This is a genomic window from Nocardia sp. NPDC004711, assembly GCF_053601595.1.
Genome location: NZ_JBSGCB010000009.1, coordinates 170,047 through 226,530, shown reverse-complemented (window position 1 = coordinate 226,530; position 56,484 = coordinate 170,047). Strand labels below are relative to the sequence as shown.

The window sequence follows — 56,484 nt, the reverse complement described above, 5'->3', positions numbered from 1 at the left end:
CTCGATATTGGTGGGAGACAGGTTCTTTCCCGCCTCGTTGATGATGAGTTCCTTCTTGCGGTCCACGATGGTGATGTAGCCGTCGCCGTCGATGGTGGCGACGTCACCGGTGTGCAGCCAGCCGTCGCCGTCGATGGCCTCGGCGGTCTTGTCGGGCATCTTGCGGTAGCCGTGGGTGACGATGCCGCCGCGGACGAGCAGCTCCCCGTCCTCGCCCAGGCGAATCTCCAGCCCGCGCAACGGAACACCGACGGTGCCCGGCTTCGGCCTGGCGAGCGGGGTGTAGGTGCCGACGCCGGAGGTCTCCGACATGCCCCACACCTCGGTCACCGTGAAGCCCAGGCCCAGCAGGTACTCCAGGGTCTCCGGCGGGATCGCGGCCGCACCGGAGGCGGCGACGCGCAACTCGTCGAAGCCCAGGGCGTGACGCAGCTTCGACAGCACCAGCGCGTCGGCCAGCTTGTGCTGCACATCCAGCAGCGGGCCACGGCCGGTGCCGGCCAGATCCGCGCGGGCGGCCTGCGCGCCGACCCCGAGCGCCCAGTTGGCGAGGGCCTTCTTCACCGGGCTGGCCTCGGTGGCGAGCTTGGCGTCGATCCCGGCCTTGATCTTCTGCCACACGCGCGGCACGCCGAAGAACGCGGTCGGTCGGGCGTCGGGCAGGGCGGCGGCGATCTCGCGGGGGTCGGGCACGCAGGTCATCTGCACGCCGGTGAACAGGTTGGCGCAGTGGCCCGAAATGCGGTCGGCCACATGGGCGGCCGGCAGGTAGGACACCGAGCGGTCGTCGAGGCCGACGGTCAGCGGGCCCTCGACCAGGCCCACGATCTGGGCCACCACATTCGCGTGGGTGAGCTCCACGCCCTTGGAGGGGCCGGTGGTGCCCGAGGTGTAGATCAGCGTCGCGACATCGTCGGGCTGCACCGCCCGCCAGGCGGCATCGAAGTCGAAGTCCGCCTTCGGCGCGGCCCCCACCTCGGCCAGGGTCAGCGTGCCCGCCGCCGAACCCTCCACCAGCACAATGTGTTCCAGCTCGACGCCCGCCCCGCGCACCACGTCCAGGAACGCGGGCTCGGTGATCACGACCTTGTTCTCGGCATTGGTGAACAGGTGCGCGATCTGCTCGGCGGAGCTGGTGTTGTAGATCGAGAACGGCGTCGCCCCAACGTGCAACGCCGCCGTGTCGACCAGATTGAATTCCGGCCGGTTGGTCAGCATGATCCCCACGGTGTCCCCGCGCCCCACCCCCAATCCGGCCAGTCCCGCCGCGATGGCGCGCACCCGTTCCCCGTACTCGCGCCAGGTGATCTGCTGTGTCCCCCCGACGGTCCGCAACGCCACCTGCCCCGGCCGCAGCGTCAATGTCTCCTGGAATGCCTGCGGAATCGTGTGAACGGTTTTCCCAGATGCGTGCGCATACCCGATGTCAGTCGTCATAACCCTTTCCCCGATTGCCTCTCGCTTCGCCCGCCACACGCGCACCCACCTGCGCGAACCCCGACGTCCGAGAGAACGACCAACCCGATCACGCGATGGCCACGCGCCGTCTGTGGCGCGGCTCACTCATCGTAACCAGATCATCACCGTTGTGTCGTGGGCTACACGGCCACGTCGGTGGCCGAAATTACCGATCCTGGTGGCGGGCGGCGGAATCGAAGCTGCGCCCCCGCGGTCCGGCCACCGGGTCCCGCCCGATGCCGGCATGCCGCCCCGGATAAGCGCTGCGCCGTTCGGCTTTCGCCGCCATGTACAGCGCCGCCTGCGGACTGCGCGGCTCGGTCTCGAGCGGCACCGCCGTCACGATCAGCCCCGCATCGCGCACCGCGGCAACCTTGTCCGGGTTGTTGGTCATCAGGCGCACCGACCGCAGGCCCAGCGCGGCCAGCGCGTACGCGGCATGGTCGTAGGTGCGCGAGTCGTCGGGATGCCCCAGGCGGCGATAGGCATCGAAGGTATCGGCCCCGGTCTCCTCGCCGAGATGCAATCCCATCGCCTTGACCTCGAGGCCCGCGCCGCGGCCCTCCTGCTCGAGATAGATGAGCACACCCTGCCCGCCCTCGCCCTGGATGAGGTCCATGGCCAGCTCGAGCTCGGGTCCGCAGTCACAGTCCTGGGAGCCGAGCACATCGCCGTAGAGACACCGGGAATGGATGCGTACCAGGCAGTCATCCGCCGGCTCCCCGAAGATCAGCATGTGCCCGACACCGGTTTCGTCGCGCACTTCCTTCACCCGCACCCGCAACTCACGCCCCTTCCGGAGCAACGAATGTGCGGTTGCCTGAAGCTCTTTCACGCCTGGTCCACCTGCCGCCCTGCCTCTGGCAATTATGGCCGAGCGGTCGATTTCAGGACATGAGTTGTCCGAAGAGCTCAGAACCCGGAGAGGCGACTCCGCATCAGGCGGGCCCGGGCACGCAGCAGCCGGGTGCGCTGGGGAGCCCAGCAGCCCACCGCCAGTCCGGCGATGGCCGCCGCGGCCGCCACCACCGGGACGATCCACTCGACGCCGGTGCCGTGCCCGACAACACCGGCCACGGCCGCGCAGGTGGCGCCGAACGCCGTGGCGAACGTCGCGTTCGACAATGCGCGCAGAGTACGCAGGACGCCCCAGCCCTGGGGCAACTTGTGCCCGCGGTATTCGCGCTTGGCCTGAAGGTACTGATACACCCACGGATTGCGGGGCAGGATGAGCAGCGGCACCGGCTGCACCTTCACGCCGACGGCACGCAATTGCTCGACCTTGTCGGGATTGTTGGTCAGCAAGCGCACCGAGGCCAGTCCCAGATTCAGCAGCATCTTCGCGGAGGCGGTGTAGGTGCGTGAGTCCGGGGACAGCCCGAGCCGCGCATAGCTGGCGAACGTGTTCAGCTGCTCGCGCTGACTCAGCGAATATCCGCGAGCCTTGCCGACCAGGCCCGCTCCGCGGCCCTCCTGTTCGAGGTAGAGCAGCACCCCTCGGCCCTCGGCCTGGATCATGTCCATGGCCAGGTCGAGCTCGGGGCCGCAATCGCAGTCGTCGGAATGCAGGGCGTCGCCGTATAGGCAACGCGAGTGAATACGAACCAAACAGTCCGGTTCGATTCGACCGAAAACCAGCGCGTGACCGAGACTTTCGTCGGAATCGAGCGGAATCACCCGTACGGTGATGCTGCGGCCGTAGCGGGTGAAGACATGCTCGGTCTCGTCATGCAGCGACTGCACGTTCGCTGTCGTCAAGCGATCCTCCGGTCGGGGATGGGATGCACAGTGGTGAGGCGATCACGAATCACGGGCACACGACGAGCCGCGAGCGATCGTATATCGGGCCCGGGAACCGCGCCCTGTTTCACGCGGGATCATTCCGGTGTCGACGCGTCGGCGTCCGGTTCACCTGCGACGATGGCGTCTATGGCGTCCGCGGACGGCATGGCGGCCGGGGCGGGACGACCGGCCGGCACTCGCGCGGCGCGCCGGATGAGGTCTGCCATTGCCGCTGTTGCCCAGACGAAATCGGCGGTTTCCGCGGAGCGGTCATGAGTGACCAGCCGATAGGTCAAAGCGGCGGAGAAGGCCGAGGCCGCACCGGTGACACCCGGCATGGGGTTGTCGAAGCGCGACACCTCCACGGTCCGTGCGCCCGGGTGGTGGATGGTGCATCGCGATCGCTCGATGACGACGACCGCACCCACACCACGCTTCAGCAACCAGGCCGCGACGGTCTCCGGCGGCGCGTCGGGCCGCAGTGCCGCGAGTTCCTCGGGTGAACCCACCAGATAGTCGATCGCGGACAGATTGACACTCATCGCGTGCGTGAGTGGGCGCTTGGGAGTCGCGTTCACGATCAGCCAGGGCGAGCTCGCCGTATCGACAGCGTTGTTCTGCGCGCTGACCGCCTCCAGGGCCCGCTCGATGACCGCCACCGACTGCTCGAAGGTCAGGACGACCGCGGTGACGTCGGTGATCGCCTGCAGATTGGACGCGACCTCGAGGTCCGCGGAGGCGAGCTGGGTACGACCGGCCTTGGCCGCGATGTTCGTGTAGTCCGCGCCGTCCTGCGGTGTGATCACGACCGTCACCGGGGTGCTTGCGCCCGGCACGACCTTGATCAGACTCGTATCGACGCCCTCCTGGGCGAGGTATTCCAGAATCTCGGCGCCTTCGCTGTCCTGACCGATCGCGGTGAGCAGGCGGGTGTCGAGCCCGAGGCGGGAGAGCGCGACCGCTCGCGTGAGCCCCTTCCCGCCCGGGCGCCGCCGGAAGTCTCCCCACATATCGATGCCCGGCTCGGGGAAGTGGTCCGTTTCGACGGCCATGTCCATGACCGCGTCACCGATGATCGTCACCGTTTGCCGTTCCGCCGCTTCGGGATCGGATTCCGAGGTCAGCAGCGTCGCCAGCGCGGTGAACGCCTTCTCCTCCGGGGCATCGCGGATGGTGCGGACGCTCGGCGCGGCGGGAATGGTTGTCGCACCTACCGCCTCGTGCAGCCGGCGCCAGTGCAGGGTGAGATAGCGGCGGCGGTCCATGAGTTTCTCGCCGTACAACTTGGCGAGATCGATGCCCCGCGGCCGATTGGCATCACCGAACAACCCCAGGCACAGCTCGGCGTCGACGATCAATCGGTCGGTGCTGTCCAGTTTGCATGCCGCGTGCCGAAGCGCCTCGGTCAGCGCACCCTCGGAGGTGGTTCCGCCCAGGTGAGCGTAGCGACGAACCACGCTGAGCCGCAGCAGACTCCGGGTGTCGACCTGAGTCTTCTGGATCCGCCCGGAGCGCAGGCCAGCCCGCGTGCGCAGGCTCTTCAGTACCGCGACGACCGCGAAGACAGCGTTGTCCGGCGCCACGATGGCGGCTCCGGGGCCGTGAGGAATGTTGTCGGTGGCCATCAGACCCCAAGAATACCGCCGAACATGTTTAGTGAACAGCCAAAACGTCAATTCGGTTGTCGCAGCGGCAAATGCCGGGTACGAGCGGCAAAAACCACAGAGCCCGGGCAAATGCCATACTGATGGTGACGAAGTACCGTGCCCACCAGGCAGGTTCGGGAGGTCCGGTGTCCGGAGTGCTTCTACTGATTCGACACATCCGCCGGCACAGACGCGGGGCGACCAGCGAGTGCGATGCGGAGCAGGACATCGATGTCGCGGTCGGCTAGGACGGAATCCGTCCGCGCCGCGACCGACACCATCCATCCCTGTCGCCAATCGCGCTGGCCGACACCATCATTCGCAGGCGACGGCCCACCGGCCGGTCGCCTTTCGAGGGTCGGCCGGTACCGGCATCCAGCGGCCGCGCGAGGGCGACACCCTTTCCGCCCCGGGGGGGCCACCGTGATCTATCCCAGTGTCAACTCGATCACCAGCAGCATCGCAGTCTTCGAATGGGCGCAGCGACGCCCGGACTGCCCGGAACCGGCATGGGAGCTCAGGTGGCGGTCTCGGCCGTTGCTGACTCGCGAACAAGCGCTGGCGGCAATGGAACTCACCGAAATCCTGTGCACCACGCTCGTCGGCTCCGACACGGTGTGGCAGCGCGTGCAGAGCATCGCCGCCGAACTCGACATCGATATCGAAGCAGCCTGCGACATCCTGCGCAGGCGCCGGCAGGAACGGGGGGACTCGTGACCATCTACGCTACCGACGACTGGACGATGACCAGCGACGTCACCGGAGAGAACGCCGTGCGGGTCGCCGACAGGTGGACCTTGGCGTGGCGGTGCAGCTGGCTGCCGGATCGGCTGCTGACCCGCGCCCAGGCGCTGGCGGCCATGGTCCTGGCCGAAATCGTCGCCGTCGATCCGTATCCGCGGGACGAAATCGTCCAGGGCCGCCTGATCGCCAGCGCGGGCGAACTGGGGATTCCGGTGGAGCAGGCGATGTTTCTGCTGCGCCGGCGGTCGGCATGAGCACAGGCGACGCCGGAAACGGGGTCGTGACGATCTTCGACCGCGGTACCGCCCGTGGGTCGACAACGGGGAAAGGAGTTGGCACAGCCGACATTCAGGGCGGGAGCAGGAGACTCGATGACGTTGCGACCGACCGGCATTCGATGAGGGAGCAGACAGCCCGGCGCGGGACATCGACCGCGACCGAGCGCACCACAGCGCGAACGGGCAGCGATCCTGCCGCGGGCGTGCACGGCCGAGGGAGGGCCCCATGATCGACATCACCACCACCGCCATGACCAGCACCATCAGCCCCGAGTATGCGATCCGCGAGCACCGGGGCAGCGAAGCGGTCTGGCGCCTGAGCTGGCTTCCGACCCACCGGCTCACCCACGAACAGGCCCGCGCCGGAATGGAATTGGACGAAATCCTGTCCGATCCGGCCGTCGTCTACGACGAAGCCGCCCACCTGTGGGCCGCCGACCTGGCCACCCGCGTCGGCATCGGCGTCGAACGCGTTACTCCTGCTCGCGCAACGCCTGGCCGCACGGATGTACCGCCAGGACACCCCCCGAGAGACCGACGAGGAGGACGAACGACCCGAATCGATCCTCGCAGGATGGGCAGCCACCGCGCACCGTCCTTCGACGACAGGCGCCCGCTCTCGCCACCTGTGGGCCTGACCGACCTGACCCGCACGACGATTCGCCGCACCCGATCGGTCCCTATGAGGCGTCGGGCCGCCGCCCCTGCGAGGTCAGTGGCCGGGATCGGTTGTCAGGCGCGGGTTTTGTGTTCGGCGCCGACCGCGTCGGCCAGGGTGGTGTAGCCGTGGGCGCGGAGTTTGGCGGCGAGGCCGCGGTGGATGTGCTTGGCCCACAACGGGCCGCCGTAGATGAAGCCGGTGTAGCCCTGGAGGAGGGAGGCGCCGGCGAGGATGCGTTCCCAGGCCTGGTCGGCGGTTTCGATGCCGCCGACGGAGATGAGGGTGAGTTCGCCGCCCACTCGGCTGTAGAGGCGGCGCAGCACTTCGAGGGAGCGGTCGGCGACGGGGGCGCCCGAGAGGCCGCCTGCGCCGATCGGTTCCACGTCGGCGGCGGGGGTGCGCAGGCCGTCGCGGCGGATGGTGGTGTTGGTGGCGACGATGCCGGCCAGGCCGAGTTCGACGGCGAGGTCGGCGACGGCGTCGATGTCCTCGTCGGACAGGTCGGGGGCGATCTTGACCAGGACGGGGACCGAGACGGTGTCGAGGACCGCCTGCAGGATCGGGCGCAGCGAGGTCACCGCCTGCAGGTCGCGCAGGCCGGGGGTGTTGGGGGAGCTGACGTTGACGACCATGAAGTCGGCCAGCGGGCCCAGCAGTCCGGCGGAGATGGCGTAATCGCCCGCGGCGTCCTCGGGTTCGACGATCTTGGTCTTGCCGATGTTGGCGCCGATGGGGACGCCGCCGGGCAGGCGGTGGGCCAGGTGTTCGGCGGCGGCGGCCGCGCCGAAGTTGTTGAAGCCCATGCGGTTGATGAGCGCCCGGTCCGCGGGCAGGCGGAACAGCCGGGGGGCCGGGTTGCCGGGTTGGGCCTGGGCGGTGACGGTGCCGATCTCGGCGTAGCCGAAACCGAGCGGGCCCCACGCGTCGACGCCGTCGGCGTTCTTGTCGAAGCCGGCGGCCAGACCCAGCGGCGCGGGGAAGTCCACGCCGAACACGCGGGTGCGCAGGATCGGATCGTCGGCCACCAGCAGCCTGCCGGTCAGCGCGCGGCCCGGGGCGAAGCGGGTCGCGAGCCGCATGGCGGCGAAGGCCAGGTGGTGGATGCGTTCCGGCGGCAGCAGGAACATCACCTTCAGCAACAGGCTGTACAGGCGCTCGTACATGGGGGGTTACATCACCGCCTCGGGTGTCGGGGATAGCAGGGGGGTCGTCTTGCGGCGGCGCAGCAACACGCGACGGCTGCCATCGGTGTAGGCCCGCACCCGCGACAACTCCCAGCCACCGTATTCGGCGTGGATGGACAGTCGCATGGAGGCGGTGACCCTGCTGATGCCGGGCGGCAGCCGCAGGGGCACGTATTCCCATTCGTCGCTGGATTCCTCCCAGCCCTCCGGCAATGTGCGCGATTGGTGCGCCGATCGTGAGGCCCGAGCCATCACTGCCCTCTCTTCCGCTGGTCCGCGCCGATCCGTTGCAGACCGTCACCGGTCGCGGATCCCACGAACATGTCACCGGTGCGGCCGTCGATGGTCACCGCGTTGGGCTGGCGCACCGTCGGGTAGCGCCCCACCTCTACCGGTATACCCGTCGACAGGTCGTAGCCGACGACTTCGTTGCTGCCTGTCAGCGTCACCCACACGGTCTCGGACCGCTGATCGTAGGCGAGTGCGTAGGGCGAAGAGCCTACCGGGAAACGCTGGTGCAGGACCAAGGGATCGGCGGTGTAGACCAGCAGTTCCTGCCCGGCGGTGTCGGTGACGAGGCGGCGGCCGAAGTGGTCGCCGATCATGTTCGACGCCCCGTCGCCCGCGCGCAGCGACAGCCCGAGCTTGCTGGAGCCGTCGAGTTGGACGATGGCGGTCTGGCGGCGATCGAGCACGACCACCGCGCCGTCGCCGGCCTCGACGGCATCGGCGGAGGACAGGCCCGAAATGGTGTGGCGCACAGTGCCGTCCGCGTCCAGCAGCAGCACCTTGCCGTTGGCCAGCCCCGCCACCAGCGAGCCGTCGGGGCGCAGCGCCACCGCGTGCACGTCGCCGTCGATCGCGATCTCGGTGACCTTGGCCGCGGCGGCGTCGACGCGGAGGATCCTGCCGGGCACCGCGACGAGGATCTCGCCGGGCTTGCCGAGGGCCAGCGTGGCGGCCTTGCCGGGCAGCGGGACATCGGTGGTCCGGTGGTTGCCGGGCGTGGCGGTGTCGGTGAGCCGCAGCACGGGTTTGTCGCCGGCGGTGGTCGCGGCGGCCAGGATTCCGGTGGCCGGTTCGGAGACCAGCAGTGAGATCGGGGTGCTGGGGGTCACCTCCCCGGCGGGGGTCGCGGTGGCCGCGGGCGCGGCGGCCGGCGTGGCCGGGTCGCGAGTGGCGTTGTCGGCGTTGTTCTCCTGGGAGGAACAGCCCGCCAGCAGGGTCACCACGGTCACACCCGCGAGGGCTGAACCGATCCAGCCGCGACGGCGCATGCAGCGAACTCCTTACTGACCGAACTGACCGACGAAATCATGCGTGCTCTCTTATCTGACCATGATCCGTCACCACACCCGACAAGCGGGGGTCTTCGCGGCGGTGTGCCGCGCGCCTCCCGGGCCGATTTGCATGATGTGACATGGGCTTTCGGTGGCGCTGTCGGCCGGTGCGGTTACCGTGGAAGGCAAAAGCGTGCTGTATCAGGGAGATCTGTTGGTAGCCGACCGCACTCCGGGCTTCACCGTCGAAGACGTGACGGTGGGTCGTTACGCGCACGGGTTCGGGGTCACCGCGGACGGGCGGTCGTTCGCCTTCCGCACCCACCGCGCGACCCTCACCCTCGAGATCTACCGGCTCGGGCTGGCCACCGCCGTGCCCGGCCCCGAGGACGTCGAAGCGGTGGCGCTGGCGCCGGTGACCGATATCGATCTCGACGACGAGCGCAGCGTGGTGGCGCTGGTGCGCGATCTGATTCCGCAGGCCACGCCGGTGCCGGCCGCGCAGCTGCGGGAGGCCGTCACGGTGCGGGCACTGCTGGGCCGGCTCAGCGCGGTCATCGACGGCATGTGAGCTGCTCGCACGGAACCGGGTGTCTGTGACACAGGAATCACCCTCGGACGCGGCGCGTGACAAACTAACGGCACACAACCGCAGTTCGAGCTGACGAGGATGTTGATGCGACTTCGACGACCGGCCGCCGCCGCGCTCCTGTTGACCGTGCTCGGCGCGTCGATCGCCGCGTGCGGCGGGGGCGACGACGAGTCCAAGGTGGCCCAGGCACGGTCCTCGGCGTACGCGGCACTGAGTTCGTCCTCGGCGGCCGCGGCCGCGCAGAGCAGCGCCAACAAGCCGGCCATCCCGACCGCGCAGGAGCTGGACGCGCAGATCAAGAGCGCGCTGGATCCGAATCTGCCCGACAGTGACCGGACCGCGCTGATCGAGGACGGGCAGGCGTTCAAGGACGCGATCCCGGACATGTACAAGGCGCTGGCCGATCATCCGCGCGCGGTGTACGGGGTCAAGGATCCGGTGTTCGACAACCACGACGGCACCCTGACCGCGACGCTGAGCCTGGACAAGGACGGCACCGGCACCGATGTGCGCACCACGGTGGTGCATTTCGTGTACAAGGACGGGCACTGGAAGATCTCGCGCACCGACCTGTGCGGCATTCTGCGTTCGGCCGACTACAAGACCGCGGCCTGCGGCTGATGCTCGAGGCCGGATCCCTGCGGTGGGGGCGGCTGATCCACCGTTTCCGGTTCGTGGTGTTCGCCGTGTTCGGTCTGGTCGTGCTGGCGTCGGGGTGCTATGGGCGGGATCTGGGTGATCACCTCACCCAGGAGGGCTGGTTCGACGAGTCCAGTCAGTCGGTGGCGGCGTCGAAGCTGGCCGATGCCACCTTCGGGCGCGACACCGACGCGGATCTGATCGCCATCTACACCGCCCCGCCCGGGCTGACCGTCGACGACGAGCCGGTGCGGTCGGCGGTGGCGGCGGAGTTGACCCGGCTGCGCACCGAGCATCCCGATCGGATCCTGAAGATCGACTCGTATTGGGACGGCGCGCTGATGGGGCAGTTCGCCGACGCCTCGCGCACGCACGCCTTCGCCAGCATCGGGCTGCGCGGGGCCGGCGGCACCGACACGGTGAACAACTATCTGGCCATCAAGAGCGAATTCCACGCGGGCGCAACCGGTTCCGGGCCCGGCGGGACGACGGTGCAGCTGGCCGGACTGCAGCCGGTGGTGGAGGGCATCAACACCGGCATGCAGGACGACATCCACCGGGCGGAGCTGATCGCGCTGCCGCTGGTGGCGATCCTGCTGTATTTCGTGTTCGGCGGGGTGGTGGGGGCGCTGCTGCCGGTGCTGATCGGCGGCATGACGATCCTGGGCAGCCAGGGCATCATGCGGCTGCTGACGAATCATCTGCAGGTCAACGTGTTCGCCTCGGCGGTGGTCACGCTGGTGAGCCTGGGGCTGGCGATCGACTACGGGCTGTTCGCGGTGACCCGGTTCCGGGAGGAGCTGGCGGCGGGCCGCAGTGTCGAGGAGGCCACCGCGCGGACGGTGGCGACGGCCGGGCGGACGGTGTTGTTCTCGGCGGCGATCATCGCGGTGAGCCTGGGCGCGTTGTTCATCTACCCCAATGGTGTGCTGCGGTCGGTGCCGCTGGGCGGTATCTCCTCGGTGCTGCTGGCGGCGGTGCTGTCGGTGACGGCGCTGCCGGCGGTGTTGTCGATCGTGGGGCGGCGCATCGATCTGTGGGGATGGCACGGACTGGCCAGTGTCCGCACCGCCGAGCAGATCGATGCCGGATTCTTCTCGCGGCTGGCGCTTTTCGCGATGCGCAAGCCGTGGCGGGTGATCGTGCCGGTGGTGCTGATGCTGCTGGTGCTGATCCTGCCGTTCCGCAGTATCGAGTTCGGGGGGCTGAGCGAGCGGTATCTGGCCTCGGACAATCCGGCGCGGGTGGCGCAGCAGGACTTCGACCGCATGTTCCCGCAGTTCCGCACCGAGCCGTTGAAGCTGGTGGTGGTGGGCGCGAATCCGCAGCAGCTCTCGGATATCCGCTACGCCGCCAATCAGATGGTCGGCCCGGAGATGACGGGGCCGTTCGATCCGGCCGCGCCGACCAAGGATCAGGTGACGGTGCTGGCCAGCGGGCTGCGCGACAAACGCGACGCCGACAGCGTGATCGCGGCGCTGCGCTCGATCCCGCAACCGGACGGGGTGCACGTGATGGTCGCGGGTGTGCCCGCGCTGGAACGGGATTCGATCCAGGGATTGATCAAGGGGCTGCCGCTGCTGGCGGCGATCCTGGTCGTGGCGGCGATCGCGTTGATGTACGCGGCGTTCCGGTCGCTGGTGCTGGCGATCAAGGCGGTGGTGATGAGCGCGCTCAGCCTCGGCGCCACCCTGGGCGTGCTGACCTGGATCTTCGTGCAGGGCCACGGCGCGAGCCTGTTCGACTTCACGCCGGGCCCGCTCATGTTCGCGGTGCTGGTGCTGATCGTGACGGTGCTGTTCGGCCTGTCGACCGACTACGAGGTGTTCCTGCAGTCGCGGATGGCCGAGGCGCGCGCGGCGGGCGCCGAGGCGCCCGAGGCGATCCGCTCCGGCATCGCCCACACCGGCGGTGTGATCACCTCGGCCGCGGCGATCCTGATCGTGGTGACCGGGGCGTTCGGGTTCTCGGATCTGGTGCTGATGAAATACATTGCCTACGGCATGATCGCGGCACTGGTGTTGGACGCCACCGTGATCCGCATGCTGTTGACTCCTGCGGTATTGAAGTTGGTCTGGCGATGAGCGTGCTCAAAGGCGCGAACCTGTTGGTGATGTTCCTGCTGGAACTGTTGGTGCTGGGTGCGGCCGCGTGGTGGGGGTTCACCGTGTCGGCCCCGATCGTGGTGCGGGTGCTGCTGGGGCTGGCGGCCCCGGCGGTGTTCATCGTGGTGTGGGCGCTGTTCGGTGCGGCCAAGGATCCCCGGTTCCCGCAAACCGGTTGGCGGCGTGTCGTTTTGGAGGTCGTGTGGTTCGGCGCGGCGGCGGTGCTGCTGGGCCTGGCCTGGACTCCGGTCGCGGGTGTGGTGATGTTCGCGGTGTGGCTGGACAACGGCGCGCTGCGGCTGCTGTGGGGTCAGCAGCAGCTCTGATCAGTGCTGCCGCCGTGCGAGCCGAGGCGAATGTGCCTGGCCCGCACGGCTTTGGGCGAATCAGCCGCGGACCGGCAGCACCAGTTGCGCGCCGGTCACCGGGTGGTCGAAGACGTCGACCGGGTGCTGGTAGACGCGGGAGAGCAGTTCCGGGGTGAGGATCTGACGGGGCGGGCCGTCGGCGGCGATGCGCCCGGCTTCCAGGACCGCGACCCGGTCGGCGTAGGCGGCGGCGACACCGAGATCGTGCAGCACGACCACGACGGCCGCGCCCGCGGCGGCACGCTCGCGCGCCAGGTGCAGCACCTGCTCCTGGTGGCCGAGATCGAGTGCGGCGGTGGGCTCGTCGAGCAGCAGGGTCGCGGTGTCCTGGGCCAGTACCCGGGCCAGGGCGACGCGGGCGCGTTCGCCGCCGGACAGGGCGGGGAAGGGGCGCTCGGCGAAGCGTTCGACGTCGGTGGCGGCCATGGCGGCGGCGATCGCCTCGTCGTCGTGGTCCTGGCGGCCGGTGCGTGCCCACGGGGAGCGTCCCATGGCCACCACTTCGCGTGCGCGGAACGGGAATCCGACGGTGTGCGATTGCGGCAGCACCGCGCGGCGGCGCGCCATGTCCAGATGGGTCCAGTGGGTCAGGGCGTGCCCGTCGAGTTCGACACTGCCGCCCGAGAGTTCGAGTTCCCCGGCGAGGGCGGCCAGCAGTGTGGACTTCCCGGCGCCGTTGGGTCCGACCAGCGCCACGATCTGCCCGGCGATCACCGGGAAGTCGATGCCCTCGAGGACCGTGCGGTCGCCGCGCTTGGCACTGACGTTGCGGGCGCGCAAGGTGACCGCGCCCGGTTCGGGTGTCTCCGGCAGTGCGGGGGAACGTCCGAGAATCGTTGCCAGCTCGCGCAGGCCGCTCATGCCCAGCCTCCCGATCGTGCGCGGGTGCGGCGCAGCAGCCAGAAGAAGAACGGCCCGCCGACCAGCGAGGTGATCATGCCCAGCGGCAGGTCCGCGTTGTGGACCAGGGCACGGGCGCCGATGTCGGCGGCGACGAGCACCGCCGCGCCGAGGATCGCCGACAGCGGAATCAGCACCCGGTGTCCGGGCCCGACGAGCATGCGCACCAGGTGCGGCACGATCAATCCGACGAACAGGATGATGCCGGTGAACGCGACGCCGGCGGTGGCGAGCACCGCGACGACGACGATGATGTTGCGCCGCAACCGTTCCACGTCGACCCCGAGGTGGCGGGCCGCGGATTCACCGAGGGCGAGCAGGTCCAGACGCGGGGCCATCCAGATCGCGGCCGCGATGCCCAGCAGGGTCAGCGGCCACACCACGTTGACCGCCTGCCAGCTGGCACCGTTGAGACTGCCCATCTGCCAGAACACCAGCTGATCGCGGGCCGCCGGGGATGCCTTGAACAGCAGGAACGAGATGACACCACCGGCGAAGGCGTTGATGGCGACGCCGGTGAGAATCAAGGTCACCACCTCGGTGCGCCCGCCCGAGCGCGAGAGCAGATACACCAGCAGGGTGGTGCCCAGCCCGGCGACGAACGCGCCCGCCGCCACCGACCAGGCTGCGGTGAACGCGCCGCCGACCACGATGACCGCACCCGCCCCGACGGCCGCGCCTGCGGACACGCCGATGACGCCGGGTTCGGCGAGCGGGTTGGCGAACACGCCCTGCAGCAGCGCGCCCGCGGTGGCCAAGGCGGCGCCCACGAGCACCGCGAGCACGACGCGCGGGAACCGTACCTCCCACAACGTCACGTAGCCGGCGGGATGGTGGGGCAGTGGCCCCCAGTCGAGCCCGATGCGGTGGAACACGCTGCCCGCGACCTCGGCGGGGCTGGTCGGCACCTGCCCGATGGCCGCGGAGATCAGGGCCAGCACCACCAGCCCGGCCAGGCCCGCGGCGAAGATCAGCACGGTGCGCGGCCGGCGGCGCCGACCGGCCGGAGCCGGGTCCACGCTCGCCGGCAAACGGTGTGCGGCAACCGATTCCCTCTCCGAATCGGCGACCTCGACTGCCCCGCGACCGGTGGCCGGGCTGCCGGACTCCACGGCGGCAGCCGGGTTCGCCCGCTCGGCCATCGCCCGATCGGTCTCGTCGCGCTCGCTCGGGGGCGAGGTCGTCTCCTGTGCCCTGGGCCGGTTCGCCGCGCGGTCGGCGGCCGGGTCGGTCCCGTCGCCGTCCGGTGTGGCGGCAGGGCCGGGCGGGCCGGCCGAATCGGGTTGCGGGGTCCGGGGGTCGGTCATGCGTTGCTCGTGCCGTAGACGGCCTTGACGAGGGCGGCCAGGACGCGGCCGGTGTCGGGGCCGAAGGACAGCAGGACGGCGTCGGACATGTCGACGACGCGGCGGTCACGTCCGGCGGGGGTCTGGGCGACGCCGGGGATCTTCTCCAAACCGTCGATGCCGCCGACGGAGGCCAGGCCGTCGCTCATGAGCAGGAAGACGTCCGGGGCGGCGGCGATCATGGCTTCGCTGGTGATGGGCAGGAAGTCCTGGGTGATGCCCGAGGCGGTGCCGGCGTCGATACCCCCGAGGGCGGTGATGAGCGAGTCGGCGCCGGAGCCGGGTCCGGCGATCATGGTGATGGCGGTGCTGCGCAGGTACAGGAACGCGATCTTGGGCTTCGAATCCTGGTGTGGCACCGAGGCGGTGGCCGCGGAGATCTCGTCGCGGGTGCGCTGGGCCAGGGCCTTGCCGGCGTCGGGGACGCCGAGGGCGGCGGCGACGGCCTGGATCTGGGGGACGACGCCGTCCATGGTGCGCTGCGGGTCGAAGTAGACCACGGTGATGCCGAGTGCCTTGAGCTGCTCGCGCAGGGCGGGGGTGACGGCGGTGGTGTCGGTGAGGAATACCGTGGGCCGCAGTGCCGCAACCGATTCCACGCTCAGGGTGCCCGCGCCGCTGGAGACGGTGGGCAGGTCCTCGACGGCGGGGAACGCCGCAGAGTTGGAGCGGCCGACCAATTTTGACCGGAGGCCGAGCGCGACGACGGTCTGGGCGAGGGTGCCGTAGCGGTCGGCGGCGATGATGCGGCTGGTGTCGGTGACGGTGACGTCGCTGCCGTCGAAGGACTTCACGGTCGCGGGCAGCACCGGGGTGGGTTCTGGTCCGATCGCCACCGGGTTCAGGTCGCCGACGCTGGCGGTCACCGGGCCGTGGGTGCCGCCGCTGCCGGAGGTGCCGCTGCTGCAGGCGGCGACGCCCGCGACCAGGCCGATGCCGAGCAGCATGATCAGCAGCGGGCGTGCGGCCGAGCGGGCATTCACGAGACACCTCATGCAGGTAAGGTTAGCCTTGCTCATTCTGTGCGTGCGCTCACGTCTCCCAGTGCCGCGGTGATGGCACGCGGCAGCTCGAGGGTTTCGGCGGCCAGAATCCCGGTGAGCTGCCCGATATCCCGCGCCCCGACCAGCATCGTCGCCACCGCGGGCTGATCGCGGATCCAGGCCAGCGCCACCGCCAGCGGTGAGGTGCCCAGCCCGTCGGCGGCGGTGACCACCGCGTCCACCACCCGCACCGCGCGATCGTCGAGGTGCGCGGTGATCTCGGCGGCGGTGGCCTCGTCGGCGCCGCGCGAGTCGGCGGGCACGCCGTCGCGGTATTTGCCGGTGAGGATGCCCCCGGCCAGTGGCGCGGTGGCGATCAGGCCGATGCCGTGATGCTGTGCGGCGGGCACGAATTCGTGCTCCACCCCGCGCGCGAGCAGCGAGTACTGGGTGGTCGCGGCGGTGATGGGCGCCGCGGCCGCCAGGGTGGCCAGCTGCCAGCCGTCGTAGCCGCGCGCGCCCGCGTAGCGCACCCGCCCCGAGCGCACCGCCCACGACAGGGTGTCGGCGATCTCCTCGAGGGGGGTGTGCGGGTCCCAGGCGGCGACGGTCCACAGGTCGAGGTGGTCGGTGCCGAGCTGGCGCAGGGTGTGGTCGAGCTGGCGCCGCATGGTGCGCCGGGAGGCGTCGACGGTCCAGCGCACGGCGGCGGGCGCTTCGGCGGCGGCATCGCTGAGTATCGGTGTGTATCCGGCACTTCCGGACAGCACGAGGTCCTCGCGGCCGATCTCGGAGAGCAGTTCGCCGAGAATGTGTTGCGCGGCGCCATCCCCGTAGGCGGGGGAGGTGTCGACCAGGGTGCCGCCGGCTTCGACGAACGCCATCAGCTGGGCGGCCGCGTCCTCGGCGTCGGTTTCCCTGCCCCAGGTGTGGGTGGCCAGCCCGAGCCTCGAGACCCGCAGTCCGCTGCGGCCGACCGTCCGTTGTTCCATCACCGCGCTTGCACTTTCGTCACACGCGTCAGCCTAGGCCCACCTGTCGCATCTGCCGGGCTACGGCCCGCGGCGAGCGCGGCGGGTCGATATCCGTATCGGGCAACTCCGCCCATTTCGCGCATGCATGTCCGAATTCGGACACCCGCCCGGTAGGGTCGCTGCGGTGTTGCGGCGCGGATGCGCCGGGGCGGTGGCGGTTCGGGCGCGCTGTGGCGCCGAAATCCGCACCGGGAGCCGACGATTCGGGACTGGAGGGTGTGTGGGCGAGTCGATGACGTGGGTGCAGGCGCTGGTGCTGGGCCTGGTGCAGGGGCTGACGGAGTTTCTGCCGATCTCCTCCTCAGCGCATCTGCGGATCACCTCGGCGGTGTTCTTCGGTGACGATGCGGGCGCCTCGTTCACCGCGGTCACCCAGCTGGGCACCGAGGCGGCGGTGCTGGTGTACTTCGCCAAGGACATCTGGCGCATCCTGGTCGCCTGGTGCACCACGATGTGGTCGAAGGTGGCCGCGCCGCAACGGGTTTCGGTGCCGGTGTCCGAGCGTGCGACCACCCGGCTGCCGGTGCTGACCGAGGACGGGCGCTTCTCCTTCGGCCCCGATCCCGACGTGCAGCGCGAACTGGACTATCGGATCGGCTGGTATGTGATCATCGCCACCGTCCCGATCGGGGTGCTGGGTCTGCTGCTGAAGGACCAGATCCGTACCGGCGCACGGAATCTGTGGCTGGTGTCGATCATGCTGATCGTGTTCGCCCTGGTGATCGCGGCCGCGGAGTACTACTCGGGCAAGGCCTACGGTCGCCGGCGCCGCCCGATCGAGCTGCTGACCACCCGCGACGGCCTGATCATGGGGCTGGCGCAGTGCCTGGCCCTCATTCCGGGCGTGTCGCGTTCGGGCGCGACCTCGTCGGCGGGCCTGTTCTGCGGGCTGACCCGGGAGGCGTCGGTGCGGTTCTCGTTCCTGCTGGCGATCCCGGCGGTGCTGGCCTCGGGCCTGTTCAGTCTCCCCGACGCGTTCGAACCCGCTGGTGAGGGCCTCAATGCGTCGGGCCCGCAGCTGCTGGTGGCGACCATCGTGTCCTTCGCGGTGGGGTATGCCTCGGTGGCGTGGCTGCTGAAGTTCGTGGCGCGGCACTCGCTGGACTGGTTCGTCGGTTACCGCATCCTGCTGGGGTTGACGGTGCTGGTGCTGCTGACGACCGGCGTCGTGCCGGCGACGTAGCCAGTAGGCTGTCCCGGTGACGGTGATCCTGTTGCGGCACGGCGTGTCCACGTCGAATACCGCTCGCACCCTGGCCGGCCGCAGTGCGGGCGTCGATCTGACCGACCGCGGACGCGAACAGGCGCAGAGCCTGATGGAGCGGCTGGGATCACTGCCCATCGAACACATCGTGTGCTCACCGCTGCTGCGCTGCCAGCGCACCGTCGCCCCCCTGGCCGACAAACTCGGACTCGAACCCGAACCCGACGAACGCCTGCTCGAGGTCGACTACGGCGACTGGACCGGCAAGGCCCTGGCGGACCTGATGAGCGAGCCATTGTGGAAGGTGGTGCAGCGCCACGCCTCGGCGGCGACCTTCCCCTCCGGAGAGTCCTTGGCACAGGTGCAGTTTCGGGCCGTGTCCGCTGTCCGCGAACGGGATCGGCAGTTCGCGGCCCGGCATGGTAGCGATGTGTTGTGGATTGCGTGCACGCACGGCGACGTCATCAAATCGGTGCTGGCCGACGCGTTCGGCATTCACCTCGACGGGTTCCAGCGCATCGTGGTGGAGCCGGCGTCGATCAGCGTCATCCGCTACACCCCGACCGCCCCGTACGTGTGGCGGGTCAACGACACCGGGACGGACCTGTCCGCGTTGGCGGCGATTTCACCGCGAACCGGCGGCGAATCGCACTCGGGGCCGGTTCCCGGCGGGGAAACGGGTACCACCATCAGTACGGATAATGGGGTAGCGGAACGCCCCGATTCATAAGTGTGAGTGAACCGAATGGAGGTGCAATGGGCCGAGCAATCCATATCTTCCGCACCCCCGATCGTTTCGTCGCCGGCACCGTCGGCGAGCCGGGCGACCGCGCGTTCTACCTGCAAGCCGTGCAGGACCCGCGGGTGATCAGCGTGCTGCTGGAGAAGCAGCAGGTGAAGGTGCTGGCCGATCGGATGGGTCTGCTGCTGGACGAGGTACAACGACGCTTCGGCACCGCCGTGCCGCCGCAGGCCGCCGATGTGGCCGACACCGCGCCGTTGATCACCCCGATCGATGCCGAATTCCGGGTCGGCACCATGGGTTTGGGCTGGGACGCCGACGCGGGCGCGGTGGTGGTGGAGCTGCTGGCGATCACCGAGACCGAGGTGGACGAATCGGTGGTGCTCGACGACACCGAGGAGGGTCCCGACGCGGTGCGGGTGTTCCTGACCCCGGTGCAGGCGCGCGAGTTCGCGCTGCGCACGGCGCGCGTGATCGCCGCCGGACGCCCGCCGTGCCCGCTGTGCGGGGAACCGCTGTCGTCCAAGGGGCACATGTGCGTGCGCACCAACGGCTACAAGCGCGGCGACATCTTCGGCGCCAATGAACTCGAGGAATGACGGCGTGAGCGAGGACGGGCTGCGCACCGCCGAGCTGACGGTGATCGGGCAGGTCACCACCGCCAGCAATGTCACGCTGGTCTGCGAGACCGACGGCGCGGGGCTGCGGGTGGTGTACAAGCCGGTGCGCGGGGAGCGGCCGCTGTGGGATTTCCCCGACGGCACCCTGGCCGGGCGGGAGGTGGCCTCGTATCTGGTGTCGGAGGCGATCGGCTGGGGCGTGATCCCGGAAACCGTGTTGCGGGAGGGTCCTTTCGGGCCGGGCATGGTGCAGCGCTGGATCGAGACCGCCGAGGATGCCCCGGGCCCGGATCTGGTGGATCTGTGCCCGGTGGATGCGGTGCCCGAGGGGTATCGGGAGGTGTTGCGGGCGCTGGATCCGGGCGGGCATCCGGTGTCGCTGGTGCATGCCGATGATCCGCGGCTGCATCGGATGGCGGTGCTGGATGTGCTGCTCAACAATGCCGACCGCAAGGGCGGGCATGCCCTGGTCGGGCTCGACGGGCGGGTCTACGGTGTCGATCACGGCATCTGCCTGCACCGCGACCCGAAGTTGCGCACGGTGTTGTGGGGCTGGGCCGGTGAGCCGATCGGTGACGAATTGCTCACCGACATTACGGTTTTCGTCAAGGCGCTGCCCGGTGAGCTGGGTGAGCGGCTGGCGGAGTTCCTCACCGACGCCGAGATCGAGGCGCTCGAGGCGCGCGGGCGGGCCCTGCTGGAGGAGCCGGTGATGCCGATGCCGGTGAGTCAGCGCCCGATTCCCTGGCCCGCGTTCTGACCCGGTCGGCGGCGACGTTCGCCTCCTCGTGATTGCAACTCTTGACACCCGCGCGCCCGCGACTAGGGTGCTGGTCGGCCAGGGCGGGTGGGTGTCGCGCGGCACACCGGTGCGGGGGCGGCGGGAATGGGGCGCGATCACACCGTTAACCTCGATTCATGCAGTCCTGGTCCGATATCGCTGTCCCGACCGTTCCCGGATCCGGACCGGCGTTGCGGTTGTTCGACACCGCCGACAAGCAGGTGCGCCCGGTGACCCCCGGCGCCACCGCGACGATGTACGTGTGCGGCATCACCCCCTATGACGCGACCCATCTCGGGCACGCGGCCACCTATCTGACCTTCGACCTGGTCAACCGGTTGTGGCGCGACGGCGGGCACGAGGTGCACTACGTGCAGAACACCACCGATGTCGACGATCCGCTGTTCGAGCGCGCGCAGCGCGACGGCATCGACTGGCGCGAGCTCGGCACCCGGGAGATCAACCTGTTCCGTGAGGACATGGCCGCGTTGCGGGTGATCCCGCCGCGCGACTACATCGGCGCGATCGAGTCGGTGCAGGAGGTGGTGGAGCTGGTCGACAAACTGCTCGCCTCGGGTGCGGCGTATGTGGTCGACGATCCGGAGTACGCCGACATCTACTTCCGCCACGACGCGACCGAGCAGTTCGGGTACGAGTCCGGCTACGACCGGGCGACGATGGATCGACTGTTCGCCGAGCGCGGCGGGGATCCGCAGCGGCCGGGCAAAAGGGATCCGATCGACGCGCTGCTGTGGCGCGCGGAGCGGCCGGGTGAGCCGTCGTGGCCGGCGCCGTTCGGGGCGGGCCGTCCCGGCTGGCACATCGAGTGTGCGGCGATCGCGCTCAACCGCATCGGCACCGAGTTCGATGTGCAGGGCGGCGGCAGCGATCTGATCTATCCGCACCACGAGTATTCGGCCGCGCACGCCGAGGCGCTGGTGAAGGGACGCCGTTTCGCCCGCCACTACGTGCATGCGGGCCTGATCGGGCTCGACGGCGAGAAGATGTCGAAGTCGCGCGGCAATCTGGTGTTCGTGTCGAAGCTGCGCCGCGCGGGCACCGACCCGGCCGCGATCCGGCTGGGGCTGTTCGCGGGCCACTATCGCGCCGACCGGGAGTGGTCGGATGCGGTACTGGCCGAAGCGCTTTCGCGGCTGGAGCGGTGGCGCGCGGCGGTGGCGCTGCAGTCGGGTCCCGAGGCCGGTGACACGGTGGCGCTGGTGCGGCGGCATCTGGCCGACGATCTGGACACGCCGAAGGCGATCGCGGCGATCGACGCGTGGGCGCAGCAGGCGCTGGCCTACGGCGGACCCGATACCGCGGCGCCGGGCCTGATCAAGGACACCGTCGACGCCCTGCTGGGTGTCGCGCTCTGAGCCGCCCGAGAGCGTGAGTCGAACGCGCGAACCCGGATCCGGGCTCGCGCGTTCGTGTTTCGACCGGTCGGGGTTCGGTGACGGTGTCTCGGGGCCGGGCGGGCGGTCAGAGAGAAATGGGTCGACTGCTCGGTGCCGGGCCGCGCATGCCGGCGTGCGGGTGTCGTGGTCTGTGAGGAGGATATGCCTGTGGTTGCCTCGGAGTCCGGTCGCGGCGAGTGGTCGCTGGCGGCGGCGCGTTTCGCGCGGGAGACCGATCGGCTGGTGGAGTGTGCGGCGTTCTATCGGGAGATCGTCGGACTGACCGAACTTTTCGTGTTCGAGGATCATGCCGGCTACAGCGGGTTCGTGTTCGGGCTGCCGGACGCGTCGGCGCAGCTGGAGCTGGTGCGCCGCGAGGGCGCGCCGCCACCGGCACCGCCGGGCCCCGAGCATGCGGTGGTGCTGTATCTGCGGTCGGGGTTCGCGCGGTTGCGGGCGCGGCTGGCCGATCATGGTGTGGCCGAGGTGGTTCCGGACAATCCGTATTGGGTGGCGGCGGGGGCGTTCGCGGTGCTGGATCCGGAGGGGTGGATGCTGATCGTGGTGCCGGAGGCGGCGGGCGGGGTGCGGATCGAGGAGTTCCTCGGTGATCGCGCCGAGATCGTGTGGTCGTTCCGGATGGCCGAGGATTCCGAGCCGGCGCTGGCCGGGTATATCGGCCGGGGGCGGGTGTGGGTGGCGCGCAACGACTCCGGGGCGGTGGTCGGCCATGTCCAGGCCGCGCCGGGGGCTGGGGAATCGACCTGGGAGATCGTCAATACCGCTGTGGCGGAACCGGTGCGGGGCACCGGGGTGGGCAGGCGGCTGATCGATCGGGTGGTGGCGGTGGCCACCGACGCCGGGGTGCGCCGGCTGGAGGTGGCCACCGCCACCGCCGATGTGGGGAATCTGCGGTTCTATCAGCGGTGCGGCTTCCGGATGACGCGGGTGGTGCCCGATGTGTTCACCGCCGCGGCCGGGTATGCGGAGGAGATCGTGGTGGACGGGATCCGGTTGCGGGATCAGGTGTGGTTCACCCGCCTGTTGTGAGGGTGCCTGCTCAGGCGGCGACGACCTTGGCGTAGTTGTCGCGCAGTGCGGGCCAGCCGTCCGGGGAGCCGACGGCGTCGCGCATGGATTCCCAGCCGGGGCCGTGGTTTTCGAAGCCGAAGTGCACCAGGGTGACGGCGGTGCGGCCGGGGTCGAGGGCGGTGAAGGTGACATCGACGCGGCTGGTGCGGGCCGGGTCGGATTCGGGTTTCCAGCTCAGGTCGATGTCCCAGGAGAAGGCGAAGTGGGTGTCGGGTGACCACTCCAGCACCCGGCCCCACGGGCATTCGGTGCCGTCGGCTTCGCGGCCGTAGAGGCGGCCGCCGACGTGGGGTTCGACGACGACTTCGGCCAGCGGGCCGGACCCGATGTGGTGCTCGCGCGGCCACCACGTGTCCATGCCGGTGGTGAAGACGCGGTAGGCCTTGTCGATGGGCGCTTCGACGGTGACTTCGACGGTGACGGTGTCGGTGTGCTGGGTCATGACTGCTCCTGGGTGTGGTCCTGCTGGGTTTGGCGGTTCACTTCGTCGCGAAAGGCCGACAGCGCGGTCGACCAGAAGTGGGTGAAGTACGCGCGCAGCGCGTCGATGCCGCTGGGGTCGAGCCGGTAGACGCGCCGGGTGCCGACGGCTTCGTCGCGGACCAGGCCGGCCTGTTTGAGCACCTTGAGGTGCTGGGAGACGGCGGGCCGGGACACGGGAAGCTCCTGGGCGAGTTCACCGACCGCGCACGGGCCTTTGCCGAGGCGTTCGAAGATGGCTCGCCGGGTCGGGTCACCGAGGGCGTCGAGAGCGGCGCTTTGGTAAGTACCCACGAACCGTAAGTTTACGCTTACGCACAGGGCAGCGGAAGGGGTGGCGGCGAATCCGATTGGCGGGGGTGCGAAGTCGCCGTCGCCCTTCCCGCGGCCGGTCGGCGGCCGATACCGTGAGGGCCGGATGGTGTGGACCCTCAGTGAGGAGGTGGGCCGTGAGTGCGGTGCCGGGTTTCGAGCGTTTGCGTGCGGTGGTCGGTCAGGGGCTCGATCGGAGTGCGTCGGTGCGCAAACAGTTGCGGGCGGGTGGGCAGCTGGTCGACAGCGTGCGCCGCGATCCGCGCATCGTGCGGGAGCTGATCGCCGGGTTGACCGGTCACGGCGGTACCGGCGAGGCGGCGGTCCCGGCCGCGCACGCGGTGCCGGCGGGGCTGGCGGACTACCCGCGCACCGCGCACGCCCAGCACGATCTCGAGACCGGGCCGGCCGCGACGCTGGCGTATCTGGCGCAGCTGCAACGGCTTCCGGAGTGGGTGGTGTTCCATGCGGGCTGGCGCGGGGAGGCGCCGGGTGCGGCGGCGGTCGGCGTGGAGTACACGCAGGCGGCCAAGTTCATGGGGATCCCGGCGGATGTGGCGTGGACGGTGACCGAGGTCGGCGACACCGGGCTGGCGATGCGCGGGCGCGGGCCGCAGGGGCTGGGTCTGGGGTTGTGGATCACGGTGGCGCCCAACGGGTCCGGGTCGAGCGTGTACCTCGACGCGGGTCTGTCGGGGCAGCCGGTCGACGGGCCGCTGGGCGCGACGGTGGCGCGAGCGCTGGGTGAGGCGCTGCGCGATTCCCTGGCGGCGCTGCCCGCGGCCGTGGCGGCGGCCACCCCGAGCTCGACGGAGCGGGCGGCACACAAAGCGGTGCGGCACCGGGCATCCGGGACGCTGCTGGCGCCGGGCACACCGGTGCTGGTGGGCGTCGGGCAGGTGGTGCAGCGCACCCCCGACCCGTCCTACGGTGATCCCGCGCAGCTGGCGGTGCGGGCGTTGCGCGCGGCGGCCGCCGATGCCGGGGCGGGGGAAGCGCTGCTGGCGCAGGCGAATGCGGTGTTCGCGGTGTCGCCGACGTCGTGGCAGTACCGGGATCTGGGTGCGCTGGTGGCGCGCGCGGTGGGCGCGGGCGCCGCGGAGACGGTGCAGTCGAGCCCGTTCGGGGGTGACGGCGGGCAGCTGGTGCTCAACGAGGCGGCCGCGGCGATCGCGGCCGGCGACTACGACCTGGTGCTGGTGACCGGCGCCGAGGCCGGGGCCACGCAGGCGGCGGCGCAGCGCGCCGGGATCGAATTGGATTGGCCGGTGCAGGATCCGGCGGTGGCGCCGACGCGCACGGTGGGGATCGACAAGGCGGCCAACAATGCGGCCGAGTCGGCGGCCGGGCTGCAGGCGCCGATCAATATGTACGCGCTGCTGGAGTCGGCCAATCGGGGGCGGCTGGGCCGTACCCCGGCCGAGCATGCGGCGGCGGTGGCCGCGATGTGGTCTCGGTTCTCGGCGGTGGCGGCGGCCAATCCGAATGCCTGGCAGCCGCAGGAGTTCGCGGCCCCCGAGATCGCGACGGTGACCGAGGCCAATCGCATGATCTCCGCGCCCTACACCAAACTCGAGTGCGCGAACCTGACGGTGGACATGGCTTCGGGCATCATCGTGGCCAGCGCGGCGGCCGCCGAGGCGGCGGGTATTCCGCAGGACAAGTGGGTGTTCCTGCACGCGGGCGCCTCGGGCACCGACGAGTGGTTCGTCAGTGAGCGCAGCGATTTGGCGGCGTCTCCCGCGATCCGCACGCTGGGTGCGGCGGTGCTCGACCATGCGGGCATCACCGCCGATGTGCTGGCCCATGTCGATCTGTATGCGTGTTTCCCGGTGGCGGTGCAGATCGCGGCCCGTGAGCTGGGGCTGCCGGCGGAGGATCCGAAGCGGCCGCTGTCGGTGACCGGGGGCCTGACCTTCGGTGGCGGGCCGGGCAACAACTACGGCGGTCACGCGGTGGCGACGCTGGTGCAGCGGTTGCGCGCCGAGCCGGAATCCTTCGGTCTGGCAACGTCTCTGGGCTGGTATCTGACCAAGCACGCCCTCGGGGTGTACTCGGCGACCCCGCCCCGGCAGGGCTACCGGCATCTGACCCCGGTCATCGAGCATCCCCCGGCCCGCCCGGCCCGCACCGGCTACACCGGCGAGGCCGTGGTGGAGGCCTACACGCTGCCCTACGGCCGCGACGGCCGTCCCGAGGCCGCGATCGTGAGCGTGCTGACCCCGCAGGGTGCGCGAGTCCTGGTGCGCTCCACCGATTCCGCCCTGCTCACCGCCCTCACCGAGGACGACTGGCTGGGCCTGCCCGTGACCGTGGACGGCGACGCGATCGCCCCGAGGCCCGCGCAGGTCGGCGAATCCGATTCCGGCACAGGGCAATCCGATGCCGGCCCGGTGACCTCCGAGTCCGCCGCGGTGGAATCCGCTGCCATCGCCACCGATACCGGTATATCCACCGACACTGCTGCGGATGCGACGGTGGCGGAGACGCCTGGTCACGGGTTGAGCACCGCGGGTCTGCCCCGGGTCGCGTTGCCGCCTCCGCCGCCCGCGCCGGTGCTCATCGAGCGCCGCGGCCACGTCATGATCATCACCATCAACCGGCCCCAGGTGCGCAATGCGATCAACCTGGCCACCGCGCTGGGCCTGGAACGCGCGATCGACGCCTACGAGGGCGACTCGAATGCGCGCATCGCGATTCTCACCGGCGCGGGCGGATATTTCAGTGCCGGGATGGATCTCAAGGCGGCCGCTCGTGGCGAGGTGCCGGTCACCGAGAAGCGCGGCATCCTGGGCATCGTCTCCCAGCCCCCGCGCAAGCCGCTCATCGCGGCCGTGGAGGGTCCCGCACTGGCCGGCGGCTGCGAACTGGCGCTGGCCGCCGATCTCATTGTCGCGGCGAGCGATTCGACGTTCGGCATCCCGGAGGTCAAACGCGGCCTGGTCGCCGTCGGCGGTGGCGTGCTGCGCCTGTCGCAGCGACTACCCCGGGCGGTCGCCATGGAGCTGGCGTTGACCGGTGACCCGATCACCGCGGCCCGGGCCGCCGAGATCGGTTTGATCAACGAGGTCGCCGAACCGGGCAAGGCGCTCGAGGCGGCGCTCGCGCTGGCCGAGCGGATCGCGGTGAACGCTCCGCTGAGTATCGATGCGAGCAAGCAGATCATCGAGCAGGCCCCGGACTGGTCGGTGGCCGAGGCGTTCGGCAAGCAGGGTCAGGTCGCCGCGGCCGCCCTGTCGTCGCAGGACGCCGGGGAGGGTATGCGCGCGTTCGTGGAGAAGCGTCCCCCGGTCTGGCAGGGCCGCTGACTGCGGTGGCGGGTTCGGCCGGTGGCCGCCGGAGAACCCGCCACCACGTCGAGGCTTCGTGCCATGGGGGCCGAATATGTTCAGGTGTCAAGGAATTCGACGATCGACACTCGTGAGAGGGTGTGTGCATGCCGTTCGATCATCCTGTTGCGCGCACGCTGACGTTGCGCCGTGACGGCCTGGAACTGTCCGCTCGTCATTGTGGTCCTGACGACGCGCCGCTGGTGATCCTGCTGCACGGGTTTCCGGATACCCCGCACACGTGGGACGGGTTGATCCCGCTGCTGGTCGAGGCCGGGTATCAGGTGCTGGCGCCGTGGTTGCGCGGGTATACGCCGGGGTCGGCGTCGCGGTCGGCGCGCTATGACCTGATGGCGGTGAGTGCGGATGTGGCGGCCTGGCATGCGGAGCTGGGTGAGCCGCGCGCGCATCTGGTGGGGCACGACTGGGGTGCGTTCGTGGCGATGATCCTGGCCAAGCAGGATCCGCGGCGGTGGGAGTCGTTGACACTGCTGGCGATTCCGCCGTTCGGGGGCGGGGTGGCGCCGGGCATGTGGCGGTATCTGCCGCGGCAGCTGGTGTTGTCGTCGTACATCCCGGTCATGCAGTCGGGGCTGTCGCCGCGGTTGCTGACCCGCCGGGGTGCGGGGTTCGTGCGGGCGCTGTGGCGGCGGTGGTCGCCGGGGTGGGCGTTCACCGACGACGAGTTCGCGCCGGTGGCAGCCGTTTTCACCGATCCGCTGATGGCGTGGGCGGCGACGCGGTACTACCGGTCGCTGTTCACGGTGCAGCGCAGGGCGACTCGCGAGTTCAGCGACATCCTGATGGCCGAGGCCGCTCCGCTGCCGACGCTCGCGCTGGCCGGGCTGCGCGATGGCTGCATGTCGGCGGATCTGCAGCGGGTACTGGCAGAGCATGCACAGGTCCGGCACGCGCAATTGCCCGGCTGCGGGCATTTCCTGCAGGCCGAACGCCCGAATGCGGTCGCGGAGTTGCTGTTGCCGCATCTACGGGCAGCCGGCGCGCACACCGGATAAGCGCGCACACCGGATAGGTCAGTGGCCGCCGTGGGGCCGGATCCTGTGTCCCCGTGGGCACGTCGCCCATCGGAATGGAGTGCTCGTCCATCGACAACCGGATGCGGCCGGCGATGTTGGTGGCCGGCCGCATCCGGTGAGCCGGGTCAGGCGTTGTTCAGGGCGGCGACGGCATCGGCGAACATGGTGGCCTTGATGGCGCCGAGAGTGGCCGGGTCCTTGGGCCCGAGCGGGGTGAGCATCCCGAGCGCGGTGTCGGTGAGGGCGTCGAGGTCGGTGGTGGCGTCGACGAGGTCGCAGGCGAGGGCGTCGGGGCCGCCGAAGCGGCGTCCGGTGGTCATGGACGCGACCGCCGTCTTGGGAGTGACTTTGGCCTGGATGAGCGCGGCCATGCCGCGGGTGAAGGGGATGTGGATGTCGACTTCGGGCAAGCAGAAGTAGCCGCGGTCGGCGCGCATGACCCGGAAGTCGTGGGCGAGGGCGAGCATGGCGCCGGCGCCGAAGGCGTGCCCGGGCAGGGCGGCGGCGGTGGGCAGCTCGAAGGTGAGCACGCGGGCCAGCAGCGACTGCACCTGCGCCACATACCATTCGGAGCGTTCACCGTGGGCCGAGAGCCAGTCCAGGTCCAGGCCGTTGGAGTAGAACTTGCCGGAGGCGGTGGTGACCAGGGCGTGCGCGCCGTCGGCGACGGCGGTGTCGAGGTGCGCACCGATCCGGTCGAGGAATTCCGGTGAGAAGCGGTTCTCGTCGCCGCCGAGGTCCAGGACGGCGATCTTGTCGTGGTAGGTGAGTGTGGGCATGGGGGTGTCCTTCCTCAGGAGGTTTTCGGTCGTGCGGGTGCGGGCCCGAGGTCGAGGACCGCGCGGACGGCGGCCCGGAGCTGCCCGCGGGCAAGGGGATTGGCGAGGCGGTCGCGGTCGAGCAGGATCGCTGTCGGCAGGTCGACCAGGCACAGGGTGAGGGTGTCGACGGCGGCGGCGTCGGCGCGGTCCCAGAGTCGGCGGGCGAGGGTTCTCATCAGCTCGACGAGGGTGGCCTGGGTGGCGGCGAGTTCGGCGCGGACGGGTTCGGGCAGGTCGTCGCCGAGCAGGTCGTCGCGGCGGACGGTGAAGAACAGCCGGGTCGACATGGGGTGGCGGGCGGCGAATTCCGCGGGCGCCTCGGCGGCGGCGATGACCGCTGCCACGCCGTCGCCGGCCTCGGCGACCATGGCGGCCTGGAGTGCGAGAAACCGGTGGGCGGCTCGAATCCAGGTGCGCCCCACCAGTTCCGCGCGTGACCCGAAGGTGTGGTACAGCGCTCCGTTGGAGACGCCGGTGGCGGTGGCGACCGCGCGGATGGTGACGGCGGCGGGCCCGGATCGCACGGCCAGGGCCTCGGCGGCGTCGAGCACGAGGTCGGGGTCGTGGGTGCGGGGGCGGGGCATGCACCGACCATAACAGAGCAAGTGCTCTGTTATGAAGGGGTCGGTTCCCCCGGTCACGAATCAGACCCGGCACGAAGACGATCCGGCCGCCTCCGCGACGGGGTGCGGAGACGGCCGGATCGGATGCCGGTGCGGGTCAGGGTGTGGTGGGTTCGTGGACGCCGTCGCGGAGGGCGGGCGTGTACATGCGGTCGATGTCGGCGGCGTATTTGCGGGCGATGGGTGTGCGGCGCAGTTTCATGGTGAGGGTGATCTCGTCGCCGCCGGGTTCCCAGAAGGTGGGCAGGATGGTGAAGCGTTTGATCTGTTCGACGCGTGAGAGTTTGGCGTTGCCGGCGGCGACGCCGCGCGCGATCGCGGCGATGACGCCCGGGTCGGCGGCGAGGGCGGCCGCGGAGGCGTCGGGTAGCCGGTGCTGGGCGGCGTAGGGTGCGGCGGATTCGGCGTCGAGGACGATGAGGGCGGTGTTGTAGGCGCGGTTGTCGCCGATGGTGGCCAGGGCGCCGATGAGCGGGGCGGCGGCTTTGACGGTGTTCTCGATGTTGGCCGGGGACATGTTCTTTCCGGCGGAGTTGATGATGAGTTCCTTCTTGCGGTCGATCACGCGCAGGTAGCCGTCGGCGTCGCAGGTGATGATGTCGCCGGTGGCCAGCCAGCCGTCCGGGTCGAGGGCGTCGGCGGTCTTCTGGGGTTCGTGCCGGTATTCGCGCATGACCAGGGGCCCGCGGACCAGGAACTCGCCGTCGTCGGCGATCTTGGATTCCAGTCCGGGCAGCAGCCGCCCGACGGTGCCCAGGCGGGCTTCGGCGGGCGGGGAGACGCTGACGATGCAGGTCAGTTCGGACATGCCCCACACCTCGGAGATGGGGATGCCCAGGCCGAAGAAGAATCCGAGGGTTTCCGGCGGGATGGGCGCGGCCCCCGACAGCGCCCACTTGAGTTGGTCCAGGCCGAGTTTGGCCCGCAGCGGCCGCAGCACCGCGGCGTCGGCCTTGTCCCATTCGGCGGCCAGGTCGGTGTCGATCGGCTGCCCGGCCAGCTGGGCGGCGGCCTTGCGGGCGGCGACCTCGAGCCCCCAGGTGAGGGCGGCGCGACGGGTGGGGTCGGTTTCGGCGGTTGTCGAATATTCCACGGCCGCTTTGAGTTTCTCCCACACGCGCGGGACCGCGCCCCAGATGGTGGGGTGCACGTCGGCCAGGGCGGCGGGCAGCTGGGTGCGGTCGGGGACGACGGTGATCTGGGTGCCGAAGTATTCGTGCAGGTACAGGTTGGTGACCCGGTCGGCCATGTGCGCGGTCGGCAGGAACGAGGTGATGCGGTCGCCGAACTCGACGGGCATGACCGAGGCGTAGGCGCGGCATTCGAAGGCGAGGTTGGCGTGGGAGATCTCCACGCCCTTGGGGTTGCCGGTGGTGCCGGAGGTGTAGCAGAGGGTGACGATGTCGTCGGGCCGGATCGCCTGCCAGGTGGCGTCGAAGTCGAAATCGGTGCGCCCCAACTGTTTGAGCTGCGCGACGGTCAGTGTGCCGGGGGCGGGCTCATCGATGCACACGATGGTCTGCATGGGCACCCCGCAGGCGCGGATGCGGTCGACGTATTGGGCCTCGCACAGCACGACCCGGTTGCCGGCGTTGCCGAACACGTAGTGCAGCTGTTCGGCCGAGAGCGTGTTGTACACCGAGAACGAGGTGGCGCCGGTGTGCTGGGCGCCGACCTCGAGGGGGTAGAACTCGATGCGGTTGGCCATCATGAACGCCACCGTGTCCCCGCGCCCCACCCCCAGCGCGGCCAGCCCGGCGGCGACCTCGCGCACCTGGGTGGCGTAGTCGGCCCAGGTCAGGGCGTGGGTGCCGCCGATATCGCGGACCGCGACCGCGCCGGGGTCGATCGCGGCGGTCGCCTGGAAGGCGGCGGGGGACGTATTCGGTTCGCTCATCACAATTCTCGTTCCACTCACCATCGAAGCCTGCTCAGACGGTAAGGGGCGGAGCGGGTGTCGCGGGCCCGAATGCGGCAGGTCAGGAGTCCCGGGTGGGCCGCAGCGCGGCCACGATCTCGAAGTGGTGGAATTTTTGCCGTTGTTCGACTCGCCGGCCTTTGGTGCTCGGTGTCGGTCTCGCCGAGATGTGAGGGCGTACCGGGTCATTCGGTGTCGGGGCGGGTGCCCAGGATGCCGTAGAGCAGCAGGTCCTCGAGGGAGGTGGCGAAGCCGTCCAGATCGTCGATGTCGCGGATACACATGGCGAACAGGGCGGCTCCGGCGATGGTGTCGAGCACGGTGTTCGGGTCCAGGCCCGGGCGTTCGGCGTCGCCGGGCAGGTAGTCGGCGAGCTCGCCGCGGGTGGGGGTGTCCAGGCGGGCGGACAGTTTCTCGTACAGGCCCGAGTCCTGGCGCATCTCGGCCATGAGTCCGGGCATGGCGGCGCGGGTTTCGGCCGATCCGAACAGCTGGATGGTGCCGCGGATGACCTTGCGGATCTCGGCGAGCAGATCGGGGGCGACGACCGCGGATCCGACGTCGGGGAACACGGCCTGGGCGATGAGGTGGGCCTTGGAGGGCCAGCGCCGGTAGATGGCGGGGCGGCTGACGCCGGCGCGGGCGGCGATGGCGTCGATGGAGGTGGCGCCGTAGCCCTGTTCGACGACGAGGGCGCGGGTGGCGTCGAGGACCGCGGCGTCCACCGCGGGGTCGCGGTGCGGGCCCAGCCGGTGGCGGGTGGTCACGGAAATCCGTCCTTGTCGCTGCGGGCAGGAGTCGATACAGTCTGTCACATCAAAGTCGTTACATTCTGTAACCGCTGAGGACTCGAGGAGGAGTCGTGTCAGCTGCCCCGCAGGTCACCCCCGCCGACACCTACCAGCCGGTGCCGCTGCTGGCCGGCAAGGTCATCGTGGTCTCCGGTGTCGGACCGGGCCTGGGCCATTCGCTCACCATCGAAGCCGCCCGCATGGGCGCGGATCTGGTGCTGGCCGGACGCACCGAGAAACGCTTGCACGAATACGCCGACGAGGTCCGCGCCCTGGGCCGCGCCGCCGTGGTCGCCAAGACCGACATCACCGACGAATCCCAGCGCGCCGCGCTCGTCGAGACCACGCTGGCCGAAATGGGCCGGGTCGACTGCCTGATCAACAACGCCTTCGCCATCCCGCCCATGTACCCGATCACCCAGATCGAGGTGGAGGCGCTGCGCCACGCCAACGAGACCAATGTGTTCGCGCCGCTGCGACTGTCGGCACTGTTCGCCGACGCGCTGGAACGCTCGCACGGGTCGGTCATCATGCTCAACTCGTGCGTGTCCTACAGCTCGCAACCGGAGTACTCGGGCTACAAACTGTCCAAAGGCGCACTCGCACACCTGGCTTCGTCGCTGGCCACCGAGCTCGGGCCGCGCGGCATCCGCGTCAATTCCGTCGCACCGTCGTATGTGTACGAGGACATCAACAAGGCCTATTTCGATTGGCTGGCCAGCCAGGCCGGGGTCACCCACGACGACATCTATAGGCAGAAGGCCGCACCCACCGATCTGGGCCGCCTCGCCGGCCCCGAGGAGGTCGCGCGGGCGGCCCTGTTCCTGGCCAGTGATCTCGCCACCGCCGTCACCGGCCAGATGCTCACCGTCGACTGCGGCGAGTTCCACCGATGAGTACAGGAGCAACCGTTAACAAGCGCATCGTGCTGTGGGGCACCGGCGTGGTCGGGTCCATGGTGCTGGCCGAGATCCTGCGCCACCCGCGCTTCGACCTGGTCGGGGTCGGCGTCAGCAATCCCGACAAGGTCGGCAAGGACGCCGGGGACCTGTGCGGGGCCGCGAAAACCGGTGTGCTCGCGACCGATTCGGTCGAGGAGCTGATCGCGCTGCGCCCCGACGCGGTCGTGCACTACGGGCCGACGGCGGCGTTCGCCGAGGAGAACATGCGCGTCATCGGGTCGTTCCTGCGCGCGGGCATCGACGTGTGCTCGACCGCGATGACCCCGTGGGTGTGGCCGCACATGGACAAGCTGCCCGCGTTCTGGCGTGACCCGATCACCGAGGCGTGCGCGGCCGGCGGGGCGTCGTGCTTCACCACCGGCATCGACCCCGGCTTCGCCAACGACCTGTTCCCCATGACCCTGATGGGCCTGTGCGGCGAGGTCGAATCCGTGCGCGCCTCCGAACTGCTCGACTACACCGACTACGAGGGCGACTACGAATTCGAGATGGGCATCGGCCACCCGCCCGAGTTCACGGCCCTGCTCGAACACCCCGACATGCTCGTGATGGCCTGGGGCGCAACGGTTCCCATGATCGCCACCGCCGCCGGGATCGAGCTCGACGCCATCACCACCACCTGGGACAAGTGGGTGACGCCCGAGGACCGGCCCTCGGCCAAGGGCATCATCAAGGCCGGTACGGTCGCCGCGATCCGCTTCACCATCAACGGCGTGTATCGCGGCCGCGAGGTCATCACCCTCGAACACGTCAACCGCATCGGCCTCGACGCCGCCCCCGACTGGCCCGCTGGCACCAAGGACGACGTCTACCGGGTCGACATTCTCGGCAGCCCGTCGATCTCGCAGGAGACCTCGTTCCGTTTCACCGACGGTTCCGGCCGCACCCCCGCCGTCGCGGGATGCCTGGCCACCGGGATGCGCGCCCTCAACGCCGTGCCCGCGGTCAACGCCCTGCCGCCGGGCTGGGTCACCCCCCTGGATCTGCCGCTGATCCCGGGCATCGGCACCATCCGCTGACGAGACGGAGTGTGCGAGCCCCTCCGGCACCTGCCCGGAGGGGCTCGCTCATGTCCGGGTCGCCTGCGGGTGGGCCGGGCGTGGTCTCCGGTTCGGTAGGTTGCTGGTGACAGGGTGCGTGACCGAGGACGGTGGAATGGGTACGGCGGGAACCAAGGGTGTGCCGCGCGCCGAGCGGGAGAACCAGATCCTCGAGATCGCCGCCGAACGTATCGCCGCGGTCGGGTATGCCGGGTTGAATCCCGGTGAGGTCGCCGCCCAGGCCGGGGTGTCGAAACCGTTGGTGTACACCTACTTCGGCACGAAGGACCAGTTGTACGCGGCATGTGTCGAGCGGGCCGCCGCGGCGATCGGCGACGCGATCGACACCGTCATCGCCGGTCCGGCCGAGCTGGAGATGGCGGCGAACACCCTCGCGGCGATCTTCGGGGTCCTCGAGCATCGCCCGTACTACTGGAATGTGCTCTTCGATCGCAGTCATCCCGCCGACGGTCCGGCCGCGGATGCCGCCCGGGCGGCGCGACGGCGGATCGCCGCGCAGGCCGCGCACGGGGCGGGCGCGGTGATGCGGGCGCGCGGGGTCGGCGATCCGCAGGATCTGTCGGTGTTCACCGATATCTGGATGGGTTCGGTCACCGCGCTGGTGTCGTGGTGGATCCGCCATCCCGAACAGTCCGCCGCGGCGATGATCGCGCGCAGCCGCCGTCTGATCACGGCTCTGTCGTGACGGCCGCATCCGGGGAGGGCTGAGATGGCACGCACAGCGGGCAGCCGGAATGTGCCGCGCGCCGAACGCGAGGAGCAGATCCTCGACGCCGCCGCCGCACAGATCGCGCGGGTCGGCTACGCGGGTCTGTCGATGGCGGCCGTCGCCAAGCAGGCCGGGGTGTCGAAGACGTTGGTGCACACCTTTTTCGACACCCGGGACGGGCTCTATGCCGCGTGCGTGGAGCGGGCCGCCCGGGCCGTCACCGAGGCGGTCGAGCCGGTGCTGTCGGGGACAGCGGATCTGACCATGGCCGAGCAGACCCTGCTGGCGATCTTCGGCGCGCTCGAGCACCGCCCGCACGACTGGAACGTGCTGCTGGATCGCACCCATCCCGCCGCCGGCCCGGCCGCCGAGGCCGCGCACGCGGTGCGCGCGCGGATCGAGGAGCAGGCCGCGCGCGGGATGTCGGCGTTCATGGCCGCGCGTGCGATCACCGATCCGGTGGATCTAGCGGCGTTCACCGAGGTGTGGATCGGTGCGGTGACCGCGTTGATCCACTGGTGGCAGCGGCATCCGCAGGTGCCGGGGCCGGAGCTGGCGGCCCGGACCCGCCGGCTCATCGCCGCGTTCGCCTGACTCGAATCCGGTGGCCGCGCAGCGGTGTCCGTGATGTTGCCTCTTGCCGCCATCGTTATTGACCAGGTAGTAATTTACCCATCAGTCATTAACGTGGCGAGTGGAGGATACGACCATGGCAACCAGATCGTGGTGGGGATGGGGCACCGTCGAGGACGCCGTCACCGGCGCCGAACGCAGCGCACTCACCCAGCGGATCGCGGCCCTGCTGCCCGAGGCCGACCTCACCATCCACCAGCCACCCGAGCTCGCCGCACTCCCGATCCCGCAACCCCGCACCCGCGCCCCGCACGCGCTGGCCGGGATCGCCTCCTACGACACCGCCGACCGCGTGCTGCACGGCCACGGCCAGGCCTTCCGCGACATCGTGCGCAACCTGCTCGGCCGCATCGGCGATGTCCCCGACCTGGTCGTGCGCCCGCGCACCGAGCAGGACGTGGTCGACGTCCTCGACTGGTGCGCCGGCGCGGGACTCGCGGTCATCCCCTTCGGCGGCGGCACCTCGGTCGTGGGCGGCGTCGAACCCCGCGACTGCGGCGACTATCCCGGCGCCGTCGCGCTCGATCTCACCGCGCTCGACCAGGTCCTCGAGATCGACCGCACCAGCCGCGCGGCCCGCATCCAGGCCGGAATCCTCGGGCCCGCACTGGAATCCGCGCTGCGACCCCACGACCTGACCCTGCGGCACTTCCCGCAATCGTTCGAGTTCTCCACCCTCGGCGGCTGGCTCGCCACCCGTGCCGGCGGACACTACGCCACCCTCTACACCCACATCGACGACCTGCTCGAATCGATGCGCGTCGTCACCCCCGCCGGGGTCGGCGAATCGCGGCGGCTGCCCGCCTCCGGCGCGGGGCCCGCCCCCGACCGCCTGTTCCTCGGCTCGGAGGGCGCCCTCGGTGTCATCACCGAGGCGTGGATGCGGCTGCAGGATCGGCCCCGCTGGCGCGCGAAGGCCGCGGTCCTGTTCGACGACTACCGCGCCGCCGTCGACGCCACCCGCACCCTGGCCCAATCCGGGCTGAACCCGGCCAACTGCCGGCTGCTCGACCCCGCCGAAGCGTTCCTCAATGCGGGAGTCCTCGCCGCCGGGGGAGTCCTGGTCCTCGGATTCGAATCCGCCGACCACCCCGCCGACGATTCCCTGCGCCGCGCCGTGGAGATCTGCGCCGGGTTCGGCGGCCGCACCCGCGACGAGGCACCCGCCGCCGCATCCGAGGCCGACCCCTCCGACACCTGGCGCTCGTCGTTCCTGCGCATGCCCTACCAGCGCGACGCCCTCGCCGCCCAGTCCATGATCACCGAAACCTTCGAAACCGCCTGCACCTGGGACCGATTCGACCAGCTGCGCGCCGCCATCGAGACCGCGGCCGCCGACGCGTTCCGGTCCACCGGTGTCACCGGCGTGCTGACCTGCCGGTTCACCCACGTCTATCCCGACGGCCCCGCACCCTACTTCGGCGTGTACGCCGCCGGCCGGTGGGGGAGCACCGCCGAACAGTGGGACGAGATCAAAACCGCTGTCTCCGAAGCCATTTCCGCCAACGGCGGCACCATCACCCACCATCACGCCGTCGGCCGCGACCACCGGCCCTGGTACGACCGGGAACGACCCGGCCCGTTCGCCACCGCCCTGCGCGCCACCAAACACGCCCTCGACCCCGCGTGGATCCTCAACCCGGGCGTCCTCATCGACCGCGAGGGGCAGTTGTGAACAACCACCTGCTCGAACGGTTGGGCACCCGGTGCGGGTGGAACGCCCCACCCGGTGGCCGAAACTCCGGTGCGCCTGCCGGGGTGGCGCTCGGCGGTGGGTCAGCGCAGCGAATAGACGTAGCGGCTGGTCGGGATGACGTCGAGGTCGCGGTCGGCGCCGAAACGGGCGATGCTGTCGAGCATGCGGGTGCAGCGCCGCTCGAGTTCGGCGTCGTCACCGCCGCTTCCCCAGTAGGCATGCGGATCCGACATCGCGGCCATCGGGAACAGCTCCTCGACTACGGCGTCCACCCGCCCGTCGGGGGTGATCGAGCCCAGCACCGGATTCTGGATGTAACCCAGACTGGCCTGGTTGTCCAGCGCGACCTGGGTGTGGTCGCCGATCCAGTTCTCCAGCCACTGCGCCCGGGTCATCCCCACGGGAATCCGCATCACCGCGATGCGCGCCAATGCGTCGGCGCGGACACCGCTGTCGGTGCGCGGCGGGCGCAACGGGGTGAGCTCGTCGACGACGAACCCGTCGAGCCGATCGGCCAGCGGCCGCAGCAGCGCGGTGATCTGATCGGGATCCTCGACCCCACGCAGCGTCACCACGGCGTCGACGGGCGTGTCGTAGGTGCACATCCACAGCTCGGCCGCGGCGACGTACTCGTCACGGATATTCACCTGCAGTTCGCTGACACCGCAGTAGGACAGCGCCCGCCGCAGTTCGCCATCGTGCAGGCTTGTCTTCAATTCGGCCCCCCACAGCAAATACGTCAGTTTCATAGCCCTGCTACCCGGAATGTGATGCTGATCATCGAACCAATCGGACCGTAACCCAGCCTTCGGGGCGACGACCGGCCCCTGTCCCACTGAGCGGAACTGTTAGCAACCCGAACCAACTCGCTCCGGCGGCCACAGTGTCCACGCCATCCAGCATCGGTCATCGCCAATTTCGGTCGAATCAACAATTTTCACCAAAAGCCAAATACGCCAAAGGATCTCGATTCGTCAGATCAGCATGTTCGGCACCGGGCGCGGAATGAACAACAGCACCGGGCACCGCCGGTGGTGCAACAACTAAACTGATGATCCGAGAACTGACGCCCCATCATCGGAACAATTCGTCGCATCGCTGGCACGACCCTTCATGTGTTGCCCATCCGCAATCGAAGGAGGAGTCATGGGCACCGAACCGAAGCACGACGATCAGATGGACTTCGAAGCCCTGTACCACGACACGGCATCGGAACAGGGTCCTCCCGCACTGATCCCCTGGGACATCGGCGGCCCACAGCCGGTGGTGCAGCAGTTGGTGGCCTACGGCGCCGTGCGGGGCGAGGTGCTCGACCCCGGAACCGGCCCCGGACATCACGCGATCTACTACGCGTCCAAGGGCTATTCGGTCACCGGTATCGACTCGTCGCCGTCGGCCATCGAACGGGCCAAGCGCAACGCGGAGCGCGCCGGGGTGACGGTGAACTTCGAGGTCGCCGATGCCACCAAACTCGAGGGCCTGGAGGATCGGTTCGACACCGTCATCGACAGCGCCTTCTACCACGTGTTCCTCGACGACGAAGAGACCCAGATCCGGTACGCGCAGGCCCTGCATCGCGCCACGAGACGGGGAGCGCGACTGTTCATGTTCGAATTCGGCCGCCACAACGTCAACGGCCTGCAGCTCGAAGGTTTGCCGGCGGAGAATTTCGAGCGCGTGCTTTCCGCGGCCGGGTGGGTCATCGACCACCTGGGAACCACCACCTACCAGGCCAACTTCGGCCCGGAGACGTTCGCCTACATGACCAAGGAGATGAGCGACGACTCCGGATGGGCCGATCGGATGAAGCCGATGATGGAACAACTCGAGATCATCGGGCCGCTGCTGAAGAACAACCGGGTGCACGTGCCCGTGTGGGCCGTGGCCGCCACCCGCCTCGACTAGCCCTGCCGAGCTGCCGCACGCTCCCGAATGGTTCAGGTCGGCATGGTTCAGGTCGGCGCCGGGTCATCCCCCAACACTGTTGGCGACGCTTCCGGGGCAGTGGAGATGATGCCGATCACCGTTGCGACGACCTGGCCTTCGGGATCGCGGAGGCGCGGCAACGAGGTCCTGTCCACCAACAGAGATCCGAGAGTGAGATCCACCAGTTCGGCGCCGACCTGTTCGGCAGATCTGCGCCCTTCCGGCTCGAACCACGTCCACGCCCATTGCGCGGCACCGAAAATGAGCAGGCTCCGGATGCTGGTATCGACGGGCCGGAAGTCACCGGACGCGATACCCGCGTCGAGGACGCCGAGCAGGATGCCGATGTAATGCCTGCGCAGCTTGCGCCCCTCGGAATCCGCATCCTCCTGCGCGAGCCGTGCGACCTCGCGCTGGAATGCGACAGTCCCGTACCGGTCGTGCACCTGATACAGCATGGCCGCATGCAACAGCCCGGCCAACTGCTCGGGCGGTGTGGCGAAGGTCGACACGATTCGCTCCGCCTCATCGATACGGCGCCGCATATAGGAAACATGCAGAACTTCCAGCAGCCGCGCCTTCGTGCCGTAATGGTGCACGATCAAGCCCTGCGAAATGCCCAGCTCGCTCGCGACACCGCTGAAACTCGTTCCGTCATAGCCCTTCTCGGCGACATGGCGCGTGAAAATATCGAGAATCGCGCCCGACTTGCCGGGTCCTACCGCACGTCCATTCACCGATCCCGCCCCTCCTCGTCCACAATTTCCGGACACCCTCGCACCGACCGACTACTCGACCAGTCGTTGACTGAGTGCGCAGTCAGCATTAGCATAATGCCCCGAGCCGCAGCGGCGCGTTCTCTACATCAACCATTCATCGCGAAAAGTTGACTTACCGCCCATGTATCAGCACGCCCATCCCGCCGAGGCCGTCCTCGATCGACGAGCCTTCGAACACATCGCATGACGACCGGCTTCTCTGGTAGCGCCACGTCGCCCATGAATGCGGGTGTAGCGGCGTACGGGAATCCGGCGACGGATGCGGTGTCTCTGCTGTCGCCGGATCAACTATTGGCCGCGATCGCCGGGCGGCTCACCGAGCCGTTCCCGCTCATCACGTGGGCGAGAGAACTCGGCGACCTGCATGCCGCGCTGATCTCGGCGGTTCTGAATCCGCGGCGGAATGCACCGGAGGTCACCGAGGCGGCGCTGTGCGCGGATATCGCGAAGGTCATCGACAAGATCAACTCTTGGGCCGCGTCCTATACCCGCCACACCCGGTGCGCCCGTCGCCACACGCACACCTTCGGCGAGGTGATCAGTCATGTGGCGAAGACCTACGCCGAGGCGTGGTGGACGGTGCTGCACAGCGACTGCGAGGAGCTTCGGCACTCCGCGTGGGTCCACCTCGGCGAAGTCCGTGACGGCTACGCCCACCTCATCGGCGATATCCGGGCCGGGCGCGTCCAACTCCCACTGGGCTGGCGAGGCATCCGGCGCACCCAGCCCGCGGGCTGAGGCCCATCCCCGCGCGTGCCCAAGGGCGAGGTCGGGATGCACGAAATGCCCCGTCTCGCGACACCGAAGAGCTGATCCGGGAGCGAGTTCGCCCTGATAGCAACAGATTCCACCATCCAGCCAGTCCAGATCAACACGTCACTGTGACGAATTAACGACCGAGGGGCGGGGCGCGGGATGCCCACCTCGATCAAGGTCGAGCCCAGCGTGCTGCGGCTAGGACGTCCGCCACGGCGGCTCGCTGTCGCCCTCGCGCGGCTCGGCGTTGACCAGGCACAGATAGGTGCTGCTCATGGCTGCCGGGCTGCCACGCCATCTGAATGTTGACAATGGTCACATCTCGTCCCACACTGGGTGATGTGACCAGTGGAAACTTTGTTACGGCGGAAGGTCCACGGAAGGTCCCCGAACCGAGACACCAACCCGGAAAGGAACTCCGATGACAACCACTCGCGTGCTGGTAACCGGCGCCACCGGAAAGATCGGCGGCGCCGTCGCCGCCCAATTATTGGAGAAGGGTGTTCCGACAAGGGCTTTGGTGCATCGCGACGATGCGCGCAGCGCACGGCTGAGGGCTCTGGGCGCCGAAACGGTCGTCGCCGACATATTCGATATCCAGCAGGTACAGGCCGCGATGGACGGGGCCGACCGGCTGTTCTTCAACCCCCCGTACCACCCGCATGCCCTCGACAGTGCGGTCTCCTTCGCCGTGGCCGCGCGGCGCTCGGGTGTCGAGGCCGTGGTGGCGCTGGGGCAGTGGCTGGCCAGCCCTGAGCATCCCTCGCTGATGACCCGCCAGCACTGGTTGATCGACAAGCTGTTCGAGCTGCTACCCGATACCGCCCACGTCGCGGTCGACCCCGGCTGGTTCGCCGACAACTACCTGCAGTTCATCGGTGTGGCCGCCCAGCTGGGCGTGCTGCCCGCGCCGACCGGGGGCCGGCGCAATGCGCCTCCGTCCAACGAAGACATCGCCCGGGTCGCGGTGGGTGCGCTCCTGGACCCGCACCGTCATGACGGGCGGGCCTACCGCCCGACCGGGCCCGCGCTGCTGACCGGCGCAGAGATCGCCGATGCGGTGGGTGAGGCGTTGGGCCGCCGGGTACGCCACATCGAGGTTGCCCCACGGATGCTCATGAAGGCCGTGCGGGTGAACGCGAAACGACTCGGTTTCGACCTGTACCTGGAGTCCGGCTTGCGCTACTACGCGCTCGAGGCCGCGCTGGGAACCTGGGAGGTGGGCGGCCCCACCACTCATGTCCGTGATGTCGCCGGCGTCGAACCCGAAGACTTCCCGACCATCGCTCGCCGCTACGCGACCCGCCCGGAAACCCGGCGTACTGCCGGGAATCTCATCCGCCAGATCTGGGACTTCACGCTGACCGGTCTCGTACCTATGCACGACCTGGACCGCTTCGATCGACTCCAGCAGCACCCGCAGCCCGCGCACCCCCGGCTTTCGGGCCACTCCGCACTCTGGCGCAGCGAACACACCACCTCGACCGCGACCAGCCGGTCCTAGACCAGCCCCCCGGGGTGTTCGAAGTGGTGATCGGTTCCGGCGCGGTTCCATCAGCGCTACAGTCGGATTGCTGTGATTTTGCTGCCCATTCAGGCGGAGGTGAGGTCGTGGCCAATTCAGTCATGGGGGACATGGTCAGTCAGCTGCGGCTCGGGTTTCATCGGCTTCAGGACTGGGCGTACCCGGATGAGATCGACAGCGCCCTGTTCAGGGCCTATATGAAGACGCCGCACGATGTCGGCGGTGAACCGGATGCCCCGGCGACGTTCGAGGAGAAAGAGGAAGAGCAGTGGGAACTCAACACGTTTGTGACGTGTGAGGTTCTCGGCTGGCGGGGGATCTGGACGTCCGAGGAACGTCGGCGGCTCGGCAATGTCGATGTCGGGCGGATGGCATATCTCGGGTTTCCGTACTACGGACGCTGGGTGCTGGCGGTTGCCCGTTGCCTCGTCGACAAGCGTCACATCACGCTCGGTGAGCTGATCGAGCGGGTGAGCGAGGTGCGAGAACGCTGCGCCCGCGCCGGCAGCGCTCGGCTGGAAGCGGTGCCTCGCACAACCGGCGACGGGGAGGCGGTGGCCCGTAACCGCCATCACACGGAGGCGGCCGGCAAAGGCGATCCGCAGTGTTTCGCCGGTACCGCCGGCGCCCCGCGGTTCGCGGCGGGCGATGCGGTGCGGGTGCGGGATCTGCCGACGATCTTCTACACGCGCACCCAGGAGTACCTGCGGGGCAAGCCCGGCACGGTCGTCACGGTGTCCTACGAGAGCCTGGTACCGGAGGACGAGGCGTTCGACCGCGAGGATCAGCAGCCCGAGTGGTTCTACATCGTGCGGTTCGAGATGACCGATGTGTGGGAGCCGTATACGGGCTGCCCGAACGACACGCTGCAGGCGGAGATCTCGGAAACGTGGCTGCAGCCGAACCGGATCGAAGCCCGCGATCATCGAGAGGAATCCGCATGACGGCGAATGGCGAGACGGGTCACGACGGTTCTGCACGGCACGCGGCGCCGATGGTCGAGGAGGTCACCGATTTCGAGGTGCTCGAGATCGCATTGCGCGAGCTGGCGATCGAGAAGGGCTTGTTCACCGCCGAGGATCACCGGACCTACACCGAGTTCGTCGAACAGCTGGGCCCGGCGCCCGGCGCCCGGCTCGTCGCCAAAGCCTGGATCGATCCCGCTTTCAAGCGGTTGCTGCTCGAGGATCCCATTGCCGCCTGTCTGGAGGTGGGAATCGACTGGTTGCGACCGACCGGCTTCGGGACGCCCAGCGATTTCACGGCATTGCACGTGCTGGAGGACACGCCCACGCTGCATCACGTGATCGTGTGCACCCTGTGCTCGTGCTATCCGCGTCCGATTCTCGGAAACTCACCCGAGTGGTATCGGACGCCGAACTATCGCCGCCGCCTGGTGCGCTGGCCGCGCCAGGTTCTCGCCGAGTTCGGCCTGTTCCTGTCGGAAGACGTCGAGATCCGAGTCGAGGACTCCAATTCCAAGCACAGGTTCATGGTGCTGCCGGTCCGGCCGGATGGCACGCAGGGCTGGACCGAGGAGCAGCTCGCAGAGATCGCGACGCGGGACTGCTTGATCGGCGTCGCCGTTCCCAAGCCCGGCGTGCGAGCGAATCGGGACCGGCCCGTGCACCCTGCCACCCACCCGGCCGAGAAGTACTGACCCCGAGAGGCCGAGCAATGCCGAACCACGACGACGTCACCCATATCCGCGTGCGGACGCTGGAGCAGATCGTTTCTCGCGGACAGGTGTGGTCGCGAATGGCCGACAAGTACGGCGTCGCGAATCCGGTGCCGCCATGGCGTTCGAGTCTCGACGGGATGTGCGACGCACTCGACCGGCAAGCAACGGTACTGCCACTTCTCACGCGTCGTTCCGAGGAGGACCGCCTCTCCACCGAGGTGTACGCGACACTGCCGTTCCCGGAGAATCAGCTCGTCGCGCTGGCGCACTCACTGATCGCCAGAAATGTCATCGATGAGGCTGCTCTGGCCACCCGCATGGAAGCCGTGCGAGCGAGGCTGGAACGCGGCGAGGGGTGAGCGTGCGGCGGTCGGCCCGGAGCCGCCGCACACCCGAGAACAGACCGGTTGTGAGGGACGGTGTGGCTATACCAGGCTGCGTTCGGCCACGATGGCGGCGGCCGCGCGGCGGCCCATCCGGATCGCGCCGTCCACGTGCTGGAAGCCGTGCCCTGCCAGGTCCGAGCAGCAGAAGTGGATCGGGCCGACCGGATCGCGGTGGTCGCGGCCGTAGCGGGTCATGCCGCCCAGGTCGAAGCTGACGCCGTAGGCGCCGCGGGTCCATTCCTCTGCGCCCCAGTCGGATTCGTAGTAGACGACCGGGTTCGCGGCCTCGGGGCCGAGGTAGCGGACCAGGCAGTCGAGCACGGCCTGCTTGCGCTCGGCGGGGCTCATCTCGAACACGGCGTCGGCCTGTTCGTGGGCGATGAAGCCGACCATCGCGCCGTTGGTGGCGTCGTGGTTGGTGTTGTCGTAGACCTCCGACACGATGTCGGTATCACTGAATCCGGTGCCGGACAGGCCTTTCGCGCGCCAGAACGGGGTCGGGTACACCGCGTGCACCTTGACCACGAAACCGAAGGACATGTGCTGGTACATCTGCTGGCGACGGCGCGGCATGGGCGGATCGAAGCTCATGGCGGAGTACAGGTTCGGGGGCACCGCCAGTACCACACGGTCGGCGCGCACCTCCAGGTCGCCGTCGGCGAAGACGCTGATGCCGGTCTCGGACCATCGCACCTTCCGCACCGGCGAATTCAGGTGCACATCGTCGCCGATGGCCGCGGCCAGGCGTTGCGAAACCTGTTGCATGCCACCGATGACCCGCTTGTCCAGCATGAAGGTGTCGGTGGCCAGCGCGGTGTAGGACCCCTGCGCGGCGGCCATGTGCAGTGCCTGCAGTGTCGAGAAGGTGTGCGCGGGCTTGGTCAGCATGGCTCCGGAGACGAAGAACGCCACCGTCTCGCGGGCGTAGTCGTTGTCGGACTGCCGCTCCAGCCACAGGCTGAACGGGATCGAATCCAGTTCGGCCGCAAGCGGATGCGCCCACGGCTGCTCCGCGCCGACCTCGGCGGCCAGCCCGTCGAGCAGCCGAATGAGACGGTCGATCTCGGCGGCGGTGTCGGCAGGCGCGGGGAAGACGTCGCCGGTGAACTGCTGGCGGGTGCCGTCGGCGGCGAGGTAGACCGATTCGCCGTCGCGGTAGCGGGAGAAGGTCTTCAGGCCGAGTTCCTCGACCAGCCCGAGGGCGGCGGTGTGATGCGGGGACAGCCACTGGCCGCCGATCTCGATCATCGCGTTGTCGATGTCGCCGGTCCAGGTGCGTCCGCCGACTCGATCACGAGCCTCCAGCACGGCCACGCTCAGACCGGCCTTGTGTAGTTCGGTGGCGGCAGTCAGGCCGGACGGCCCGGCGCCGACGATCACGACGTCGCGAGTGATGACAGGCACGAGAACTCCTTGCTGAACATCGAGTTTTCCTGGAGATAACCCGAGGGTTGCTGTTTCTAGTATGTGGGTGCGCTCACGGTCCCGCTCGCTCCACTGCGGCGAATCGGCCGGCCCCTCAATCGCCATTCCGGCGTGCCGGCCGAGGTGTCAGCGCGCGGGCAGGGGCTCGTTCTGGGTGATGCAGTGGATGCCGCCCCCGCGCGCGAAGATCTCCCGCGCGTCGACGGTCACGATGACGCGGCCGGGATAGACCTCGGCCAGCACGGCCGCGGCCTCGGCGTCGGTGCGGTCGTCGAATCCGCACACGATGACCGCGCCGTTGCACACGTAGTGGTTGATGTAGCTGTAGTCGACGAAGCCCTCCTGGTCACGCAGCGTTCGCGGGGCGGGCACCGGCACCACCTCGAAAGGCTTTCCGGCCGAATCGGTTTCGGCGGCCAGCTGCTTCATGAGCTGCCGGCTGAGCGCATGGTCGGGGTGCTCGGGATCACGCTGATCGTGCACCAGGACCACACCGGGCGCGGGCAGCGCGGCGACGATATCGGCGTGCCCGCGGGTGCCGAAGCGCTGCGAGTCCCGCCACAGCCCGCGCGGCAGCCAGATCACCGTGTCGACGCCGATCGTGCGGCGCAACTCGGCCTCGACCTGCGCCTTGGTCAGGCCCGGATTGCGGTAGGGGTCCAGTTGCACGGTCTCGGTGACGAGGACCGTCCCGCAGCCGTCGACCTGGATGCCGCCGCCCTCGTTGACCAGCGCCGAATCCACCACCGGCGTCCCGGCCGCCGCCGCGACCGCCCGGCCGATCCTCGCATCGTGGTCCCACCTGGCCCACTCCTGCTGGCCCCACCCGTTGAACACCCAGTCCACGGCCGCGACCGACCCGTCCGCGGCGTGCACGAAGGTCGGCCCGATATCGCGCATCCAGGCATCGTCGAGGGGTGCTTCGACGATCTCGATGGCACTCGACAGGCAGGTCCGGGCCGCCGCCGCATCGGCCGGATCCACGACCATGGTGACCGGTTCGAACTCGGCGACCGCATGGGCCACCGCCGTCCACGCCGTGCGGGCCTCGGTCACGGCCTGCGGGGTGGCGGTGATCTCCGACCCGGCGGGCGGGAACGCCATCCAGGTGCGCCGATGCGGTGCGTGCTCGGCGGGCATGTGCCAGCTCATCAGGGCCGCCCGAAGGGGTGCTGGTGATCCACCGGCGCGGTCAGGCGCGCGTAGGTGTCGGGCCGGCGGGTGTCCAGGAACGGGAACAGGGTCAGCCAGTCGCCGCGCTGATCCAGATCCAGATCGGCGACCAGCACCGCCGCCTCGTCGCGCGGGGCCTGCACCAGGATGCGGCCGTAGGGGTCGGAAATGAAGGACGAACCGTAGAAGGTGATCTCGCCCTCGTCGCCGAAACGGTTGGGCACCACCATGAATGTGCCGCTGGTGATGCCATTGCCGACGATCACGTGCTGCCACAGCGGCTGGGTGTCGAAGGCCGGGAAGGACGGTTCGGAGCCGATGGCGGTCGGGTAGACGATCACCTCCGCTCCGGCCAGCGAGTACAGCCGCGCCACTTCGGGGAACCATTCGTCCCAGCAGGTCGGCATGCCGATGCGGACGTCACCGAGGTCCGGGTGCGTGTGCGGGCGGTAGGACTCCTCGGTCGCGGGGCCCGCGCGGAAGTAGGTGTCCTCGTAGTAGCCGGCGCTGATCGGAATGTGCAGCTTGCGGGTGCGAGCGACGAGTTCGCCGCTGGGGGACACCAGGATCGCGGTATTGAAGCCCAGCCCGTCGCCCTGGTCGGCGCGCTCGTAGAGCGAGGCGTGCACGAACACGCCGTGCTCGATGGCCGCCTTCGCCGCGAAGGTGACGGTGGGCCCGGTCGTCAGATCCTCGGCCTCGGCGCACGGGTTGTCGCCGCCGCGCACGAACGCCGGGTATTTGCTCAGCGTCAGTTCTGGCAGGAACACGGCCTTGGCGCCGAGCTCGGCCGCCTGGGCGATGCCCGCGCTCAGCTCGGCAGACAGCGCATCCGCGTCGGCCTGCCAGCGGTGCTGTACCAGGGCCACTCGCAGCGGCGGGCGGACCGGCGCATCGACCCGGGCGTGCGAGACGGGCGGTTCGAAACAGGTGACGACGTGCATGATTCCTCCTGTAGTGGGAATAGGATTGCGGCGCAGCAGGATTGGCTAGACGGTGGGCGCCTGCACGGCGGGCATCGGATCGCCCGACACCGCGCGCGGCAAGGTCCGGCTCCGGAAGTACGCCGGATCCCGCCAGCGCTGCACGAGCATCAGCACCGCGCCCAGCACCAGAATCCCGAACCCCAGATAGAACACCAGCCCGATGCCGAAGATCTCCGCGCCGCTACCGGTCGCCGGATCGAGGCTCTCCCGCACCGAGATGGCGAAGATGATCAGCAGCATGGCCCCGCCGAGCAGCGGGAACAGCAGCTTGAACAGGAAATCGCGGCCCGAGGCGAACCACCGCTTGCGGAAGTACCAGACGCACGCGAACGCGGTCAGTCCGTAGTACCAGCAGATCATGATACCCAGCGCGGCGATCGTGTCCTGCAGGACGTGCTCCGACAGCAGCGCGGTCAGCGCGTAGAAACCGCCCGCCACCAGCGCGGCGACCGCGGTGGTGAACCGCGGCACCTGATAGCGCGGGTGCACCGAGGCGAACCGGCTGGGCAGCGCCCGGTAGGTGCCCATGGCGAGCATGGCGCGCGCCGCGGGCAGGAAGGTGGCCTGCAGGCTGGCGATGGTGGAGACCAGCACCGCGAGGTAGAGCAGGATCTCGCCGTTGCTGCCGAGCACCGGTCGGGCCAGCGCGCCGAACACATTGTCCGAGGTCTGCGGATTACCCAGTCCGATACCGGTTTCGCCGACTCCGGCGTACCACATGAGCGACACCGCCAGCAGCAGATAGGTGCCGAGCACGGTCAGGATCGACAGCACTCCGGCCCGCCCGGGGGTGCGCTGCGGATCCTTGCACTCCTCGCCGAGGGTGAGCGCGGTGTCCCAGCCCCAGTACAGGAACACCGACCCGATCAAGCCCATGGCGAACGCGCCCAGGGTGAGTCCGGTGAACGGATCGAACCAGTCGATGTCGAAGCTCAGCCCGGACGGCGCGTCCCCGGCCAGCGCCTTCCACAGCGCCATCCCGGCGAACACCAGCAGCACCGTCAGCTGGAAGCCGACCAGCACGTACTGCAGGCGCTCACTGGAGGTGATGCCGCGGCTGGCCGCCCACCCGGCCGCCGCCAGGAACACCAGCGTCGTCACGATATTGATCGGCTTGTTGTCACCGAGGGTCGCGATGGCCTCCGACCCCACCAGTTTGCCCACGAACAGGTACAGGAACTCCGCGCCGACCGCCGCGATGTTGGCCAGCACGATCACCACGGCGATCACCGAACCCCACCCGGCCATCCAGCCGACGTAGGGGCCCAGGGATCGTGCCGACCAGGTGAACGAGGCTCCGCAATCCGGTGTTTCGGCATTGAACTCGCGATAGGCGTACGCCGCCAGGAACATCGGAATGAATCCGGCGATCAGCAGCGCCGGCATCTTGAGGCCGACAGCGGCGACGATCAGGCCCAGACTGGCCGTCGTCGTATACGCCGGCGCGATGGAGGCGATACTGAGCACGGCCCCGGCCAGCACGCCGACCTTGTTGGTAGCCAATCCCTTGCCGCTCGGGGCGGAGGGTTCGATCCCCGGAGAATTCTGGATGAGCATGAGAGCTCCTCTTGCGAGGGTCTGGCGGCGGTGGGAGCGAGAAGCGCGCTCCCACCGGCGCCGCGCCACGGTGGAGACACCGGCCTGGAACGGCCGGTTCGGCACGAGATCCGGCGCAGGGGCCGGGGTGCCGGGAGATGACGTCAGCGGGTGAGCGCGACGTATTTGGTGTCGAGGTATTCGTGGATCCCCTCGGATCCGCCCTCGCTGCCCAGGCCGGACTGTTTGACTCCGCCGAAGGGAGCGGCCGGATCGGAGACGACGCCGCGGTTGATGCCGACCATGCCGGCTTCCAGGGCGTCGCTCACGCGCAGAGCGCGATCGAGGTCTTTCGTGAAAACATAAGCGGCCAAACCGAATTCGGTGTCATTGGCGGCGTCCACCACCTCGGCTTCGGTATCGAAACCGTAGATCGCGGCGACCGGGCCGAAGATCTCTTCCCGGTGCATCCGCGCGGTGCGCGGCACATCGTCGAGCACGGTGGGCTCGAAGAAACAGCCCGCACCGTCGAGCGGCTTGCCGCCGGTGCGCAGCACGGCGCCGGACGCGATCGCGTCGTCCACCAGTGCGGTCACCGTCGCGCGCTGCCGCTCGTTGATCAGTGGTCCGAGATCGACGTCCGGCTGGTAGCCGGGGCCGACGCGCAGCGCGGCCAGCCGCTCGGCGAAGCGGGACGCGAACTGCTCGCGCAGCGAATTGTGCACGTAGAGACGGTTCGCCGCCGTGCACGCCTGACCGCCGTTGCGCATCTTCGCGGCCATCGCGCCATCGAGGGCCTGGTCCAGATCGGCGTCCTCGAACACGATGAACGGCGCATTGCCGCCCAGTTCCATGGACGTGCGCAGCACATTGTCGGCGGCCTGCCGCAGCAGCAGCGCGCCCACCCGGGTGGACCCGGTGAAGGTCACCTTGCGCAGCCGTGCATCCGCCAGCAGCGGCGCGGTGATGGCGGCGGCGTCGCTGCCCGGCAGCACCGACAGCACGCCCTCGGGCAGCCCGGCCTCGGCGAAGATCGCGGCCAGCGCGAGCATGGTGAGCGGGGTGTCCTCGGCGGGCTTCGCGATCACGGTGCACCCGGCCGCCAGGGCCGGGCCGATCTTGCGGGTGCCCATGGCCAGCGGGAAGTTCCACGGTGTGATGGCCAGCACCGGGCCGACCGGCTGCTGGGTGACCAGAATGCGGCCGGTGCCCGCGGGCGCGGTGGTGTAGCGGCCGCCGATCCGGACCGCCTCCTCGCTGAACCAGCGCAGGAACTCCGCGCCGTAGGCCACCTCGCCGCGCGACTCGGCGATGGTCTTGCCCATCTCCAGGGTCATCAGCAGCGCGATCTCCTCGGTGCGATCCACCAGCAGTTCCCAGGCCCGCCGCAGGATCGCGGAGCGGTCGCGGGGAGCGGTCGCGGCCCACTCGGCTTGCACCCGGCAGGCCGAGTCGAGGGCCCGCAGGGCGTCCTTGCGGCCCGCGTCGGCGACCTCGGTGAGCAGGTCACCGGTGGCCGGATCGGTCACGGTGAAGGTGCCGCCGCCGGACGCGGGGGCCGCGACTCCGTCGATCCACACACCGGTGGGAACGAAGGCGCGCACGAAGTCGAACTCGGACAACAGATTTCCTCAGCAGTCGATGGCGGTCGATGACGCGGACAGGTCAGCGATGGCGGTGCACAACACATCCAGGGCGTCGTTCAGCAGGTCCTCGCCGATCACCAGCGGCGGCAGCAGCCGGATCACATTGCCGAAGGTGCCGCAGGTCAGGGTGAGCACACCCTGCTCCAGGCAGCGGGCGGCGATGGCGGCGGTCAGGGCGGCATCGGGTTCGGTGCCGCCGGGGCGGACGAACTCCAGCGCCAGCATCGCGCCCCGGCCGCGCACCTCGCCGATGGCCGGAACCTGCTGCGCGAGTGCGCGCAGGCGGGTCGAGGCGATATCGCCGATGCGGCGGGCGCGGGCGGTGAGATCGTGCTCGCGGATGGCGTCGATGGCGGCCAGCGCGGCGGCGCAGGCGACCGGATTGCCGCCGTAGGTGCCGCCCAGGCCGCCGGGGTGTACCGCGTCCATGAGATCGGCGCGGCCGGTGATCGCCGAGAGCGGCATACCGCCCGCGATGCCCTTGGCCATGGTGATGATGTCGGGCACCACGCCCTCGTGCGCGCAGGCGAACCAGTCGCCGGTGCGGGCGAAACCGGTCTGCACCTCGTCGGCGATGAACACCACGCCGTTGGCACGGGCCCAATCGGCCAGCGCCGGAAGGAATCCCGGTGCGGGCACGATGAATCCGCCCTCACCCTGGATCGGCTCGATGATGATGGCCGCCACCGAGGTCGCGCCGATCTGCTTCTCGATCCGGATGATCGCCTCCCGCGCCGCCGCCGCGCCGTCCTGGCCGCCGTCGCGGAACGGATACGACATCGGCATCCGGTAGACCTCGGGCGCGAACGGGCCGAAATTCTGCTTGTACGGCATGGATTTCGCGGTCAGCGCCATGGTCAGGTTGGTGCGGCCGTGATAGGCGTGATCGAAGGCGACCACGGCGGGGCGGCCGGTGGCCAGGCGCGCCACCTTGATGGCGTTCTCCACCGCTTCCGCGCCGGAATTGAAGAGCACGCTGCGCTTCTCGTGATCGCCCGGAGTCAGCGCGGCCAGCTGCTCGGCCACCTCGATGTAGCCCTCGTACGGGGCCACCATGAAACAGGTGTGGGTGAACCGCTCGGCCTGATCCTTGATCGCCGCAACGACTTTCGGATGCGACGCCCCGACATTGGTGACCGCGATGCCCGCGGCGAGATCGATGAGCGCATTGCCGTCCACATCGACGATGACGCCGCCATCGGCATCGGCGGTGTACACCGGGGCGGTGGAGCCGACGCCCGCGGCGACGGCGCCCTTGCGGCGCACCGCCAGTTCCTGCGAGCGCGGGCCGGGCAGGGCGGTCCGGAGCACCCGCTGCTGCGGAATCCGGTAGCTGATCTCTGTCATGAAACTCTTTCTGCGGTAAGGGAATTCGATGGCCGGTGCAACCGGAATCAGTCGTGTGCGCTCATGACGTGCTTGATGCGCGTGTAGTCCTCGACGCCGTAGGCGGACAGATCCTTGCCGTGGCCCGAGCGCTTGAAACCGCCGTGCGGCATCTCGGCGACCAGCGGAATATGGCAGTTCACCCACACCGCGCCGAAGTCCAGTGCGGCCGAAACCCGCTGCACCACACCGTGATCGCGGCTCCACACGCTCGAGGCCAGGCCGTAGACCACGTCATTGGCCAGACGGACGGCCTCGGACTCGTCGGCGAAGGTCTGCACGGTGATCACCGGGCCGAAGGTCTCCTCCTGCACGATCGGATCGTCCTGGCGCACACCGGTCACCACAGTCGGCGCGAAGAAGAAGCCGCGCTCGCCGATCCGCACACCGCCGGTGGCGATGGTGGTGTGCGCGGGCAGCGCCGCGATCTTGGCGGTCACCGACTCGAAGTGGCGGATGTTGTTGAGCGGGCCGTAGGCGGCATCCGGATTGTCGGGCAGACCCGGCTGCACCGTCTGCGCCTTCTTCACCAGGGCCTCCACGAAGGCGTCGTGCACGGACTCGTGCACCAGCACGCGGGTGGCGGCCGTACAGTCCTGACCGGCGTTGAAGTAGGCGGCATCGCCGATGCGATCGGCCGCGAGCGCCAGATCCGCATCCTCGAACACCAGGACCGGCGCATTGCCGCCCAATTCGAGATGCGCCCGCTTCACCTGAAGGGCGGCGGCGGTGGCCACCTCGATGCCCGCGCGCACCGAACCGGTGATGGCCACCATGTCCAGGGCCGGATGCGCGACCAGCGCGGCCCCGGTGCCCGCGGTGCCGAGCACCACGTTCAGGACGCCGGCGGGCAGGATGTCCCGGGTCAGTTCGGCCAGCACCAGGGTGCTGCGGGGCGTGGTGTCACTGGGCTTGAGCACGACCGTATTGCCGGTCGCCAGCGCCGGGCCGATCTTCCAGATGGCCATCATGAGCGGGTAGTTCCACGGCGTCACCTGGCCGATCACGCCGACCGGCTCGCGGCGCACATAGGAGGTGAAGCCCTCCATGTACTCACCGGCCGACTTGCCCTCCAGCAGCCGCGCCGCCCCGGCGAAGAAGCGCAGGTGATCCGCGCCCGCGGCGACCTCCTCGGAGGCGATCAGATGCTTGGGCTGGCCGGTATCGAGGGACTGCGCCTCGACCAGGGCCTGCGCATTGGCTTCGATGGCGTCGGCCAGTTTCAGCAGAGCGGCCTGGCGGCGGCTCGGAGTGGCGGCCTTCCAGGCCGGGAAGGCGCGGGCGGCGGCGGCCACGGCGGCATCCACATCGGCGGGCCCGGAGATCGGGCTGCGGCCGGTCACGGACTCGTCCACCGGGCTGATCAGGTCGAACGACTCCGCCGCGGTGGCGGCCGTAAACTGGCCGTCGATGTAGTTGCGAAGTATCTCCGTGGTCATGTCTGCCCGTTCTCGTGCGATGTGTGAGTGCTGTTCGATTGCCACCGAGTGTGCTGCGCGACACACCCCTGCGTCACCTGCCGAATCGGCGTGACCCGCGAATGGGGTTTCACCATTATGTCCAGTTGCTGTGGGAGAGCTATGAGTGTGGGAATTCCGGTCCGATGGATCCTGTCGCAGCCTGAGCTGGGCTTGGTGCTCAAAGGCGGCGGTGCCGGACTGGGCCGGGAGATCGCGCTCGCGCTCACCTCCGAACTCACCGAACCGCAGCAATGGCTCTCCGGCGGGGAACTGGTGCTCACCACCGGCATGGGTTTGCCGCTCAGTCGCCCCGATCGGCTGCGCTACCTTCGTGATCTCGACTCGGTGGGGGTGGTCGGCGTCGGATTCGGAGTCGGGCTCTCGCACCCGGCCGTACCCGAGGACCTGGTCGAGGCCGCCGACGAGCTCGGGCTGCCGCTGTTCGAGGTGCCGCTGCCGACGCCGTTCGGCGCGATCACCAAGAAAGTCATGCAGCGGCTCGCCGAACAGGAGTACGAGAAGGTGCTGCGGGCCTCGCGCAGCCAGCCGCGCATGACCCGCGCCGCGATCCAGGGCGTACCCGCCGTCATCAAGGAATTGTCGGCGGCGCTGTCGGCCACCGCGATCGTCGTCGGAGCCGATGGCGTGGTGACCGACGCACATCCCGGGCCGGCGCCCGCCGAGATCATCGACAAGATCACCGAATTTCTCGGGACCCGCGGCGAAGGCGCGGCCAGCGGCGTGATCCACACCGCCCCGGACGTTTTCATCGCCGTGCAGGCCATCGCGGCCGGGCCCGCCACCCACGGGCATCTCGCCGTCGTGACCACGACCGCGCTGAGCCCTGTCGACCAGGTGCTGCTCGGGCACGCCAGCTCACTGCTCGCCCTGGACTTCGAGAAACCCGCGCGACTGCGCATCGCGCAGAACCGCTTGAACACCCAGGCCATCGCCCTGCTGCTCGAGGAACCGACCACCCTCGACACCGTGTGGGGGCATCTGACTCCGGCCGCCGACCGGGCCGGGCGCGTGCGAGCACTGGTGCTGCGCTGTCCCTCGGCGGACACCGCCGAACAGGTCGTCGAGGCCGTCGACACGCGGCTGGCGACGCTGAGCAGGCAGCTGTTCGCCCATCTGGCCGACGATCGGGCTGCCGTTCTGCTGGCCGGAACCGATACCGAGGAATCGGCGGAGCAGCTGCTGCAATCCTTGCCCGCGAGCGTGCGCGCCACCGTGCGTGCCGGGATCAGCGCGCCGCATCCCCTGCGCCGATTCGCCGCCGCCATCGAACACGCGGAGCTGGCCGCGTCCGCGGCGCCGCCCGGGGCGAGCCCGCAGGAGCTCTCCGCGCTGGCCGGGCACTCCCTGCTGACCTTTCCCGAGGCGCGGCGGGTGCTCGGCGCAGTATCGCAGGCCATGCTCGCGCCGCTCGTCGGCTATGACGAGCGGCACGACACCAACCTGGTCGACTCGCTACGCGCCTACCTCGAGGCGCACGGGCAATGGGAAGCCGCCGCCAACGCCCTCGGCGTGCACCGGCACACGCTGCGCAGCCGGATCGTCAAGATCGAATCCGTGCTCGGCTGCCGGCTCGACACCGCCCGGGTGCGCGCCGAGCTGCTGCTGGCCGTCATCGCCCAGCGCTGACCTATCGCCCGGCGCTGACCTTGGCCGCCTCCGCCAATGCGGCGTTGACCACGCACAGGCGCGCGATATCGACGACACCGGAGCGGCGCAGACCACCGGCCAGTTCCAGCAGCCGCGCGGCGGAATCGGTGTCACCCCAGGCGGTCACGAGATCGCGGGCCGAGGCGGTGGGGTCGGCCCCGGCGAGGACCGCGACCGTGAGCGCGTGCCACCGCGCCTGCAATTCGTCGCCCAGCACGGCGGCAGCCAGGGTCTCCCAGCGGTCCGAGGCGGGCGTCGCGTCGAAAGCCGTTGCCAGCCAATCCAAACCGATGAGATCGCCCAGCTCACGGTAGGTCTGCGCAACCAGCGGCACCGGAAGCTGTGCGCGCCGGGCGATGTCGCTCAACGGCAGCGCCTGCGCCAGCAGACGCAGGTTCGCCAGGTCGCGTCCGGTATTCCCGCAGGGTCGCGGCAGCACCGTGATCAATTCCGCGACCAGCGGTGCGTGACGGTCGATCTCCTCGGACCAGGAGCCCGAGCCGGGCTGGGTCAGCAACCAGGCGGTGGCCTGTTCGACGGCTGCCTGAATACCGTTGAGGATGCTCATGCGCACCCGCGGCGAGACGCCGGGCACGGCGAGGGCATCGCGCCACCAACCGTCGATATCGAGCACGCTGTGCACCACGGTGCACGCCAGCACGATGTGCGCGGTGCCCGCGCCCAGACGCTCCTCCAGGCGGTGGATCATGCCCGGGCCGACCCGGTTGATCACCTGGTTCGCCACCGCCACGGCCACGATCTCCCGGGCCACCGGGTGCTTGCACAGCACGTCCTCACCCAGCCGGGTACGCACCGAATCGGGGAAGTAGCCGAACACGGTCCCGGCCACCACCGGATCGTCGAGGATTCCGGCGGCCAGCAGTTCATCGCGGACCAGGTTCTTGGCCATGGCCAGCAGTACCGCGATCTCCGGACGCACCAG

General features: G+C 69.4%; 53 protein-coding genes and 1 pseudogene (2 of these 54 cut by a window edge). 27 read left to right on the top strand and 27 right to left on the bottom strand.

All coding sequences use genetic code 11. The features are described from left to right. The 4 genes from ACWEKS_RS11540 to ACWEKS_RS11525 form a co-directional block, all read right to left on the bottom strand. Nucleotides 1–1,437, bottom strand: the 5' portion of a protein-coding gene (locus tag ACWEKS_RS11540; protein ID WP_452339983.1) for an AMP-dependent synthetase/ligase. Its footprint begins 393 nt before the window's first position; 1,437 of the gene's 1,830 nt are visible here — the first part of the coding sequence; the start codon lies at nt 1,435–1,437; its stop codon lies off the left edge, out of view. A gap of 187 nt (nt 1,438–1,624) precedes the next feature. After that, nucleotides 1,625–2,293, bottom strand: a complete 669-nt coding sequence (ribA, locus tag ACWEKS_RS11535) for a GTP cyclohydrolase II RibA (protein WP_452339982.1) — start codon at nt 2,291–2,293, stop codon at nt 1,625–1,627. A 77-nt stretch (nt 2,294–2,370) separates the two neighbouring features. Continuing rightward, a complete protein-coding gene (locus tag ACWEKS_RS11530) occupies nt 2,371–3,216 on the bottom strand; it encodes a GTP cyclohydrolase II (protein WP_452339981.1) in 846 nt (281 codons plus the stop codon). Between the two features lie 119 nt (nt 3,217–3,335). Then, a complete protein-coding gene (locus tag ACWEKS_RS11525; RefSeq protein ID WP_452339980.1) occupies nt 3,336–4,865 on the bottom strand; it encodes a carbohydrate kinase family protein in 1,530 nt (509 codons plus the stop codon). Between the two features lie 588 nt (nt 4,866–5,453). Here ACWEKS_RS11525 and ACWEKS_RS11520 point away from each other — a divergent pair. Together ACWEKS_RS11520 and ACWEKS_RS11515 are read left to right on the top strand one after the other, a co-directional pair. After that, nucleotides 5,454–5,603, top strand: a complete 150-nt coding sequence (locus tag ACWEKS_RS11520) for a hypothetical protein (protein WP_452339979.1) — start codon at nt 5,454–5,456, stop codon at nt 5,601–5,603. After that, nucleotides 5,600–5,884, top strand: a complete 285-nt coding sequence (locus ACWEKS_RS11515) for a hypothetical protein (RefSeq protein ID WP_379380806.1) — start codon at nt 5,600–5,602, stop codon at nt 5,882–5,884. Before ACWEKS_RS11520 ends, ACWEKS_RS11515 begins: the two co-directional genes overlap by 4 nt. A gap of 756 nt (nt 5,885–6,640) precedes the next feature. On the opposite strand, the gene ACWEKS_RS11510 is transcribed toward ACWEKS_RS11515, so the two are convergent. The 3 genes from ACWEKS_RS11510 to ACWEKS_RS11500 are packed head-to-tail and all read right to left on the bottom strand — an operon-like array spanning nt 6,641 to nt 9,030. Further along, complete coding sequence (locus tag ACWEKS_RS11510) at nt 6,641–7,720, bottom strand: quinone-dependent dihydroorotate dehydrogenase (protein WP_452339999.1); 1,080 nt, start codon at nt 7,718–7,720, stop codon at nt 6,641–6,643. 18 nt (nt 7,721–7,738) lie between these two features. Further along, complete coding sequence (locus ACWEKS_RS11505) at nt 7,739–8,005, bottom strand: DUF5703 family protein (protein ID WP_040857817.1); 267 nt, start codon at nt 8,003–8,005, stop codon at nt 7,739–7,741. Continuing rightward, a complete protein-coding gene (locus ACWEKS_RS11500) occupies nt 8,005–9,030 on the bottom strand; it encodes a hypothetical protein (RefSeq protein WP_452339978.1) in 1,026 nt (341 codons plus the stop codon). The genes ACWEKS_RS11505 and ACWEKS_RS11500 overlap by 1 nt, the downstream gene beginning before the upstream one ends. Before the next feature lie 196 nt (nt 9,031–9,226). Here ACWEKS_RS11500 and ACWEKS_RS11495 point away from each other — a divergent pair, with 196 nt between their 5' ends. From ACWEKS_RS11495 to ACWEKS_RS11480, 4 genes are all read left to right on the top strand, one after another. Then, nucleotides 9,227–9,604, top strand: a complete 378-nt coding sequence (locus ACWEKS_RS11495) for a hypothetical protein (RefSeq protein ID WP_452339977.1) — start codon at nt 9,227–9,229, stop codon at nt 9,602–9,604. Between the two features lie 105 nt (nt 9,605–9,709). Further along, nucleotides 9,710–10,246 carry a hypothetical protein gene (locus ACWEKS_RS11490; protein WP_452339976.1) on the top strand — a complete coding sequence of 179 codons (537 nt, stop codon included), beginning with the start codon at nt 9,710–9,712 and terminating at the stop codon, nt 10,244–10,246. Continuing rightward, nucleotides 10,246–12,348 (top strand): MMPL family transporter, encoded by a 2,103-nt coding sequence (locus ACWEKS_RS11485; RefSeq protein ID WP_452339975.1) that lies wholly within the window; start codon nt 10,246–10,248, stop codon nt 12,346–12,348. The genes ACWEKS_RS11490 and ACWEKS_RS11485 overlap by 1 nt, the downstream gene beginning before the upstream one ends. Further along, nucleotides 12,345–12,695, top strand: a complete 351-nt coding sequence (locus ACWEKS_RS11480; RefSeq protein WP_452339974.1) for a YrdB family protein — start codon at nt 12,345–12,347, stop codon at nt 12,693–12,695. Before ACWEKS_RS11485 ends, ACWEKS_RS11480 begins: the two co-directional genes overlap by 4 nt. Before the next feature lie 60 nt (nt 12,696–12,755). Here the strand turns inward: ACWEKS_RS11480 and ACWEKS_RS11475 are convergent, their stop codons facing one another. The 4 genes from ACWEKS_RS11475 to ACWEKS_RS11460 form a co-directional block, all read right to left on the bottom strand. After that, complete coding sequence (locus ACWEKS_RS11475; RefSeq protein ID WP_452339973.1) at nt 12,756–13,598, bottom strand: heme ABC transporter ATP-binding protein; 843 nt, start codon at nt 13,596–13,598, stop codon at nt 12,756–12,758. Then, nucleotides 13,595–14,614: a FecCD family ABC transporter permease gene (locus ACWEKS_RS11470; protein ID WP_379446321.1), complete on the bottom strand. Its 1,020-nt coding sequence runs from the start codon at nt 14,612–14,614 to the stop codon at nt 13,595–13,597. The genes ACWEKS_RS11475 and ACWEKS_RS11470 overlap by 4 nt, the downstream gene beginning before the upstream one ends. 326 nt (nt 14,615–14,940) lie before the next feature. Then, on the bottom strand, nt 14,941–15,978 hold the full coding sequence (locus ACWEKS_RS11465; RefSeq protein ID WP_452339972.1) for a heme/hemin ABC transporter substrate-binding protein: 1,038 nt from the start codon (nt 15,976–15,978) through the stop codon (nt 14,941–14,943). A gap of 20 nt (nt 15,979–15,998) precedes the next feature. Next, on the bottom strand, nt 15,999–16,958 hold the full coding sequence (locus ACWEKS_RS11460) for an aldo/keto reductase (protein ID WP_354832450.1): 960 nt from the start codon (nt 16,956–16,958) through the stop codon (nt 15,999–16,001). A gap of 127 nt (nt 16,959–17,085) precedes the next feature. Here ACWEKS_RS11460 and ACWEKS_RS11455 point away from each other — a divergent pair, with 127 nt between their 5' ends. The 6 genes from ACWEKS_RS11455 to ACWEKS_RS11430 all read left to right on the top strand — a co-directional run bounded on the left by ACWEKS_RS11455 (nt 17,086) and on the right by ACWEKS_RS11430 (nt 22,794). Then, nucleotides 17,086–18,183 (top strand): undecaprenyl-diphosphate phosphatase, encoded by a 1,098-nt coding sequence (locus ACWEKS_RS11455; protein WP_452339971.1) that lies wholly within the window; start codon nt 17,086–17,088, stop codon nt 18,181–18,183. A gap of 16 nt (nt 18,184–18,199) precedes the next feature. After that, nucleotides 18,200–18,934: a histidine phosphatase family protein gene (locus tag ACWEKS_RS11450; protein ID WP_364610307.1), complete on the top strand. Its 735-nt coding sequence runs from the start codon at nt 18,200–18,202 to the stop codon at nt 18,932–18,934. Between the two features lie 26 nt (nt 18,935–18,960). Beyond that, nucleotides 18,961–19,545: a DUF3090 domain-containing protein gene (locus ACWEKS_RS11445; RefSeq protein WP_452339970.1), complete on the top strand. Its 585-nt coding sequence runs from the start codon at nt 18,961–18,963 to the stop codon at nt 19,543–19,545. Next, on the top strand, nt 19,529–20,326 hold the full coding sequence (locus ACWEKS_RS11440) for an SCO1664 family protein (protein WP_452339969.1): 798 nt from the start codon (nt 19,529–19,531) through the stop codon (nt 20,324–20,326). The genes ACWEKS_RS11445 and ACWEKS_RS11440 overlap by 17 nt, the downstream gene beginning before the upstream one ends. Nucleotides 20,327–20,484: 158 nt before the next feature. Then, nucleotides 20,485–21,723: a cysteine--1-D-myo-inosityl 2-amino-2-deoxy-alpha-D-glucopyranoside ligase gene (gene mshC, locus ACWEKS_RS11435; RefSeq protein WP_452339968.1), complete on the top strand. Its 1,239-nt coding sequence runs from the start codon at nt 20,485–20,487 to the stop codon at nt 21,721–21,723. 183 nt (nt 21,724–21,906) lie between these two features. Further along, entirely contained in the window at nt 21,907–22,794 is an 888-nt protein-coding gene (locus ACWEKS_RS11430) for a GNAT family N-acetyltransferase (RefSeq protein ID WP_452339967.1), read from the top strand. 10 nt (nt 22,795–22,804) lie between these two features. On the opposite strand, the gene ACWEKS_RS11425 is transcribed toward ACWEKS_RS11430, so the two are convergent. Then, nucleotides 22,805–23,278, bottom strand: a complete 474-nt coding sequence (locus ACWEKS_RS11425) for an SRPBCC family protein (RefSeq protein WP_452339966.1) — start codon at nt 23,276–23,278, stop codon at nt 22,805–22,807. Beyond that, a complete protein-coding gene (locus tag ACWEKS_RS11420; protein ID WP_452339965.1) occupies nt 23,275–23,610 on the bottom strand; it encodes an ArsR/SmtB family transcription factor in 336 nt (111 codons plus the stop codon). Before ACWEKS_RS11420 ends, ACWEKS_RS11425 begins: the two co-directional genes overlap by 4 nt. A 65-nt stretch (nt 23,611–23,675) precedes the next feature. Here ACWEKS_RS11420 and ACWEKS_RS11415 point away from each other — a divergent pair. The 3 genes and pseudogenes from ACWEKS_RS11415 to ACWEKS_RS11405 all read left to right on the top strand — a co-directional run. Next, a pseudogene (locus ACWEKS_RS11415) lies at nt 23,676–25,940 on the top strand (type II toxin-antitoxin system Rv0910 family toxin); the annotation flags it as partial. Nucleotides 25,941–26,183: 243 nt separating this feature from the next. Continuing rightward, nucleotides 26,184–26,936, top strand: coding sequence for a crotonase/enoyl-CoA hydratase family protein (locus ACWEKS_RS11410; protein ID WP_452339998.1), 753 nt, complete (start codon nt 26,184–26,186; stop codon nt 26,934–26,936). A 128-nt stretch (nt 26,937–27,064) separates the two neighbouring features. Further along, nucleotides 27,065–27,973 (top strand): alpha/beta fold hydrolase, encoded by a 909-nt coding sequence (locus tag ACWEKS_RS11405; RefSeq protein WP_452339964.1) that lies wholly within the window; start codon nt 27,065–27,067, stop codon nt 27,971–27,973. Between the two features lie 146 nt (nt 27,974–28,119). Here ACWEKS_RS11405 and ACWEKS_RS11400 read toward each other — a convergent pair whose 3' ends face one another. The 4 genes from ACWEKS_RS11400 to ACWEKS_RS11385 all read right to left on the bottom strand — a co-directional run bounded on the left by ACWEKS_RS11400 (nt 28,120) and on the right by ACWEKS_RS11385 (nt 32,123). Further along, nucleotides 28,120–28,773 carry an enoyl-CoA hydratase-related protein gene (locus ACWEKS_RS11400; protein ID WP_452339963.1) on the bottom strand — a complete coding sequence of 218 codons (654 nt, stop codon included), beginning with the start codon at nt 28,771–28,773 and terminating at the stop codon, nt 28,120–28,122. Nucleotides 28,774–28,787: 14 nt separating this feature from the next. Further along, complete coding sequence (locus tag ACWEKS_RS11395; protein ID WP_452339962.1) at nt 28,788–29,399, bottom strand: TetR/AcrR family transcriptional regulator; 612 nt, start codon at nt 29,397–29,399, stop codon at nt 28,788–28,790. 136 nt (nt 29,400–29,535) lie between these two features. Further along, entirely contained in the window at nt 29,536–31,335 is a 1,800-nt protein-coding gene (fadD11, locus tag ACWEKS_RS11390) for a fatty acid--CoA ligase FadD11 (protein WP_452339961.1), read from the bottom strand. 206 nt (nt 31,336–31,541) lie between these two features. Then, entirely contained in the window at nt 31,542–32,123 is a 582-nt protein-coding gene (locus tag ACWEKS_RS11385; RefSeq protein ID WP_452339960.1) for a TetR/AcrR family transcriptional regulator, read from the bottom strand. Nucleotides 32,124–32,218: 95 nt separating this feature from the next. On the opposite strand from ACWEKS_RS11385, the gene ACWEKS_RS11380 reads away from it, so the two are divergent. From ACWEKS_RS11380 to ACWEKS_RS11360, 5 genes are all read left to right on the top strand, one after another. Further along, nucleotides 32,219–33,043: an SDR family oxidoreductase gene (locus tag ACWEKS_RS11380; protein WP_452339959.1), complete on the top strand. Its 825-nt coding sequence runs from the start codon at nt 32,219–32,221 to the stop codon at nt 33,041–33,043. Beyond that, nucleotides 33,040–34,128: an NAD(P)H-dependent amine dehydrogenase family protein gene (locus tag ACWEKS_RS11375; protein WP_452339958.1), complete on the top strand. Its 1,089-nt coding sequence runs from the start codon at nt 33,040–33,042 to the stop codon at nt 34,126–34,128. The genes ACWEKS_RS11380 and ACWEKS_RS11375 overlap by 4 nt, the downstream gene beginning before the upstream one ends. 136 nt (nt 34,129–34,264) lie before the next feature. Beyond that, on the top strand, nt 34,265–34,855 hold the full coding sequence (locus ACWEKS_RS11370; RefSeq protein ID WP_452339957.1) for a TetR/AcrR family transcriptional regulator: 591 nt from the start codon (nt 34,265–34,267) through the stop codon (nt 34,853–34,855). Nucleotides 34,856–34,879: 24 nt separating this feature from the next. Beyond that, complete coding sequence (locus tag ACWEKS_RS11365; protein WP_452339956.1) at nt 34,880–35,473, top strand: TetR/AcrR family transcriptional regulator; 594 nt, start codon at nt 34,880–34,882, stop codon at nt 35,471–35,473. A gap of 115 nt (nt 35,474–35,588) precedes the next feature. Further along, nucleotides 35,589–37,187 (top strand): FAD-binding oxidoreductase, encoded by a 1,599-nt coding sequence (locus ACWEKS_RS11360; RefSeq protein WP_452339955.1) that lies wholly within the window; start codon nt 35,589–35,591, stop codon nt 37,185–37,187. A 101-nt stretch (nt 37,188–37,288) separates the two neighbouring features. On the opposite strand, the gene ACWEKS_RS11355 is transcribed toward ACWEKS_RS11360, so the two are convergent. After that, the gene (locus tag ACWEKS_RS11355; protein WP_452339954.1) at nt 37,289–37,957 is read right to left on the bottom strand and encodes a hypothetical protein; all 669 of its coding nucleotides are present in this window, start codon (nt 37,955–37,957) and stop codon (nt 37,289–37,291) included. Between the two features lie 397 nt (nt 37,958–38,354). On the opposite strand from ACWEKS_RS11355, the gene ACWEKS_RS11350 reads away from it, so the two are divergent. Then, the gene (locus ACWEKS_RS11350) at nt 38,355–39,113 is read left to right on the top strand and encodes a class I SAM-dependent methyltransferase (protein ID WP_452339953.1); all 759 of its coding nucleotides are present in this window, start codon (nt 38,355–38,357) and stop codon (nt 39,111–39,113) included. Between the two features lie 47 nt (nt 39,114–39,160). Here ACWEKS_RS11350 and ACWEKS_RS11345 read toward each other — a convergent pair whose 3' ends face one another. Continuing rightward, a complete protein-coding gene (locus ACWEKS_RS11345; RefSeq protein WP_452339952.1) occupies nt 39,161–39,871 on the bottom strand; it encodes a TetR/AcrR family transcriptional regulator in 711 nt (236 codons plus the stop codon). A 306-nt stretch (nt 39,872–40,177) separates the two neighbouring features. Here ACWEKS_RS11345 and ACWEKS_RS11340 point away from each other — a divergent pair, with 306 nt between their 5' ends. The 5 genes from ACWEKS_RS11340 to ACWEKS_RS11320 all read left to right on the top strand — a co-directional run bounded on the left by ACWEKS_RS11340 (nt 40,178) and on the right by ACWEKS_RS11320 (nt 44,234). Then, nucleotides 40,178–40,651: a hypothetical protein gene (locus ACWEKS_RS11340; protein WP_452339951.1), complete on the top strand. Its 474-nt coding sequence runs from the start codon at nt 40,178–40,180 to the stop codon at nt 40,649–40,651. Between the two features lie 439 nt (nt 40,652–41,090). Beyond that, nucleotides 41,091–42,173 carry an NmrA family NAD(P)-binding protein gene (locus ACWEKS_RS11335; RefSeq protein WP_452339950.1) on the top strand — a complete coding sequence of 361 codons (1,083 nt, stop codon included), beginning with the start codon at nt 41,091–41,093 and terminating at the stop codon, nt 42,171–42,173. Nucleotides 42,174–42,295: 122 nt separating this feature from the next. Then, a complete protein-coding gene (locus tag ACWEKS_RS11330; protein WP_452339997.1) occupies nt 42,296–43,138 on the top strand; it encodes an SH3-like domain-containing protein in 843 nt (280 codons plus the stop codon). After that, entirely contained in the window at nt 43,135–43,854 is a 720-nt protein-coding gene (gene scnC / locus ACWEKS_RS11325) for a thiocyanate hydrolase subunit gamma (RefSeq protein ID WP_452339949.1), read from the top strand. Before ACWEKS_RS11330 ends, scnC begins: the two co-directional genes overlap by 4 nt. 17 nt (nt 43,855–43,871) lie before the next feature. Continuing rightward, nucleotides 43,872–44,234: a thiocyanate hydrolase gene (locus ACWEKS_RS11320; RefSeq protein WP_452339948.1), complete on the top strand. Its 363-nt coding sequence runs from the start codon at nt 43,872–43,874 to the stop codon at nt 44,232–44,234. A gap of 66 nt (nt 44,235–44,300) precedes the next feature. On the opposite strand, the gene ACWEKS_RS11315 is transcribed toward ACWEKS_RS11320, so the two are convergent. The 7 genes from ACWEKS_RS11315 to ACWEKS_RS11285 all read right to left on the bottom strand — a co-directional run bounded on the left by ACWEKS_RS11315 (nt 44,301) and on the right by ACWEKS_RS11285 (nt 53,852). Beyond that, nucleotides 44,301–45,665, bottom strand: coding sequence for a flavin monoamine oxidase family protein (locus tag ACWEKS_RS11315; protein WP_452339947.1), 1,365 nt, complete (start codon nt 45,663–45,665; stop codon nt 44,301–44,303). A gap of 147 nt (nt 45,666–45,812) precedes the next feature. Then, the gene (locus tag ACWEKS_RS11310) at nt 45,813–46,838 is read right to left on the bottom strand and encodes an agmatine deiminase family protein (protein WP_452339946.1); all 1,026 of its coding nucleotides are present in this window, start codon (nt 46,836–46,838) and stop codon (nt 45,813–45,815) included. After that, nucleotides 46,838–47,803: a nitrilase-related carbon-nitrogen hydrolase gene (locus ACWEKS_RS11305; protein WP_452339945.1), complete on the bottom strand. Its 966-nt coding sequence runs from the start codon at nt 47,801–47,803 to the stop codon at nt 46,838–46,840. The genes ACWEKS_RS11310 and ACWEKS_RS11305 overlap by 1 nt, the downstream gene beginning before the upstream one ends. Before the next feature lie 45 nt (nt 47,804–47,848). After that, nucleotides 47,849–49,402 carry an APC family permease gene (locus ACWEKS_RS11300; protein ID WP_452339944.1) on the bottom strand — a complete coding sequence of 518 codons (1,554 nt, stop codon included), beginning with the start codon at nt 49,400–49,402 and terminating at the stop codon, nt 47,849–47,851. Between the two features lie 143 nt (nt 49,403–49,545). Next, nucleotides 49,546–51,003 (bottom strand): NAD-dependent succinate-semialdehyde dehydrogenase, encoded by a 1,458-nt coding sequence (locus ACWEKS_RS11295; protein ID WP_452339943.1) that lies wholly within the window; start codon nt 51,001–51,003, stop codon nt 49,546–49,548. Between the two features lie 9 nt (nt 51,004–51,012). Continuing rightward, on the bottom strand, nt 51,013–52,374 hold the full coding sequence (gene gabT, locus ACWEKS_RS11290) for a 4-aminobutyrate--2-oxoglutarate transaminase (RefSeq protein WP_452339942.1): 1,362 nt from the start codon (nt 52,372–52,374) through the stop codon (nt 51,013–51,015). Between the two features lie 47 nt (nt 52,375–52,421). Next, the gene (locus ACWEKS_RS11285) at nt 52,422–53,852 is read right to left on the bottom strand and encodes an aminobutyraldehyde dehydrogenase (RefSeq protein ID WP_452339941.1); all 1,431 of its coding nucleotides are present in this window, start codon (nt 53,850–53,852) and stop codon (nt 52,422–52,424) included. 141 nt (nt 53,853–53,993) lie between these two features. Here ACWEKS_RS11285 and ACWEKS_RS11280 point away from each other — a divergent pair, with 141 nt between their 5' ends. Beyond that, nucleotides 53,994–55,520, top strand: a complete 1,527-nt coding sequence (locus ACWEKS_RS11280; protein WP_452339940.1) for a PucR family transcriptional regulator — start codon at nt 53,994–53,996, stop codon at nt 55,518–55,520. A gap of 1 nt (nt 55,521) precedes the next feature. Here the strand turns inward: ACWEKS_RS11280 and ACWEKS_RS11275 are convergent, their stop codons facing one another. Next, nucleotides 55,522–56,484, bottom strand: the end of a protein-coding gene (locus tag ACWEKS_RS11275; RefSeq protein ID WP_452339939.1) for an NAD-glutamate dehydrogenase domain-containing protein. 2,142 nt of this gene lie beyond the right edge of the window; 963 of the gene's 3,105 nt are visible here — the last part of the coding sequence; the start codon falls outside the window, past its right edge; it ends in the stop codon at nt 55,522–55,524.

Excerpts from the sequence above, each read along its gene's own strand:
- ACWEKS_RS11525 (WP_452339980.1), bottom strand. The coding sequence starts at position 4,865 with ATGGCCACCGACAACATTCCTCACGGCCCCGGAGCCGCCATCGTGGCG.
- ACWEKS_RS11520 (WP_452339979.1), top strand. The coding sequence starts at position 5,454 with ATGGAACTCACCGAAATCCTGTGCACCACGCTCGTCGGCTCCGACACG.
- ACWEKS_RS11505 (WP_040857817.1), bottom strand. The coding sequence starts at position 8,005 with ATGGCTCGGGCCTCACGATCGGCGCACCAATCGCGCACATTGCCGGAG.
- ACWEKS_RS11500 (WP_452339978.1), bottom strand. The coding sequence starts at position 9,030 with ATGCGCCGTCGCGGCTGGATCGGTTCAGCCCTCGCGGGTGTGACCGTG.
- ACWEKS_RS11490 (WP_452339976.1), top strand. The coding sequence starts at position 9,710 with ATGCGACTTCGACGACCGGCCGCCGCCGCGCTCCTGTTGACCGTGCTC.
- ACWEKS_RS11485 (WP_452339975.1), top strand. The coding sequence starts at position 10,246 with ATGCTCGAGGCCGGATCCCTGCGGTGGGGGCGGCTGATCCACCGTTTC.
- ACWEKS_RS11480 (WP_452339974.1), top strand. The coding sequence starts at position 12,345 with ATGAGCGTGCTCAAAGGCGCGAACCTGTTGGTGATGTTCCTGCTGGAA.
- ACWEKS_RS11475 (WP_452339973.1), bottom strand. The coding sequence starts at position 13,598 with ATGAGCGGCCTGCGCGAGCTGGCAACGATTCTCGGACGTTCCCCCGCA.
- ACWEKS_RS11465 (WP_452339972.1), bottom strand. The coding sequence starts at position 15,978 with ATGAGGTGTCTCGTGAATGCCCGCTCGGCCGCACGCCCGCTGCTGATC.
- ACWEKS_RS11460 (WP_354832450.1), bottom strand. The coding sequence starts at position 16,958 with ATGGAACAACGGACGGTCGGCCGCAGCGGACTGCGGGTCTCGAGGCTC.
- ACWEKS_RS11455 (WP_452339971.1), top strand. The coding sequence starts at position 17,086 with ATGTCCGAATTCGGACACCCGCCCGGTAGGGTCGCTGCGGTGTTGCGG.
- ACWEKS_RS11445 (WP_452339970.1), top strand. The coding sequence starts at position 18,961 with ATGGGCCGAGCAATCCATATCTTCCGCACCCCCGATCGTTTCGTCGCC.
- ACWEKS_RS11440 (WP_452339969.1), top strand. The coding sequence starts at position 19,529 with ATGAACTCGAGGAATGACGGCGTGAGCGAGGACGGGCTGCGCACCGCC.
- mshC (WP_452339968.1), top strand. The coding sequence starts at position 20,485 with ATGCAGTCCTGGTCCGATATCGCTGTCCCGACCGTTCCCGGATCCGGA.
- ACWEKS_RS11430 (WP_452339967.1), top strand. The coding sequence starts at position 21,907 with ATGCCTGTGGTTGCCTCGGAGTCCGGTCGCGGCGAGTGGTCGCTGGCG.
- ACWEKS_RS11425 (WP_452339966.1), bottom strand. The coding sequence starts at position 23,278 with ATGACCCAGCACACCGACACCGTCACCGTCGAAGTCACCGTCGAAGCG.
- ACWEKS_RS11405 (WP_452339964.1), top strand. The coding sequence starts at position 27,065 with ATGCCGTTCGATCATCCTGTTGCGCGCACGCTGACGTTGCGCCGTGAC.
- ACWEKS_RS11400 (WP_452339963.1), bottom strand. The coding sequence starts at position 28,773 with ATGCCCACACTCACCTACCACGACAAGATCGCCGTCCTGGACCTCGGC.
- ACWEKS_RS11395 (WP_452339962.1), bottom strand. The coding sequence starts at position 29,399 with ATGCCCCGCCCCCGCACCCACGACCCCGACCTCGTGCTCGACGCCGCC.
- fadD11 (WP_452339961.1), bottom strand. The coding sequence starts at position 31,335 with ATGAGCGAACCGAATACGTCCCCCGCCGCCTTCCAGGCGACCGCCGCG.
- ACWEKS_RS11375 (WP_452339958.1), top strand. The coding sequence starts at position 33,040 with ATGAGTACAGGAGCAACCGTTAACAAGCGCATCGTGCTGTGGGGCACC.
- ACWEKS_RS11370 (WP_452339957.1), top strand. The coding sequence starts at position 34,265 with ATGGGTACGGCGGGAACCAAGGGTGTGCCGCGCGCCGAGCGGGAGAAC.
- ACWEKS_RS11365 (WP_452339956.1), top strand. The coding sequence starts at position 34,880 with ATGGCACGCACAGCGGGCAGCCGGAATGTGCCGCGCGCCGAACGCGAG.
- ACWEKS_RS11360 (WP_452339955.1), top strand. The coding sequence starts at position 35,589 with ATGGCAACCAGATCGTGGTGGGGATGGGGCACCGTCGAGGACGCCGTC.
- ACWEKS_RS11355 (WP_452339954.1), bottom strand. The coding sequence starts at position 37,957 with ATGAAACTGACGTATTTGCTGTGGGGGGCCGAATTGAAGACAAGCCTG.
- ACWEKS_RS11350 (WP_452339953.1), top strand. The coding sequence starts at position 38,355 with ATGGGCACCGAACCGAAGCACGACGATCAGATGGACTTCGAAGCCCTG.
- ACWEKS_RS11335 (WP_452339950.1), top strand. The coding sequence starts at position 41,091 with ATGACAACCACTCGCGTGCTGGTAACCGGCGCCACCGGAAAGATCGGC.
- ACWEKS_RS11330 (WP_452339997.1), top strand. The coding sequence starts at position 42,296 with ATGGGGGACATGGTCAGTCAGCTGCGGCTCGGGTTTCATCGGCTTCAG.
- scnC (WP_452339949.1), top strand. The coding sequence starts at position 43,135 with ATGACGGCGAATGGCGAGACGGGTCACGACGGTTCTGCACGGCACGCG.
- ACWEKS_RS11320 (WP_452339948.1), top strand. The coding sequence starts at position 43,872 with ATGCCGAACCACGACGACGTCACCCATATCCGCGTGCGGACGCTGGAG.
- ACWEKS_RS11310 (WP_452339946.1), bottom strand. The coding sequence starts at position 46,838 with ATGAGCTGGCACATGCCCGCCGAGCACGCACCGCATCGGCGCACCTGG.
- ACWEKS_RS11305 (WP_452339945.1), bottom strand. The coding sequence starts at position 47,803 with ATGCACGTCGTCACCTGTTTCGAACCGCCCGTCTCGCACGCCCGGGTC.
- ACWEKS_RS11300 (WP_452339944.1), bottom strand. The coding sequence starts at position 49,402 with ATGCTCATCCAGAATTCTCCGGGGATCGAACCCTCCGCCCCGAGCGGC.
- gabT (WP_452339942.1), bottom strand. The coding sequence starts at position 52,374 with ATGACAGAGATCAGCTACCGGATTCCGCAGCAGCGGGTGCTCCGGACC.
- ACWEKS_RS11285 (WP_452339941.1), bottom strand. The coding sequence starts at position 53,852 with ATGACCACGGAGATACTTCGCAACTACATCGACGGCCAGTTTACGGCC.
- ACWEKS_RS11280 (WP_452339940.1), top strand. The coding sequence starts at position 53,994 with ATGAGTGTGGGAATTCCGGTCCGATGGATCCTGTCGCAGCCTGAGCTG.